47 protein-coding genes (2 of these 47 only partly in view) are annotated in these 57,671 nt (G+C 59.8%); 28 read left to right on the forward strand and 19 right to left on the reverse strand.

What is annotated here, in order from left to right; all coding sequences use genetic code 11:
* From ACIPY9_RS11675 to ACIPY9_RS11700, 6 genes are all read left to right on the forward strand, one after another.
* Window positions 1-4,961, forward strand: the 3' portion of a protein-coding gene (locus ACIPY9_RS11675; protein ID WP_400700669.1) for an Hpt domain-containing protein. It extends 1,036 nt beyond the left edge of the window; 4,961 of the gene's 5,997 nt are visible here — the last part of the coding sequence; its start codon lies off the left edge, out of view; its stop codon occupies window positions 4,959-4,961.
* On the forward strand, window positions 4,954-5,424 hold the full coding sequence (locus ACIPY9_RS11680; RefSeq protein ID WP_400700671.1) for a chemotaxis protein CheW: 471 nt from the start codon (window positions 4,954-4,956) through the stop codon (window positions 5,422-5,424). The genes ACIPY9_RS11675 and ACIPY9_RS11680 overlap by 8 nt, the downstream gene beginning before the upstream one ends.
* 134 nt (window positions 5,425-5,558) lie before the next feature.
* Window positions 5,559-6,341 carry an efflux RND transporter periplasmic adaptor subunit gene (locus ACIPY9_RS11685; protein WP_400700673.1) on the forward strand — a complete coding sequence of 261 codons (783 nt, stop codon included), beginning with the start codon at window positions 5,559-5,561 and terminating at the stop codon, window positions 6,339-6,341.
* Window positions 6,338-7,657, forward strand: a complete 1,320-nt coding sequence (locus tag ACIPY9_RS11690; RefSeq protein ID WP_400700675.1) for an efflux RND transporter periplasmic adaptor subunit — start codon at window positions 6,338-6,340, stop codon at window positions 7,655-7,657. The genes ACIPY9_RS11685 and ACIPY9_RS11690 overlap by 4 nt, the downstream gene beginning before the upstream one ends.
* Window positions 7,658-9,754, forward strand: a complete 2,097-nt coding sequence (locus ACIPY9_RS11695; protein WP_400700677.1) for a biotin/lipoyl-binding protein — start codon at window positions 7,658-7,660, stop codon at window positions 9,752-9,754.
* 17 nt (window positions 9,755-9,771) lie between these two features.
* Window positions 9,772-10,269 carry a GNAT family N-acetyltransferase gene (locus ACIPY9_RS11700; RefSeq protein ID WP_400700679.1) on the forward strand — a complete coding sequence of 166 codons (498 nt, stop codon included), beginning with the start codon at window positions 9,772-9,774 and terminating at the stop codon, window positions 10,267-10,269.
* On the opposite strand, the gene ACIPY9_RS11705 is transcribed toward ACIPY9_RS11700, so the two are convergent.
* Together ACIPY9_RS11705 and ACIPY9_RS11710 are read right to left on the reverse strand one after the other, a co-directional pair.
* Window positions 10,270-10,581, reverse strand: a complete 312-nt coding sequence (locus ACIPY9_RS11705; RefSeq protein ID WP_400700681.1) for a DUF6916 family protein — start codon at window positions 10,579-10,581, stop codon at window positions 10,270-10,272.
* Between the two features lie 54 nt (window positions 10,582-10,635).
* Window positions 10,636-11,229 carry a phage tail protein gene (locus tag ACIPY9_RS11710; RefSeq protein WP_400700683.1) on the reverse strand — a complete coding sequence of 198 codons (594 nt, stop codon included), beginning with the start codon at window positions 11,227-11,229 and terminating at the stop codon, window positions 10,636-10,638.
* Between the two features lie 449 nt (window positions 11,230-11,678).
* On the opposite strand from ACIPY9_RS11710, the gene ACIPY9_RS11715 reads away from it, so the two are divergent.
* The 5 genes from ACIPY9_RS11715 (at window position 11,679) to ACIPY9_RS11735 (ending at window position 21,686) form a co-directional block, all read left to right on the forward strand.
* Window positions 11,679-12,515 (forward strand): sulfotransferase family protein, encoded by an 837-nt coding sequence (locus tag ACIPY9_RS11715; RefSeq protein WP_400700685.1) that lies wholly within the window; start codon window positions 11,679-11,681, stop codon window positions 12,513-12,515.
* A gap of 145 nt (window positions 12,516-12,660) precedes the next feature.
* The gene (locus tag ACIPY9_RS11720; RefSeq protein ID WP_400700687.1) at window positions 12,661-18,345 is read left to right on the forward strand and encodes an Ig-like domain-containing protein; all 5,685 of its coding nucleotides are present in this window, start codon (window positions 12,661-12,663) and stop codon (window positions 18,343-18,345) included.
* A gap of 92 nt (window positions 18,346-18,437) precedes the next feature.
* Window positions 18,438-19,940, forward strand: coding sequence for a TolC family protein (locus ACIPY9_RS11725; RefSeq protein ID WP_400700987.1), 1,503 nt, complete (start codon window positions 18,438-18,440; stop codon window positions 19,938-19,940).
* A 22-nt stretch (window positions 19,941-19,962) separates the two neighbouring features.
* Window positions 19,963-20,769, forward strand: a complete 807-nt coding sequence (locus ACIPY9_RS11730; protein ID WP_400700689.1) for an aspartyl/asparaginyl beta-hydroxylase domain-containing protein — start codon at window positions 19,963-19,965, stop codon at window positions 20,767-20,769.
* Window positions 20,757-21,686 (forward strand): sulfotransferase family protein, encoded by a 930-nt coding sequence (locus tag ACIPY9_RS11735; RefSeq protein WP_400700691.1) that lies wholly within the window; start codon window positions 20,757-20,759, stop codon window positions 21,684-21,686. The genes ACIPY9_RS11730 and ACIPY9_RS11735 overlap by 13 nt, the downstream gene beginning before the upstream one ends.
* 26 nt (window positions 21,687-21,712) lie before the next feature.
* On the opposite strand, the gene ACIPY9_RS11740 is transcribed toward ACIPY9_RS11735, so the two are convergent.
* A complete protein-coding gene (locus tag ACIPY9_RS11740) occupies window positions 21,713-23,641 on the reverse strand; it encodes a M60 family metallopeptidase (protein ID WP_400700693.1) in 1,929 nt (642 codons plus the stop codon).
* A gap of 261 nt (window positions 23,642-23,902) precedes the next feature.
* Here ACIPY9_RS11740 and mdcA point away from each other — a divergent pair, with 261 nt between their 5' ends.
* From mdcA to madM, 9 genes are all read left to right on the forward strand, one after another.
* Window positions 23,903-25,579, forward strand: coding sequence for a malonate decarboxylase subunit alpha (mdcA, locus tag ACIPY9_RS11745; RefSeq protein ID WP_400700695.1), 1,677 nt, complete (start codon window positions 23,903-23,905; stop codon window positions 25,577-25,579).
* A complete protein-coding gene (locus tag ACIPY9_RS11750; RefSeq protein ID WP_400700697.1) occupies window positions 25,579-26,454 on the forward strand; it encodes a triphosphoribosyl-dephospho-CoA synthase in 876 nt (291 codons plus the stop codon). The genes mdcA and ACIPY9_RS11750 overlap by 1 nt, the downstream gene beginning before the upstream one ends.
* Before the next feature lie 2 nt (window positions 26,455-26,456).
* Window positions 26,457-26,756, forward strand: a complete 300-nt coding sequence (locus tag ACIPY9_RS11755; protein WP_400700699.1) for a malonate decarboxylase subunit delta — start codon at window positions 26,457-26,459, stop codon at window positions 26,754-26,756.
* Complete coding sequence (locus ACIPY9_RS11760; RefSeq protein ID WP_400700701.1) at window positions 26,749-27,600, forward strand: biotin-independent malonate decarboxylase subunit beta; 852 nt, start codon at window positions 26,749-26,751, stop codon at window positions 27,598-27,600. The genes ACIPY9_RS11755 and ACIPY9_RS11760 overlap by 8 nt, the downstream gene beginning before the upstream one ends.
* The gene (gene mdcE / locus ACIPY9_RS11765; RefSeq protein WP_400700703.1) at window positions 27,597-28,400 is read left to right on the forward strand and encodes a biotin-independent malonate decarboxylase subunit gamma; all 804 of its coding nucleotides are present in this window, start codon (window positions 27,597-27,599) and stop codon (window positions 28,398-28,400) included. The genes ACIPY9_RS11760 and mdcE overlap by 4 nt, the downstream gene beginning before the upstream one ends.
* Complete coding sequence (locus ACIPY9_RS11770; protein ID WP_400700705.1) at window positions 28,397-29,029, forward strand: malonate decarboxylase holo-ACP synthase; 633 nt, start codon at window positions 28,397-28,399, stop codon at window positions 29,027-29,029. Before mdcE ends, ACIPY9_RS11770 begins: the two co-directional genes overlap by 4 nt.
* Window positions 29,026-29,961: a malonate decarboxylase subunit epsilon gene (mdcH, locus tag ACIPY9_RS11775; RefSeq protein WP_400700707.1), complete on the forward strand. Its 936-nt coding sequence runs from the start codon at window positions 29,026-29,028 to the stop codon at window positions 29,959-29,961. The genes ACIPY9_RS11770 and mdcH overlap by 4 nt, the downstream gene beginning before the upstream one ends.
* A gap of 67 nt (window positions 29,962-30,028) precedes the next feature.
* Window positions 30,029-30,445, forward strand: a complete 417-nt coding sequence (gene madL / locus ACIPY9_RS11780) for a malonate transporter subunit MadL (protein ID WP_400700709.1) — start codon at window positions 30,029-30,031, stop codon at window positions 30,443-30,445.
* 1 nt (window position 30,446) lies between these two features.
* Complete coding sequence (madM, locus tag ACIPY9_RS11785) at window positions 30,447-31,211, forward strand: malonate transporter subunit MadM (RefSeq protein ID WP_400700711.1); 765 nt, start codon at window positions 30,447-30,449, stop codon at window positions 31,209-31,211.
* A 39-nt stretch (window positions 31,212-31,250) separates the two neighbouring features.
* Here madM and ACIPY9_RS11790 read toward each other — a convergent pair whose 3' ends face one another.
* Genes ACIPY9_RS11790 through cbiE form a run of 3 tightly spaced genes read right to left on the reverse strand, consistent with a single transcriptional unit; the run spans window position 31,251 to window position 34,293 of the window.
* Complete coding sequence (locus tag ACIPY9_RS11790; RefSeq protein ID WP_400700713.1) at window positions 31,251-31,997, reverse strand: cobalt-precorrin-6A reductase; 747 nt, start codon at window positions 31,995-31,997, stop codon at window positions 31,251-31,253.
* Complete coding sequence (locus ACIPY9_RS11795; RefSeq protein ID WP_400700715.1) at window positions 31,994-33,091, reverse strand: cobalt-precorrin-5B (C(1))-methyltransferase; 1,098 nt, start codon at window positions 33,089-33,091, stop codon at window positions 31,994-31,996. Before ACIPY9_RS11795 ends, ACIPY9_RS11790 begins: the two co-directional genes overlap by 4 nt.
* The gene (cbiE, locus tag ACIPY9_RS11800) at window positions 33,091-34,293 is read right to left on the reverse strand and encodes a precorrin-6y C5,15-methyltransferase (decarboxylating) subunit CbiE (RefSeq protein WP_400700717.1); all 1,203 of its coding nucleotides are present in this window, start codon (window positions 34,291-34,293) and stop codon (window positions 33,091-33,093) included. The genes ACIPY9_RS11795 and cbiE overlap by 1 nt, the downstream gene beginning before the upstream one ends.
* Window positions 34,294-34,432: 139 nt before the next feature.
* Here cbiE and cobG point away from each other — a divergent pair, with 139 nt between their 5' ends.
* The 8 genes from cobG (at window position 34,433) to ACIPY9_RS11840 (ending at window position 42,082) form a co-directional block, all read left to right on the forward strand.
* The gene (gene cobG / locus ACIPY9_RS11805; protein WP_400700719.1) at window positions 34,433-35,773 is read left to right on the forward strand and encodes a precorrin-3B synthase; all 1,341 of its coding nucleotides are present in this window, start codon (window positions 34,433-34,435) and stop codon (window positions 35,771-35,773) included.
* Entirely contained in the window at window positions 35,770-36,396 is a 627-nt protein-coding gene (locus ACIPY9_RS11810; protein ID WP_221561528.1) for a precorrin-8X methylmutase, read from the forward strand. Before cobG ends, ACIPY9_RS11810 begins: the two co-directional genes overlap by 4 nt.
* Window positions 36,393-37,127 carry a precorrin-2 C(20)-methyltransferase gene (locus ACIPY9_RS11815; RefSeq protein ID WP_400700721.1) on the forward strand — a complete coding sequence of 245 codons (735 nt, stop codon included), beginning with the start codon at window positions 36,393-36,395 and terminating at the stop codon, window positions 37,125-37,127. Before ACIPY9_RS11810 ends, ACIPY9_RS11815 begins: the two co-directional genes overlap by 4 nt.
* Window positions 37,127-38,830, forward strand: coding sequence for a precorrin-3B C(17)-methyltransferase (gene cobJ / locus ACIPY9_RS11820; protein ID WP_400700723.1), 1,704 nt, complete (start codon window positions 37,127-37,129; stop codon window positions 38,828-38,830). The genes ACIPY9_RS11815 and cobJ overlap by 1 nt, the downstream gene beginning before the upstream one ends.
* 359 nt (window positions 38,831-39,189) lie before the next feature.
* Window positions 39,190-40,002, forward strand: a complete 813-nt coding sequence (locus ACIPY9_RS11825) for a hypothetical protein (RefSeq protein WP_400700725.1) — start codon at window positions 39,190-39,192, stop codon at window positions 40,000-40,002.
* Window positions 40,003-40,054: 52 nt separating this feature from the next.
* Window positions 40,055-40,783 carry a hypothetical protein gene (locus tag ACIPY9_RS11830; protein ID WP_400700727.1) on the forward strand — a complete coding sequence of 243 codons (729 nt, stop codon included), beginning with the start codon at window positions 40,055-40,057 and terminating at the stop codon, window positions 40,781-40,783.
* The gene (locus tag ACIPY9_RS11835) at window positions 40,770-41,411 is read left to right on the forward strand and encodes a hypothetical protein (RefSeq protein ID WP_400700729.1); all 642 of its coding nucleotides are present in this window, start codon (window positions 40,770-40,772) and stop codon (window positions 41,409-41,411) included. The genes ACIPY9_RS11830 and ACIPY9_RS11835 overlap by 14 nt, the downstream gene beginning before the upstream one ends.
* A 35-nt stretch (window positions 41,412-41,446) precedes the next feature.
* Window positions 41,447-42,082 (forward strand): hypothetical protein, encoded by a 636-nt coding sequence (locus tag ACIPY9_RS11840; RefSeq protein WP_400700731.1) that lies wholly within the window; start codon window positions 41,447-41,449, stop codon window positions 42,080-42,082.
* 9 nt (window positions 42,083-42,091) lie between these two features.
* Here the strand turns inward: ACIPY9_RS11840 and ACIPY9_RS11845 are convergent, their stop codons facing one another.
* From ACIPY9_RS11845 to ACIPY9_RS11905, 13 genes are all read right to left on the reverse strand, one after another.
* Window positions 42,092-42,688 carry a MarC family protein gene (locus ACIPY9_RS11845; RefSeq protein ID WP_025262147.1) on the reverse strand — a complete coding sequence of 199 codons (597 nt, stop codon included), beginning with the start codon at window positions 42,686-42,688 and terminating at the stop codon, window positions 42,092-42,094.
* Between the two features lie 73 nt (window positions 42,689-42,761).
* Window positions 42,762-45,548, reverse strand: a complete 2,787-nt coding sequence (locus ACIPY9_RS11850; RefSeq protein WP_400700733.1) for a response regulator — start codon at window positions 45,546-45,548, stop codon at window positions 42,762-42,764.
* Between the two features lie 90 nt (window positions 45,549-45,638).
* Window positions 45,639-46,934: a phosphoribosylamine--glycine ligase gene (purD, locus tag ACIPY9_RS11855; RefSeq protein ID WP_400700735.1), complete on the reverse strand. Its 1,296-nt coding sequence runs from the start codon at window positions 46,932-46,934 to the stop codon at window positions 45,639-45,641.
* A gap of 146 nt (window positions 46,935-47,080) precedes the next feature.
* The gene (purH, locus tag ACIPY9_RS11860) at window positions 47,081-48,688 is read right to left on the reverse strand and encodes a bifunctional phosphoribosylaminoimidazolecarboxamide formyltransferase/IMP cyclohydrolase (RefSeq protein ID WP_400700737.1); all 1,608 of its coding nucleotides are present in this window, start codon (window positions 48,686-48,688) and stop codon (window positions 47,081-47,083) included.
* A gap of 84 nt (window positions 48,689-48,772) precedes the next feature.
* Window positions 48,773-49,093, reverse strand: coding sequence for a DNA-binding transcriptional regulator Fis (gene fis, locus ACIPY9_RS11865; RefSeq protein WP_002555375.1), 321 nt, complete (start codon window positions 49,091-49,093; stop codon window positions 48,773-48,775).
* A complete protein-coding gene (dusB, locus tag ACIPY9_RS11870; protein WP_400700746.1) occupies window positions 49,090-50,103 on the reverse strand; it encodes a tRNA dihydrouridine synthase DusB in 1,014 nt (337 codons plus the stop codon). The genes fis and dusB overlap by 4 nt, the downstream gene beginning before the upstream one ends.
* 287 nt (window positions 50,104-50,390) lie before the next feature.
* Window positions 50,391-51,719, reverse strand: coding sequence for a DUF3426 domain-containing protein (locus tag ACIPY9_RS11875; RefSeq protein ID WP_400700748.1), 1,329 nt, complete (start codon window positions 51,717-51,719; stop codon window positions 50,391-50,393).
* 24 nt (window positions 51,720-51,743) lie between these two features.
* Window positions 51,744-52,622: a 50S ribosomal protein L11 methyltransferase gene (gene prmA, locus ACIPY9_RS11880; protein ID WP_400700750.1), complete on the reverse strand. Its 879-nt coding sequence runs from the start codon at window positions 52,620-52,622 to the stop codon at window positions 51,744-51,746.
* Between the two features lie 124 nt (window positions 52,623-52,746).
* Window positions 52,747-54,090, reverse strand: a complete 1,344-nt coding sequence (gene accC, locus ACIPY9_RS11885; RefSeq protein WP_400700753.1) for an acetyl-CoA carboxylase biotin carboxylase subunit — start codon at window positions 54,088-54,090, stop codon at window positions 52,747-52,749.
* Window positions 54,091-54,107: 17 nt separating this feature from the next.
* Window positions 54,108-54,566: an acetyl-CoA carboxylase biotin carboxyl carrier protein gene (gene accB, locus ACIPY9_RS11890; RefSeq protein WP_400700756.1), complete on the reverse strand. Its 459-nt coding sequence runs from the start codon at window positions 54,564-54,566 to the stop codon at window positions 54,108-54,110.
* 81 nt (window positions 54,567-54,647) lie between these two features.
* Window positions 54,648-55,100 (reverse strand): type II 3-dehydroquinate dehydratase, encoded by a 453-nt coding sequence (aroQ, locus tag ACIPY9_RS11895; RefSeq protein WP_400700759.1) that lies wholly within the window; start codon window positions 55,098-55,100, stop codon window positions 54,648-54,650.
* Window positions 55,101-55,228: 128 nt separating this feature from the next.
* On the reverse strand, window positions 55,229-57,010 hold the full coding sequence (locus ACIPY9_RS11900; RefSeq protein ID WP_400700762.1) for a protein-disulfide reductase DsbD: 1,782 nt from the start codon (window positions 57,008-57,010) through the stop codon (window positions 55,229-55,231).
* Window positions 57,011-57,096: 86 nt separating this feature from the next.
* Window positions 57,097-57,671, reverse strand: partial view of a diguanylate cyclase gene (locus ACIPY9_RS11905; RefSeq protein WP_400700765.1) — the 3' portion only. It continues 1,081 nt past the right edge of the window; the window shows 575 of its 1,656 coding nt (coding positions 1,082-1,656); the start codon falls outside the window, past its right edge — the gene reads right to left on this strand; the stop codon is at window positions 57,097-57,099.

A 57,671-nucleotide genomic window follows, 5' to 3' on the forward strand; every position in this document is an offset into this window, starting at 1 on the left:
GCGAACTCAATGCGCTTCTGCCACCGTTAAGGCAGATTGCCGATACCCTGGCGGTACTGGGGTTCGGCCAGCCTCGTCGGGTCATCATCGATCAGTTGGCGGTCGTTCAAGGCATGGCGCAAGGGCAGCGCGAACCCAGTGATGCGGCGTTGATGGATGTGGCCGGGGCGTTGCTGTATGTCGAATCGACCCTGGCCGGAATGATCGGCACTGCCGAGCAGTCCAGCCAGGAAGACAGCCGCCTGCCCACGACCGACCTGATGCAGATTCACCAATTGGTGATTCGCGAAGCCCGTACGGTGTTGCAACAGGCCAAGGACGTCATCCTCGATTACATCGGCGGCGAATGGGATCGCCAGCGGCTTGAGCCCTTGTGTGCCTTGCTGACCCAGGTCCGAGGGGCGTTGGCGATGATCCCCCTGGCCAGGGCGGCGAGCCTGTTGGCCGCCTGCAACGAATACATCGTTGAGCAATTGCTGGCAAACGACACCCGGCCTTCCTGGACCCAGCTCGATTGCCTGGCGGATACGCTCACGGGCATCGAATATTACCTGGAGCGCATGGGCGAGGATCATGAGGCACCGGGCAACCAGATTCTGGATCTGGCCCAGCAAAGCCTGGCGCGACTGGGCTATTCGCCTGCGCCGGACACGCTGGATGTACCGCTGCTCGATGATGTCGTCACTCAGGACGAACTGCTGGAGCTGGATGATCGGCAAGTGCTGGTCAGTCCCACGCAAACCATTGCTCAGGTGCTGGCCAGTCCTGTTTCAGCCGTCAACCCGCCTGCCCGTCATATGCCGACCAGCCTGCTGCCGCCGCCAGTGGGCGAGGAGGCCGTAGACGATGAGTTGTGCGAAGTATTCCTCGAGGAAACCGAAGAAGTCCTGGACGCCCTGCATGAATACCTGCCCCGATGGCTGGCGTCTCTTGGCCAGGGCGGCAGTGGTGACAGCGTTGCGTTGACCGAAGTCCGCCGGGCTTTTCATACCCTGAAGGGCAGTGGGCGCATGGTGCGGGCACTGGTCCTGAGTGAGCTGGCCTGGGCGGTGGAAAACCTCCTCAACCGAGTGCTGGAAGGCAATGTCGTACCGGGGCAGGACGTCCAGCAACTGGTGAGCGAAGTGCTGGCCTTGCTGCCCTCGGTCATCGGTGATTTTGCTGACAACGCGCAGCGTCAGCGCAACGATGTCGATCATCTGGCTGCCCGTGCGCATGCGCTGGCCAGTGGTGCTGAGCTGCCACCAAGCGTGGCTGCGTCAACGCCTCGCCGTGATGCTGAGGAACTCGACCCGCAATTGCTGGAGATTTTCCGTCAGGAAGCACAAGGGCACCTTGGTACGCTCAACCGCTTTCTGGAGACCGCCGAGCAGAGTGCTTCGCCTTCGATCAGCGATTCTTTGCTGCGCGCGTTGCACACCCTCAAGGGCAGTGCGCATATCGCCGGGGTCTTGCCGATTGCCGAACTGGCGAGCCCGCTGGATCAATTGTTTCGTGAGTACAAGGCCAACCTGATCGCGATTGGTGCGCCTGAGCTCAAGTTGCTGCGTAACGCCGAGCCGTTGCTGCTCAAAGGGCTTGAACAACTGGACAGCAAGCCTCTGGCCAGTATTCCGGGAGCCGCCCGACTGATCGAAGCCGCTCATACGCTGCTCAACGATCGGCTCACGGTTGCGCTGCGCGAGTCGGACAATGGCTTACGGATCCAGCACAACCCCAAATTGATTGCCAGCTTCCTGGCCGAAGGCATGGACATTGTTCTGGATGCCGAGAACCTGTTACAGCGCTGGCGCGAGCATCCTGGCGAGCGCCAGGAATTGAGTGCGCTGCTCGATGAACTGACAACGCTGGGCCACGGCGCGCACCTGGCCGAACTGCCTCAGGTCGATGAGCTGTGCGAGGCCTTGCTGGATATCTATGGTGCGGTGGAAGAAAGCAGCCTGCCTGTCAGCGACCGGTTTTTCAGTGAAGCCGAGCGTGCTCACGAAGCGTTGATCGACATGCTCGATCAGGTGGCGGCCGGTCAGAATGTCAAACCGCGTCCTGAATGTGTTCGCGCCCTGCACGAGCTGCTTGATGAGGCCCTGGACCCTTCTGCCATGGGGTTGATCAAGAGCGATGGGGTCTCGACGAGTATCACGGAGTTCAACTCGGCCACGGAGCAGTTGGCTGACGAGGGTGAGGACGTAGCCCTTCCGGATATCAATGACGAGATCGTCGGAATCTTTCTCGAGGAAGCCGTCGATATCCTCGAAAGCGCCGAAAGTGCCTTGCAGCGTTGGCTGAGCGATCCCGAAAACCCCTTGCCGCTGCCGTCATTGCAGCGTGACCTGCACACGCTCAAGGGCGGTGCTCGCATGGCGGATATCGGCCCTGTCGGAGCATTGGGGCATGAGCTGGAAATTCTGTATGAAGGGTTGATCGACCGGCGATACAGCCATTCGCCGGAGCTGGCGGATCTGCTGCGCAAGAGCCATGACCATCTCGCCCTCATGCTGGTTGAGTTACAGAACCGGCAGGAACTGACGAGCCCGGCACCCCTGGTCGAAGCCATTGTCAGCTTCCGTCAGGCCGCCATCGCCGGGGCTGGCAGTGAAGCGGAGATCGTTGCAGAGCCGCCCGAGGTTGTGGCCGAGGACTCGACAGAGCGAGACCCGGAGCTGCTGGAAATCTTTCTCGAGGAAGGTTTTGACCTCAGCGAAAGTTCTGGAGCGGCCCTGACGCGTTGGCAAGCCGACCCGCAGAACCTTCTGGAAGTGGAAAACCTGCTGCGCGACCTGCACACGCTCAAGGGCGGTGCGCGCATGGTCGAGATCGCTCCGATAGGTGACCTGGCCCATGAGCTGGAGTCGCTGTATGAGGGGCTTTCAAGCGGCAGCATGAAACCTGGCCCACTGATGATGAGCCTGTTGCAGAGTGGCCATGACGTCTTGCATGACATGCTCGATGCCGTTCGTGCCGACAAGCCTCTGCCCAATGCCGCGTTGCTGATCGAGAGCATCCAGAAACTGGCCAGCCTTGCGCCCGAAGAGCAGGCCCCGGTGGCTGAAGCGCCAGAATCGGCACCTGCTGCCACCCCGAATGCAGGGCCGGCCAATACCGAACCGGAGGCCGAGCGTGGCGGCCCGGAAATGGTCAAGGTCGCGGCCGAGCAGCTGGAAGCGCTGGTTAACCTGGGAGGAGAAACTTCGATCTTCCGGGGACGTATCGAACAGCAGATTCTCGATACCCAAGTCACGCTGGCGGAGATGGAAACCACCATCGAGCGCATGCGTGACCAGTTACGACGTCTGGATATGGAAACCCAGGGGCGTATCCTCAGCCGGGATCAGGTGCAGGCCGAACGTCTGGGGTATGAAGAGTTCGACCCGCTGGAAATGGACCGGCATTCCCAGCTTCAGCAATTGTCGAGAGCGCTGTTCGAGTCGGCCTCCGACCTGATGGACCTCAAGGAAACCCTGGGTAGCCGTGCTCGCGACGCGAAAACCCTGTTGCAACAGCAGGCCAAGGTCAACACGGACTTGCAGGAAGGCCTGATGCGTACCCGGATGGTGCCTTTCGAGCGCCTGGTGCCGCGCTTGCGCCGGGTCGTGCGGCAGGTTGCATCGCAGCTGCACAAGAACGTCGGCTTCGACGTGGGCAATGCCGACGGTGAGATGGACCGCACGATTCTGGAACGTATGGTCGCGCCACTTGAGCACATGCTGCGCAATGCGGTGGACCATGGCCTTGAATGCACCGAAAAACGGCTTGCTGCCGGCAAACCGGAACAAGGCCATATCCAGCTGAACCTGATGCATGAGGGCGGTGACATCGTCATTGAGCTGAGCGACGACGGTTCCGGTGTCGATATCGCTGCGGTGCGGCGCAAGGCGATCAAGCGCGGCATGATTCAGGAAGATGCCCAGTTATCCGATCACGAAGTCTTGCCCTTTATCCTCCAGGCCGGGTTTTCCACGACCGAAATCATTACCCAGATCTCCGGGCGGGGCGTGGGGATGGATGTGGTGCATGCCGAGGTCAAGCAACTGGGCGGTTCGATCGTCATCGACTCGGTGCCGGGGCAGGGGACGACCTTCCGGATCCGGCTGCCTTATTCCGTGTCGGTGAACCGTGCCCTGATGGTGCAGTGCGGCGAGGAACAATATGCGGTGCCGCTCAACACCATCGACGGCATTGTGCAGGTCATGCCCAACGATCTGGAAACCTGTTATCAGAGCAGCCCGCCTCGCTATCGCTATGGCGGGCGCAGTTATGAATTGCGTTATCTGGGGGAATTGCTCAATGGCGGTCAGCCCCGGTTTGCCGGTCAGCTACAGCCTGTGCCGGTGTTGCTGGTGCATCTGCAGGAGCAATGGCTGGCCGTGCAGGTCGATGCACTGGCCGGTTCGCGGGAAATCGTGGTCAAGAGCCTCGGCCCTCAGTTTGCGAGGGTTCAGGGGATCTCCGGGGCGACGATTCTGGGCGATGGCCGCGTGATTTTCATTCTGGACCTGCTGGCACAGATCCGCGCCCTGCAAGGCCGTTCGCAGACGCAGGAGGCGCAAGGGCTGACAGCACCGACCTTCAGCGATACCGAGCACACCCGGCCCCTGCTGGTCATGGTGGTCGACGATTCGGTCACGGTGCGCAAGGTCACCAGTCGCTTGCTGGAACGCCATGGCATGCGAGTGCTGACGGCCAAGGATGGTATCGACGCCATGAGCCTGCTGCAGGAACACACGCCGGATATCATGCTCCTGGATATCGAAATGCCACGCATGGACGGCTTCGAGGTCGCCAGCCAGATTCGCCACAACGAACAGCTCAAGGACCTGCCCATCATCATGATCACGTCCCGATCAGGCCAGAAACACCGCGACCGGGCCATGGCCATTGGGGTCAACGATTACCTGAGCAAGCCTTATCAGGAGTCGGTACTGCTCGAAAGCATTGCCCACTGGAGTCAGGTCGATGTCTGAAAGTGCCTTTCAAGCCAGCCGTCTCACGGCCCTGACAGGGTTGATCCTGCCTTTGAGCGACCGCTTTCTGCTGCTGCCCAATGTTGCGGTCGCGGAGTTGATCGACTATCAGGATTGCACCGCTGATCCTGATTTGCCCGAATGGTATCTGGGGTCCATCGAGTGGCGTGAACTGAGATTGCCTCTGGTCAGTTTCGAGGCGGCCTGTGGTGGTCGTCCCCGGGTGGGCGGCCGGGCACGCATCGTTGTCCTCAACGCGTTGGGCGGGCGCAACGACGTTCGGTTCATTGCCTTGCTGACTCAGGGCATTCCCCGTTCTTTCAAGGTCGACAGCCAATTGAGCTATGTGGATGTGCCTCTGGCCGAACTGGAGCTGGCTGCCGTGCAGATCGGCGAAAGCGTGGCCCGCATTCCGGATCTGGTGGGGCTCGAACAATATGTGGTGGACGCCGGCCTGGCCTGAGTGGCAGATGCCTGTTCATGCCCGGGGGGCGGAACTCGCATCATGGGTGTTGTACCGGATAAAGATACTGGCGATTGGCTTGACGCTAATTGCGGCTGTCGTAGACTGGCTTCGTCCGACGAGGAGTCTCCGGTATGCGGTGTTTGCACGGTTTGTTTTTCGGTATTTTCGGCGTGGTGTGTGTAGCTCAGGCGCAACCCCCTGCTGAAGTCGATCCTTTGTTGGATAACGCAGCGGCAGGTGCTCAGGCGGCCGCTTCCAGTGAGGCGCGTGGCGTTCTGCGGGCACAGGATCAGGCGGTGCTGGCCAGTGAGCTTTCCGGGCGTATCGTCGACTTGCCTCTGCGTGAAGGGGAAACCTTCAACAAGGGCGATATGCTGGCCCGTTTCGATTGTTCGGCCTACCAGGCCCAGCTCAATGCTTCCCAGGCTGCCAGCCGCGGAGCCAGTGAAGAACTGGCCCACAACAGGCAACTGGCCGCGCTCAATTCCGTCGGTCGTTTCGAGGTGGCCCGGGCAGAGGCCAAGGTGGCCGAAACCCAGGCGCAATCGAGCGTCTTTCAGGTTCAGGTCAAACGTTGCAGCGTGATAGCGCCTTATGACGGTCAGATCGTGGCGCGTAAGGTCCAGCGTTATGAAAGCGTTTCGGCGGGCACCCCACTGCTGGAAATCGTCGACAACCGCACTCTGGAAATCCATCTTCTGGTGCCGTCCCGCTGGATGGGCAAGCTCAAGGCCGGTCAGACCTTCAGTTTCATCCCGGACGAAACCGGCAAACCGTTGACCGCGACCATCAAGCGTTTCGGTGCGCGCATCGATGAAGGCAGCCAGACACTGCTGCTGATCGCGAGCCTTCCCAAGTCTGATGGTCTGCTGGCCGGCATGAGCGGAACCGCACGTTTCCCGGAGCTTAAGTGAACGCCTCTGTACCGGGAGTGGTGGAACGGGTCTTTGCCCAGTTTCTCGACCTTGAGCGCCTGACCCGCGCCGCCCGCACGAGCGATCAACTGGCTTACAGCCTGGTGAATGACGGGCAGCCACTGTTTGGCTTCCGGCATGCGGCGCTGGTCATTGCCGGCAAGGTGCGGGCGGTCACCGGTGTCAGCGTGATCGACCCCAACGCACCCTTCGTTGCATTCGTCGAGCATGCGGTCGCCCAGCTGCTCAAGCTGGAGAAAGCCAGGCCGGCCAGTGTCGTGACGATGGAGACGTTCAGCGCTTCCGTGCGTGACGATTGGCAAAGCCTGTCGGCTCCCCATGTCTTCTGGTTGCCCTTGCTGGATCACAAGGGGGAGGTCTTCGGTGGTCTGTGGCTGGCCCGTGACAACCCGTGGGCGGCACCGGAGCAGGTTCTGCTGTCGCAGCTGGGCGACACCTACAGCCATGCCTGGCTGGCGTTACAGCCACGCAAGCCCTGGCGTTTGCATGTGAGCCGCAAGCGGCTGGCCGTGCTGGCGGCGGTTGTGCTGTTGAGCCTGTTGATTCCGGTTCGCCAATCGGTGCTGGCACCCGCCGAAGTCGTGCCGCTGGCCGGTCGTGTGGTTGCGGCACCTTTGGATGGCGTGGTGGCCGAATTTCTGGTCAAGCCCAATCAGTCGGTCAAGACCGGCGATCTGCTGGTGCGTTTCGAGAACACGACCCTCAAGGCACAGGCCGATGTGGCTGAGCGGGCACTGGGCGTTGCCGAAGCCGAACTCAAGGCCAACTCGCAACGTGCATTCGCGGATGCTGAATCCAGCTCGAAAGTCGATCTGCTGGCTGCCCGTGTCGAGCAGAAGCGTGCCGAGCGCGATTATGCCCGTGAGCTGTTGAAGCGCAGTGAGGTGCGTGCCGAGCGTGACGGTATTGCCGTGTTCGCCGATGCCCAGCGCTGGACGGGAAAACCGGTCCAGACAGGCGAGCGCCTGCTGGAAATCGCAGACCCGTCCCAGGCCGAGCTGCGTATCGAACTGGCAGTGGGAGATGCCATTGCCCTTGAACCGGATGCCGAGATTGCCTTGTTTCTCGACAGTGATCCCTTGCATCGCCATTCTGCGCGCCTGGAGCGTGCGGCCTATGAGGCTCAGCCGACGCCGGGCGGCCAACTGGCCTATCGCCTGGATGCCAGCTTCCTCGATTCGCCTCCCCGTATCGGTTTGCGTGGCACCGCCAAGGTTTTCGGCGAGCGCGCACCGCTGGCGTTGTATCTGTTGCGCAGACCCCTGGCCGGGTTGCGTCAGAGCGTAGGCCTTTAAATGAATCTGCCCAGCCTGCGGGCGGATCTGCAGCTTTCTCCGGCGGCACCGGCACTTGACGGTTCACCGCGCTGGACCCTGGCCGACCCTGTTCGCGGTCGTTACTTCAAGCTGGGGGCTCAGGCCATCCGCCTGTTGCGCCACTGGTCGTTGGGCGATCCCGCGCAGGTGTTGCAGGCGGCGAACCGGGAGCCGGGTCTGCCGCTGGGCGGTACTGAAGTGGAAGAGCTGCTGATCTTTCTACGCAGCCATGACTTGATCGCCTCGACCGACCCGGAGCAGCGTGCCAGCTATGCCTACAAGGCTGCGGCTTCGCGTCATGGGCTGTGGCAGATGCTGTTGCATCAATATCTGTTCTTCCGTATTCCACTGTGGCGACCGGATGCCTTTCTCAATCGTGCCTGGCCCTGGCTCAAGCGCTTTGGTCCCGGAATGCTGCGTTATGGCTTGCCGATCACACTGGGGCTGGGCGTGTTTCTGGTTGCCAGGGACTGGCAGCGCTTCGTGGGCACCTTTCCGCACCTGTTCAGCCTCGGGGGGGCGCTGGCATTCGGCGCGGCGCTGTTTTTCGCCAAGCTATGCCACGAGTTCGGTCATGCTTTCATGGCCAAACGTGCCGGTTGTCGTGTGCAGAGCATGGGGGTGGCGTTCATGGTGCTGCTGCCGCTGTTCTACACCGATGTCAGCGATGCCTGGCGGGTGAATGACAGGCGTGCCCGTCTGCTGATCGGTGCGGGCGGTGTGCTGGCAGAAATGCTGTTGGCCTGCATCGCCCTGCTGGCCTGGTCGTTATTGCCCGACGGTCCGGCACGTACCGCCGCGTTCATGCTGGCCAGTGCCACCTGGATAACCACGGTGCTGGTCAACCTCAACCCGTTCATGCGGTTCGATGGTTACTTTTTGATCAGTGATCTGTGGGAAGTGGACAACCTGCAAGGGCGTGCCTTTGCCTTGTGTCGCTGGCGCTTGCGCGAAGTCCTGTTCGGTTATGGTCAGCCCGCACCGGAGCCATGGTCGCCCATGATGCAGCGCAGGCTTCTGTGGTGGGGCTATCTGTCATGGCTATGGCGTGCCGCACTGTTTTTCGGCATTGCGCTGGCGGTCTATCACCTGTTTTTCAAGTTGCTGGGGATCTTCCTGATGTTGGTGGAACTGGGCTGGTTCATCTTTCTGCCGATTTTCAAGGAAGCACGTCACTGGTGGTCGCACCGCGAGCAGGCGTACACACCGAGCGTGTTGCTCAGTGGCGCAGGTCTTCTGTTGCTGCTGTTGCTGCTGGTTGTGCCCTGGCGCAGCAGTGTCGAGCTGCCCGTGATGCTGGAGGCGGGCAGGGTGACAGCCTTGCATGCACCGGTGGCTGCACGGGTCAGGCAGGTGAATGTACAGGACGGTCAGCAGGTCGAGCAGGGTGCGGTGCTGGTGGAACTGGAGTCGCCGGACGTCGATTCGCGTCAGGTCATCGTCCGGCGGGAAATAGAAATCCTGCAGTTGCAGATGCGTCGTCAGGCCGGGCGTAGCGAGACGGTGGCGGATGTGAGTGTGCTGGAGCAGCGCCTGGCCGAAGCCGTCGCCGAATACCGTGGTCTGGCGGCTCAGCGTGAGCGTTTGCTGGTGCGTGCGCCTCAGGCGGGTCAAGTGCGTGACCTCATGCCGAACCTGAGCCCCGGCCGCTGGGTTTCGACACAGGTCCCCCTGGCCCGGATCGTCGAAGGCGGTACCCGGATTCGCGGCTACCTGGCTGAAGATGCCTTGTGGCGTATCGCTCCAGGCGCTCAGGGACGTTTTATCGCCGATGACCCCATGCGCTCCTCTCTGGCTGTTGAATTGCTGGATGTGGATGCCAACGGTGTGGCCTATCTGGATCAGGAGGCACTGAGCTCCGATCACCACGGGCCGATTGCGGTTCGCCGCGATGAGAACCGTCGGGCAGAGCCGGTTCAGGCTCAATACGGTGTGCGGTTGAAGGTCATGGACAATATCGAGGCACCGACCCAGCCCTTGCGAGGCGTTGCGGTGTTGCAAGGCCGTAGCGAGTCGCTGTTGGGTGCAGCCTGGCGACGCCTTGCAGCCCTGGGGGTGCGTGAAAGCGGTTTTTAGGGAAAAGGACAACACTGATGTTGAACAATGCTGACGGGCTGGTGGTTCGCCCCTCCCGTGATTCGGACAAGCCCTTCATTCAGTCGCTCTACCATTCGGCCAGGCCTGATTTGCAGCTCATCGACGGCGAGCGTGAGTTTGTCGAAGAGGTGATCTCACAGCAGTTCCGGGTGCAGGAAACCGGTATGGGTGGCGAGTTTCCCAACGCCATGCATTACGTGATCGAAAAGCTCGGCACCTCGATCGGTGCACTGGTGACCGATTTTGGCCACAATGAAATCCGTGTGCTCTATCTGGCGTTCATCCCGGCGGCACGTGGCAAGGGGTACGGTCGTACGGTCTTGCAGGGTGTTCAGCAGGCGGCCGAGAAAGTGTGCTGCCCTGTCGCGACGGTGGTCTGGGCCAATAACCCCCATGCGCGCCAGCATTATCTGGCACTGGGGTTTCAGGTCGAAGAGCGGGATGTGGCAGCCGAACGACTGGTCTGGTACCCAGGCCAGTCGAGGGCCGTGTGATCAGTTGAAGCTGATGCAGTAGTAGGCCAGATTCGCATTGCGTCCCATGGGTGGGATGCGGGAGACGAAAACGTCCTCCAGTGTACCCAGTTCAGGCAGTTCAATGGCGCATAGTCCATCGACGAAATCTGTGGGTTGCAATGAGTTGAGGGTGACGCTGAACGGCAGGCGTTCATTGTCGGAGAGTCGCGACAGCGGTTTTTCATCGACGGATGAGATGGCAATCGAGAGATGGCTGCCATCGCCCAGTTGCAATGTGCAGGTGTTGCCCTGCAGTGCCCGGAAGTGTTCGACAGTAACGTTTTGCAGCATGGAGCGACTCCAGCAATGAGCGGTGGAAGAGCCCTTCCCTGGGCTCGGATCAGATCAGTTGCGCGTCGGGAAAAGCCCTTGCAGGGCGATACTGAAGTTCACGACCAGAAAGGGGTTCATGCTGTCCAGCGGCAGACTGCCGCCGACCGAACCCATGGTGCCGGTGATGGCGGTGGTGACACCCTTCAGCGTGATAGGTGCCGCGGTTCCCAGGTCTGGGGAGAAGATGTTGGCGGACGTCGGCCCGGCTGTAGAGCCGCTGAGATAGCAGTTGGTGGTCGTGGGGACGATGGATGAGGTGGCCGCTGGCTGGGCGCCCAGGTTGATGGTGGTGGCGGCGTTCAGTGTGGTCATCGGGTGGACGTGGGCTGGCATGTTGGCAATGGCCACGGTCACTTTTTCAATGCCGGCTGCCGTTCCGATCACGCGGTTGGTTAGGCTGACGCCCTGGCCCTGGCTGATAGGCATGCGGCTTTGCAGGTTAGGCAACATGAAGTTCTGTGGGGCTGTGCCTCCATAAATGTTTCCCAGCAGTGCATACAAGGCGTTGTACTGGTTGACGCTCATGGTCTGCCCGTTGCATTGCGCCCAGCCATAGGGTGCAAACGGGAAGCCAAACGTCATGATCGAGCCCATAAAAACTTCCATAAACCCTCATCCTTCATATGTTATGGGTTGATACGCAAGCCACCAGGGCACCTGCCCCGCTTGGTGGCAAGGTGATAGCGTAGACGCTGTTCAATGAGTTGCTTTTTTTTTTGTTGAGAGAGTGTCGGGTTTGAAATTTTTATGTCGGTAAATACCCGTTCATATAATTATTTAGTTATTTTTTTGGCGTCAAAAAAACACAAGCAAACGCATTAAAGAAGAGAGAGGCTTGATGTTCAGATAAATCTTACGACCGTTTATCTGATAGTCATCATATGGCTTTCTGTGAAAGCCCCGGAATAGAAGCCTTTAATAACAAACGCTCTCGATTTTTGAACTTTTTCACTCAAGTTCAGGGAACTGATGTCGAAGTACTACTATGCGCGTACTTTTTGTTACGTTAGGCTGACACGCGCCCCCTAATGGATGGGCTTTCGGGTAGGTAACGGATGCAGGATTTCCACTTTATTTCTGGCTTGCCACGCTCAGGGTCCACCCTGCTGTCAGCCATTCTTCTACAAAATCCTCGCTTTCATGCTGGCATGAGCAGTCCGGTATCGTCCCTGTTTGCAAGCGTTCTGGGGCAATGCAGTGCGGGCAGCGAATATGCGCCCATGATCGATATGGGCATGCGTCGTCGCCTGTTACGCGGGATCTTCGATTCCTATTACGCCGACAAGGCCGACAAATCTGTCGTTTTTGATACAAGTCGTGGCTGGTGCGCGCGTTTGCCCGCGCTGATGGACCTGTTTCCACAATCCAAGGTCATTGCCTGCGTGCGAAATGTCGCCTGGATCATGGACAGTATCGAACGTGTCTATCGCGGCAATCCGTACGAGAACACCAAGCTGTTCGTCGACGATGTCGAGCGCAATACCGTCTACAGCCGGGTCGAGACCCTGGCCCAGCGTAACCGTCTGGTGGGCTTTGCTTGGGCGGCGCTCAAGGAAGCCTATTACGGCGAACATGCCGATTCCATCCTGCTGATCGATTACGACCTGCTTTCCCAGGCCCCGGACCGGGTCATGCGGCTGGTGTACGAATTCATCGGCGAGCCGTGGTTCGAGCACGATTTCAATAACCTGTCCTATGACGCTCCGCAGTTCGACGATGCCCTGGGCACGTCGGGCCTGCACAAGGTCAGGCCAAAGGTGGGCTTTGAGCCCCGGCGCACGATCCTGCCGCCGGACCTGTTCGAGCAGTATTCAAAGTTGTCTTTCTGGAATGATGGATCGGCCAGCGCCGCCAATGTCATTCGCATGAAATCAGACGCCGCGGTCAGTTGATCGCGGTTTTACCTATCAGCCATAGAACGTTCGATCATTGGTGAGCAACATGTGGTGGAATAAGAAAAAGTCGCGGACTGAACTGCGGGCATCCTCCGGGGCGAAACCTGCTGCCTCTCCCATGATCATGTTCCTTGAGCCTCGAATGCTGTTCGACGGTGCGGTTGCTGCGACCGTGGCCGATGCGGCCCAGGCAGATACTCAGGCGGCAACCGATGCGGCTGCCGCGAAGACGACCGATCAGGTCAGCACCGAGAGTTCAAACGAAACTCATGCCAGCGCGACGTCTGACGTGACCACCACATCCACTGCCGTCACGGGGCAGACCGTGGTGTTTGTCGATTCTCGGGTCAAGGACTCGGCCAGCCTGTTGGCTGATGTTGCTCCTGGCACTCAAGTGGTCGAGCTGGATGCGACCAAGGACGGCCTGCAGCAGATTGCAGATTATCTGGAAGCCCATCAGGGTGTGAGTTCGGTGCAGATCATTGCCCACGGTAACTCGGGCGACCTCTGGCTGGGCAACAGCTACCTGTCGGCTGACAACATTGCCGAACGCAGTGCCTTGCTGGCCGAGATCGGCAATGACATGGCCGTTGGCGGCGATATTCTGATTTACGCCTGTAACACCGCCGCCGGCGAGCAGGGCCTGAGCTTCATCGACTCTCTGGCCGAGTTGACCGGGCGCGATATCGCGGCATCGACCAACCGTACCGGTGTGGGCGGTGACTGGGATCTGGAAATCGCCACTGGCAGCATCGAAAGTGTCAGCGCTCTGTCTCAGCAGGCCATGGATGCCTACCAGTGGGGACTGGCGACCTACACGGTGACGTCCACCAGCAGCGCAGGGCTGGGATCTTTGCGCGAGGCACTGACCAGTGCTCAGAACGGCGATATCGTCACTTTCAGCAATAGCATGACGGTATTGCTGACCAGCCAGTTGCAGGTCACCAAGAACATTACCATCGATGGCGACCTCAACAATGACGGTGTTGCCGATGTCACGCTGGATGGCCAGTACCGCACCAGTGTCATCAGTGTCAGCTCGGGGGTGACGGCCACGTTTGACGGCCTGGTGATCACCCGCGGTCTGATTGCAGGCAGTGGTGGCAATGGTGGCACTGGTGGCCTTTCTGGCTCTGGTGGTTTTTCAGCCTCCGACTCGATGGGGGCCGGTATTTCCAATGCCGGTAACCTGACATTGCTCAACGTCACCGTGACCTCGAACGCTGCTTCCGGTGGTGGTGGCGGCGGTGGTGCAAGCGGTGGTTACTACGGCGGTGGTGGCGGTGGCGGTGGCGGTATCGGTGGCCAGAATGGCGGTAATGCAGGTCGTGTCGGTGTACAGGGTGCGCCCTATAGCGGGACATCGCCTTCTGCCAACACCGGTGGTAATGGGGGAGCTTTCAGTACCGTCTATTTCGGTGGTCGCGGTGGCAGTTCTACGGGGGGAGCAGGTGGTGTCGGTAGTACCTTTGGCTACAGCAATGGTGGCAGCGGCGGCACCGCGAGTAACGGTACGATCTCCATTGGCGGTGGCGGGGGTGGTTCTGGCTGGAACATTCGTGGTGGCGATGGTGGCGCAGCCGTAGGGGGGATCTACAATGCCTCTACGGGCGTTCTGACCATTGTGGGAACGACGTCCATCACCAATAACCTCGGCGCCGGTGGTGGCGGTGGTGGTGGCTCTGCGTCAGGTGGTGGCGATGGCGGTCAGGGTGTGGGCGGTATCTGGAGCAAGGGTACGGTCCTGATCACAGCCGCCAACTATGCACTGATGACAGGCAACGTCGGTGCCAGTGGTGCAGGTGGCCAGGCGCTAAACGGTGGCACCACCGGATCCTCGCCAACGTCGGTCAACCTCATCTATAACGAGGGCGGAACGCTCAATACCAGCTTCAGTTCAGACACTACGGCCCCTACTGTTTCCAGCATCGTGATTGCCAACCCTGCTTTGAGTGCGGGCAGCACCACCACGGTGACCATCACGTTCAGTGAAGTGGTCTTTGGTCTGGATATTTCCGAAATCGTTGTGCCCAATGGCACGCTGACCAACCTCGTGACGACCAACAACATCACCTGGACGGCCACGCTGACGGCGGGGAGTAATACTACCGACTCCAGCAATGCGATTACCCTGTCTGGCACGGCCGTGCGGGACTCCTCGGGTAATATCGGAGCCGGCACAGCAATGTCCAACAACTATACGGTTACGGATACCGTTCCGCCGACAGCGACGATCGTCGTGGCGGATACGGCCCTGGCTATTGGCGAAACATCGCAGGTGACGATCACGTTCAGCGAAGCGGTGACCGGTTTCACCAATGCCGATCTGACAGTCGCCAATGGCAACTTGAGCGCGGTTTCCAGCAGTGATGGCGGTACGACCTGGACGGCGACCCTTACACCGACAACCAACCTGAGCAGTACCACCAACCAGATCACGCTCAACAATACGGGTGTGATGGATCTGTTCGGTAATGCGGGTGTGGGTACGACCAACTCCAATAACTATGCGATCGACACGCTGCGTCCAACGGCGACCATCGTGGTGTCGGACTCTGTCTTGTCCATCGGTGAAACCTCCCCGGTCACCATTACGTTCAGCGAGGCGGTGACCGGTTTCAGCAACGCCAGCCTGACGATTGTCAATGGCACCCTGACGACTCTGACCACGACCAATAACATTGTCTGGACGGGCACTTTCACGCCAACCAACAACATCAGCGATACCACTAATGTGATTACGCTGAATAACACAAGCGTTACCGATTCGGCAGGCAATGCTGGCACCGGTACGACAATCTCCAACAACTATGCGATCGACACGCAACGTCCGACAGCGACGATACTGGTTTCGGACGCTAGCCTTGTGGCGGGTGAAACCGCGTCGGTGACCATCACGTTCAGCGAAGCGGTGAACGGTTTCAGCAATGCCGACCTGACGGTCCCCAATGGTACCTTGAGTACAGTCAGCAGCAGTGATGGCGGTGTTACCTGGACGGCTACCTACACGCCGAGCGCCAATGTTTTCGATACGACCAATATCATTAGTCTGGTCAACTCCGGTGTAACCGATCTGGTAGGCAACCAGGGAAGTGGCACGACCAACTCGGGCAATTTCACCATCAATACCGTGCGCCCGACTGCAACCATCGTGGTGGCGGACAACACCCTGTCCATCGGTGAAACCTCCTTGGTCACCATTACGTTCAGCGAAGCGGTGACCAGTTTCACCAATGCAGACCTGACTGTGGAAAATGGTACCTTGGGCCTGGTCAGCAGCAACGATGGTGGTGTCACCTGGACGGCGACTTTCACACCCACCAACGGAATCTCCGACAGTACCAACCTGATTACGCTGGACAATAGCGGACTCGCAAATGCCTCGGGCAACACCGGCAGTGGTTTCACCTCCTCAAACAATTACGTCGTCGACACCTTGCGTCCGACCGCTACGATTGTGGTGAACAATAACGCTCTGGCCATAGGTGAAACTTCGCAGGTGACGATCACGTTCAGCGAAGCAGTGACAGGTTTCACCAATTCCGATCTGGTCGTGGGCAATGGGTCGTTAAGTGCCGTCAGCAGTAGTGATGGTGGTGTCACCTGGACGGCCATGTTGACACCTGTGCTCGGTGTGACCAGTACCAACAGCACGATCACACTGGATAATACCGGCGTGACGGATGCGTCTGGCAATACAGGCAGCGGTACCAGCATATCCAATAGCTATGCTGTCGACACATTGCGCCCGACGTCCACTATCGTCATGTCGGACATTGCCTTGTCTGTGGGCGAGACCTCTTTGGTGACGATCACCTTCAGCGAAGCGGTGACGGACTTTACCAATGCCGACCTGACGGTCCCCAACGGCACCTTGAGTACGGTCAGCAGTAGCGATGGAGGCATCACCTGGACGGCCACCTATACGCCGAGCATCAATGTGGCGAATAGCTCGAACCTGATCAGCCTGAACAACGCAGGTGTGATGGATCAGGCAGGCAACTTCGGAACAGGTACAACCAATTCGGCCAACTTCACCATTGATACCAGGCAGCCGACCGCAACCATCGTCGTTGCGGACAACGCCCTGTCCATTGGTGAAACGTCGCAAGTGACCATCACGTTCAGCGAGGCGGTGACCGGTTTCACCAACGCCGATCTGACGGTTGCCAATGGCACCTTGAGTGCAGTCAGCAGCAGTGATGGCGGTATTACCTGGACCGCGACCTTCACGCCGACTCAAGGCATCAGCGACAGCAGTAACCTGATTATTCTGGACAACACCGGCTTCACGAATGTTTCAGGCAACTCGGGCAGTGGTACGACCGCTTCGAACAACTACGCTATCGACACCCAACGGCCAACCGCTAGCATTGTGCTCTCGGACAGTATTCTGGGCATTGGCGAAACGTCACAGGTCACCATTACCTTCAGCGAAGCGGTGACCGGCTTCACCAATGCCGACCTGACAGTGAGCAATGGCTCGTTGAGTACCGTCAGCAGCAGTGATGGCGGTGTTACCTGGAATGCAACGTTCACGCCTACCGCAGGAGTGTCCGACACCAGTAACCTCATCACCCTGGACAACTCGGGTGTCATCGATGCTGCCGGTAATGCCGGAAGTGGTGTCAGCACTTCAGGCAATTACGTCATTGACTCCACACGTCCGACATCGAGCATTGCGATTGCCAACCCGAATCTGGGCATCGGTCAGACCACACAGGTGACCTTCACCTTCAGTGAAGCGGTGACCAACTTCGATCTGTCGGACATCAGCGTGGCCAATGGCAACTTGTCCAACCTGATCACCAGCGATGGTGGCCAGACCTGGACAGCGACCCTGACGCCGACGGCCAACATCAATGACCCGAGCAATTTCATTGTTCTGGACAGCAGCAACGTAACGGACCTGGCCGGGAATGCGGGCACCGGTGTGACTAACTCACCCAATTACGCCATCGACGGGACACGTCCGGCCTTGTCGAGCATCGTGCTGGCCAACCCGAACCTGAGCGCCGGGCAGACCACGCCGGTGACGTTCACTTTCAGCGAAGCGGTGACCAATTTCGACCTGTCGGACATCAGTGTGCCCAACGGTACGTTGTCCAATCTGGTGACCAGTGATGGTGGCCAGACCTGGACCGCCACCCTGACGCCCAATGCCAACGTCAGCGATCCAAGCAACTTCATCACGCTCGACAGCAGCACGGTGACGGACCTGGCTGGCAACACAGGCGTAGGTATCGTCAATTCCGCCAATTATGCGGTTTCGACGCTTTCCCAGCAGGGCGGGGACCCGCAGTTCCGGATTGCCGACGCGCCTCCGCCGATCAGCCAGCCGAACCTGCCCTTGCAGCCTCAGTTGTTTGGCCCGCCGACAGGTAATCTGGGCTCGCCGCTGAATTTCGCTCCGCTCTTCGAGCAACGGACCACAGGTGGCGACCTGCCTGCCGTGGGCAATATCTTCATCAATAACGGTGCGTTGGCGCCTAGTTTCATTGCCCAGGTCTTCACCTCAGAAAGCCTGAGCGGTGTCGGTTCCGGCGCAGGTTTCCTGGGCTTCGGAAACGGTGACAGTGGCGTGTTCGGCAGCAGTACATTCTCGACGCTGTTCAGTCGCGATTCGGCTACGGACGCTGCGGCGACAGGTACATCCGCCAGTGGCAGCAGCCGTGGGTTGAGTGATTCTCCGCAAGGGATTCGCGGAGGTTTCGGCGCATTGACGCTGGATCAGCAGCTGCAACTGCTCAAGGACGGCGAGCAAAAACAACTGCATGAACTAGCATGGGCTTTGGGGAAAGCCGGTATCAGTGAAGTTCAGGCCTGAAGCACGGTTTGAATCATGCGCCGGTCAATACCGGCGCTTATAAAAAAGAATGGGTAGTCAGGGGCGGTCGTAGGATGAAAAGAAGTCAGAAGTTGTTCAGCGTCAGCCTGCTGGCGTTGGTAATCAGTGGTTGTGCTGTCACCAGCAAGCCCATCGACCGCAGTGTCAGTGAGCAACGCGCCAAAAGCGATTTACAACAGATGTATAAGGACCAGGAGCCTCTTAATGGTCCCTTGACCTTGCATCAGGCCATGGCCCGCGCAGTCAAATACAACCTTGAAGCACGCCTGAAGATCATGGAAGAGGCCCTGGCCAAGCGTCAGCTGGACCTTGCCAGCTTCGACATGCTGCCGCGCATGGCGCTGTCGGCAGGCTATGCCGGACGCAGCAATATCAGTGCTTCCAGCAGTGAAAGCGTCGAGACAGGCACCCAGTCTCTGGAACCGTCGACTTCTCAGGATCGCAGCCGTCGCGTTGCCGACCTCACCATGGTCTGGAACGTCCTCGACTTCGGCGTCAGCTACATCAGCGCCAAGCAGCAGGGCGATCAGCGTCTGATCGTTCAGGAACGTCGCCGCAAGGTGGTCAATACCATCGTTCAGGACGTTCGTTCGGCTTACTGGCGTGCTGTGGCGGCCGAGCGTCTGCTCAAGCAGATCGACAGCCTGATGGCCCGTGTCGAACAAGCCCAGAGCAATAGCCGGCAGATGAGTGCACAGCGTGTCGGTGACCCGGTACAGGCGCTGAGCTATCAGCGTTCCCTGATCCAGGCGACCCGTCAGCTTGAAGAGCAGCGCAAGGCCTTGTCCCTGGCCAAGACCGAACTGGCAACCCTGATCAACCTGCCACTGGGCAGTGAACTGACCCTGGCGACCCCGGACGACTACTCGATTCCGGAACTCAAGGTCGACATGAGCACCCTGGAGCATGAAGCGCTGACCAGCCGTCCGGAACTGCGCGAGCAGGATTACCAGACCCGCATCAGCTCTGCCGAAACCCGCAAGGCCATGCTGCGCATGCTGCCAGGTCTGGAGTTCTCGGCCGGTGGTCATTACGACAGCAACTCCTTCCTGGTCAACGACAAATGGGCTGACATGGGTGTCAAGGTCACCTGGAACCTGTTCAACGTTGTTTCTGCTCCGGCAGCCATCGACGTGGCCAAGGCGGGTGAAGAAGTCGCTGCGGCGCGTCGTCAGGCCATGTCCATTGCGGTACTGGCACAGCTCTATGTGGCCAACGCCAACTACCGTGAAGCCCTGCGCCAGTTCAAGACCAGCCAGCAGCTGTCGAACATCGACGGTGAAATCGTCGGTCAACTGCGCAATCGCTACAAGGCGGCAGGCATTGGCGAACTGGACCTGATCCAGGGCGAACTCAATACCCTGCAAGCCGACCTGCGTCGTGATCTGGCCTATGCCGACCTGCGTAACGCCTATGGGCAGATCTTCGCCAGTGCCGGTCTCGACCCATTGCCGGAGCAACTGCCTTCGACCGATGTGCAGGTGATTGCTGGAGCCTTGGCTTCCCGTGAGAACCAATGGTCGGCGGGTAATATCGTTCAACCTGTGAAGGCTGCCGAAGCGCCAGCCAAGTAATCGCAGCGACGGCGCACCAGTCGTGCAAAACGATTGCCGGAGCCTTCCGGTCTTTGCCCGCCTGCCTGTAACAGCGGATCTTTCGCTGCTGTTACAGGCTCTGGCGTGTATTGGCGATGCCGCCTGGACCGCGCATTTCAATGCCGGTTACTACGAAGGGCAATGGTCGGGCGTTGCGTTGATATCCGCAGCCGATGCCTTGACCGAACTCTCGCCCGGCACCGGGCACCCTATCCAGCGCGATCCATGGCGCACCGACGAGCGTTGGGCGAGAGCCCTGCGTGACCTTCCCCTGGACATTCGCTGTGCGCGCTTGCTGCGTCTCGGCCCCGGCAGCCGTATTCATGAACACCGCGACTACGATCTGGACGGTCTCGAGGCAGACCGACGTCTGCATATTCCTTTGCTTAGTTCGCCGGACGTGGACTTCATGCTCGACGGGCAACGTATCCCGATGAGTGCGGGCGAATGCTGGTTTCTTGACCTGTCCCGGCCTCACAGTGTCGATAACTGGGGACAAGACGAACGAATTCATCTGGTGCTCGACTGCCGACCGACTGCCTGGCTGGAGCAGCAGATCGAAGCCGGCCTGCCGACAACGCCGCCCGCAGGTCTGGGGCGTGCCGCTGTGGCTTTTGCGAAATTTCGTGCCTTGCTGGAACGCGAACCCCGCCTGTGTCGCCTCTTGCAGGCTGAGCAGGATAGCGAAGCCTTCATCGCTCAAACGCTGGCGCTGGGCGCCGAACATGGCCTGACGTTTGGCCGTGAAGACGTTCGCGCCGCCATGCGTCTGGGCCGCAATCAATGGAACCGGCAATGGACAGCCTGAAAGACTGGCTGCCTATCCGCATCTGGCAGGACGCCGAAGAGTGGCGTGTTGACTGGTGCTGGTTTGGCGACCGCAAACTCGACCAGCCGTTTTTTCGCGATGCCGTGGAGGATGCACTACGGCTGCCGTTCAATCAGGCCTTTCGTCGTGAAACACCGCTGGCGGTGCTGTGCGAATGGCAGATGCCTTCGGTCAAGCCAGCCGCGTTCGTTTACCACGCCTCACGTTGCGGCTCGACCCTGATCGGCCAGATGTTGGCGCAGCTTGACGAAATGATCGTGCTCTCCGAGCCGCCTCCACTGGATGCCTTGCTGCGTGGCGCGCTTGAGCCTGCTGTCCGCTGTGCCGCCTTGCGAGGTCTGCTTGCTGCCTACGGTCAGTCTCGACTCGGCAGTGAGCAATCGCTGGTGGTCAAGCTGGACGCATGGAGCATCGGTGAGTTGCCATTGTTGCACGAGTGCTTCCCCGACGTCCCGTGGATGTTCGTGTATCGCGATCCACTGGAGATCGCCGTCTCCCATATGCGCCGGGCGGGCATACACATGGTGCCGGGGATCATCGGGCCTTGTGCTCTGGACGGGAACAGCCCTGGCGACTCTCGTGAAGACTACATCGCCCAGCGTCTGGGCCGTGTTCTCGATCTTGGCCTTGAATACTGTCGTGCCTTTGGTGGTTTGCCAGTGAACTACCGGGAATTGCCCGAAGCGATGGATGGGCATCTGGCAGAGTTCTTCGGGCTTGATACGGCGCAACGCAACCAGGCGTTGTCAGCCGCGGGTCGACACGCCAAACAACCGACTCAAGCGTTTGTCGCGGACAGCCAGGACAAGCATCGAGAGGCCAGCGACCTGCTCAGGGATCGGGTCGAGTATTGGGCGCGATCGGCTTATGACGCATTGGAAACAGTTCAAGAGTAGGAGCGAATTCATTCGCGAAGCCTTATCTACTGACTCTTCGATACAACCAGCCTGAGAGGCACTGTCAGCGTACCTCCCCAGTTCGGGTCGTAGGCAGCCCGGATGCCCAGCCTCAGTACCCCTTCGTAGGTGTCATCGGGCAAGGGCAGCAAGTTGTCCGAGCGTTCATAGCTCAGTTTCCAATAGATGTTATGGTCCTGACCTGCGCAGGTACCAATCGCGTGTATTGGCCCTTCCCCGGCGCATTCGCCGCGTTTGAGGGTGCCACGCAGCACCACGGGATGAGGCACTCTCTTGTTTCCGACAAGCAGTGTGGTCAGTCTTGTATAGGTTTCTCCCTCAATCGTTTGAAGCCTTGTCGGTCCCTCTTCCTTGCCATAGGCAATCAGCCCAAGGGAATGCTTCAAGGGGGGGACAGGGATGATTCCTTCAATCTTCGGATGGGTGGAAAGCGTCCATTCTGCGGAGTACTGCACGCTGGGCTTGATAGGTTCTGGAAGGTTGAGGTCGGCGATAGCCTGGCGCGCCGTTGCGCTGTAAGGCTGCTCCCATTTATCAAAGAAACTTCGTAAATCCCTGCCGGTTATCCGGCTGGTATTGAGCACGAACCAGTCGATCTTTTTCTCATCAGAGGAGAAGTCGTTGGCATTTTCGCCACGTGCATAAGCAATCCGGAAGTCCCGGGCCAGTTGTGCATGCCAGTCAGGGAATGAGGTGTAAAGTTGTCCGAGCATCAACAGCGTCCTGTCGGCGGGGTTGTCGGGTACTTCAGGCAGGCCGTCCATGGCCAGAAAGCGTCCGACCGCTTCGGGATCGGAGCTGATATAAGCTCCGAATCGTGAATGGCAACGTTCAAAGTTTGCCGTCTTCTTGCCTGTCAGCATTTGGCAGGCTTCCAGTGAAAACAGGTTGTTACTGATTTCGATAAGGTGGGCCCACTTCCAGGACAGTTGATTCTGATGACCATATTCATGCCAGTCTCCCCAGAAACTGGCTATTCGGTCTCCACCAAAATGTATACCGACCAGTCCATTGTAATAGTGGGACATGCAGCAGATGTTGAAACTGGCCTGATACATGGAGAACACCCGTGTATCGAGCGGTTGTTCGGTTTGCCAGGTTAAACCGTTGAACTGGTCATAGCGGGAGGTAATGATCAGGTGTTCCTGCATCATGGCGTCTATATTTTTATCGGCATGCTCCAGAGCGACCGATGCGGGGAAGGCCATGACGGTGCGGCCATTGAACAGGTAGACCTGACCTGAGGGATCAGGTGCTTTCGCAATGGCAGGCCAGTCGTCGGGAGGGGTGATTCCGTAAAGGTATAACGCCGACTTCTTGTGCTCCGGGGATACGTTGATCGTGACAGTCTTACCCCAACTGTTCCAGTTATTCATGTTCTTGCCCGTGTCGACACAGGCCAGCATCAACAGGCCAGAAACAGTAGCTTTATAGATATAGCTGGAGTTACTGTTCAATATCCTGCCATTGGTTTCAGCCGTTCCATAAGGTTTGTCAAAGTTGGGGAATGTATGGGCTGAGCAGCGTGTCAGCAGGCTGGGGTAGCTCTTTACGTCAAGGGTGATGATGTCACCCTCGGCCAGATAAACATGGGTGGGTATATAGATATTTCTGCGTTGCCAGCCGCCAGTGCGGCGCATTTCATTTTCCTGCTCTTCAAGGACGGGGACGTTATAAACATTGTCTCCGCCTCCATAGATTTCGCCGATACGCAATCTCCACACCAGCAGGTCAGGCAGGACGCCAAGTGTAGAAGAGGCCGTGTCCGCTCTTTTCTCGGCCCTGACCGAAGGCATCAGTGTTTCTTTATCATCATAAATGGCTTCTTCAGTGGCATTGGCAGTAATAGCGAGCAGTGAAATGAATAAGACCCACAGTGATTGAATGCAGCGTTGAATGGTTTTATCGGTGGGGCGAATAGGCAGGCCGTTCATTATTCCGTTCCTTGTTATAAGACTTCCTTGTCACGTTGTAGTTTAGTGTGTCGATCCGGGCGGCAAGCCGTATGTGTATACCGTTTAGGGATACAGGCCAGGCTATATAGGCTTGTCGGGCATACGTGTTCGCGAATGAGTGCTCCCGTTGGCCAACGCTCATTCATTACTCCAGCCGTAATGATTTTGCTCGCTGCTTGATTGATGCTCCCCACCCTTCGCTCCTAAGGTGACCCACGACAGCGAAATCGTGGAGTGATCATGACAACAACAATGAACCCCGACGCGCGCTGGTCGCGTCGTCGCAGTGAGAAACAGCGGCGGCTCGAACAGGTGCGAGCGCTCGCCGATGGTGTGGTGCTGCCCACCGACAGGATCGTCGCGGCGCTGGAAGCCTTGCTGGTTTCCGGGGACCGGGTGGTGCTGGAAGGCAACAACCAGAAACAGGCGGACTTTCTTTCCCGGGCGCTGACCCAGGTCGATCCGGCCAAGGTCCACGATCTGCACATGATCATGCCCAGTGTCGGGCGCGCCGAGCATCTGGATCTTTTCGAGCAGGGCATCGCCCGCAAGCTGGACTTCTCCTTTGCCGGTACACAAAGCCTGCGCATCAGCCAGTTGCTGGAAGACGGGCTGCTGGAAATCGGTGCCATCCACACTTATATCGAACTGTATTCGCGACTGGTGGTGGACCTGATCCCCAACGTGGTGCTGGCCGCCGGTTTCATGGCCGACCGTGCCGGGAATATCTACACCGGTCCGAGTACCGAAGACACTCCGGCCCTGATCGAGCCCGCGGCCTTCAGCGATGGCATCGTCATCGTGCAGGTCAACCAGTTGGTGGATGATGTCAGCGAGTTGCCGCGTGTGGACATCCCGGCTTCCTGGGTCGATTTCGTGGTGGTGGCTGACAAGCCGTTCTATATCGAGCCGCTGTTCACCCGCGATCCGCGCCATATCAAGCCGGTGCATGTGCTCATGGCGATGATGGCAATCCGTGGCATCTACGAGAAACACAACGTCCAGTCGCTGAACCACGGCATTGGTTTCAACACCGCCGCCATCGAACTGATTCTGCCCACCTACGGTGAGTCTCTGGGACTCAAGGGCAAGATCTGTCGCAACTGGACCCTCAATCCACACCCGACCCTGATTCCGGCCATCGAAAGTGGCTGGGTCGAAAGCGTGCATTGCTTCGGCACCGAACTGGGCATGGAGAACTACATTGCTGCCCGGCCTGATGTGTTCTTTACCGGTCGCGATGGCTCGCTGCGTTCCAACCGCCAATTGTGCCAACTGGCCGGGCAGTATGCGGTGGACCTGTTCATCGGTGCGACCCTGCAGGTCGATGGCGACGGGCACTCCTCGACGGTAACGAGAGGGCGGCTGGCCGGGTTCGGGGGCGCGCCGAACATGGGCCATGACCCGCGCGGTCGTCGCCATGGAACGCCGGCCTGGCTCGATATGCGTCAGCAGAGCGGTGATGCGCCGGAGGCTTATCTGGAACGTGGCAAGAAACTGGTGGTGCAGATGGTCGAGACGTTCCAGGAAGGGGGCAAACCCACCTTCGTCGAAACCCTCGATGCCGTGGACGTGGCGAAGAAAAGCGGCATGCCGCTGGCACCGATCATGATCTATGGCGATGACGTCACTCACCTGCTCACTGAAGAAGGCATCGCTTATCTGTACAAGGCGCGCAGCCTGGAAGAGCGTCAGGCCATGATCGCTGCCGTGGCCGGTGTGACGGCCATTGGCCTGCGCCATAACCCCAAAGACACTGCCCGCATGCGCCGTGAAGGCCTGATCGCCTTGCCCGAGGACCTGGGCATTCGTCGCACCGACGCCAGCCGTGAATTGCTGGCAGCCAAGAGCATTGCCGAGCTGGTCCAGTGGTCCGGTGGCCTGTACAACCCGCCTGCGAAATTCAGGAGTTGGTGATGCGTGCATTCAAACTGGATTCGCCGCCTCTCTCTCTGGCCGCACAACTGGCCGACCTGGCTGTGGATGCCTTGATCGACGAGGTCGATCTGTCACCCAAGCCAGCCCTGGTCGATCGACGCGGCAGTGGGGCACACACCGATCTGCACCTGGGCCTGATGCACGCCTCGGCCTTGTCGTTGTGGCCGACGTTCAAGGAAATGGCCGATGCCGCTCTGGCGTTCGGTGAGGTGGGCCAGCCTTTGCGTGAAGCCCTGGGCAGCCTCGGGCGTGCAGGTGAGGCGGACATGCTGCGCACCACGGGTGGCGTGAATACCCATCGCGGCGCGATCTGGGCCTTGGGCCTGTTGGTGGCGGCTGCGGCACTGGAGCCTGAGCACTGCACGCCAGCGGCGCTGTGTCTGCGGGCGGCGCGTCTGGCGTTGATCGAAGATCGGCATGCCATCGCCCAGCCCAGCCATGGCCGTGAAGTCGCCCGGCGCTATGGCGCCATGGGGGCTCGTGAACAGGCGCAACTGGGCTTTCCGGCGGTGACCCGCTTTGGCCTGCCACAACTGCAACACAGTCGCGCTTCGGGCAGTGGCGAGCAGAACGCCCGGCTGGATGCCTTGCTGGCGATCATGACCACGCTGGCGGACACCTGCGTATTGCACCGCTCCGGGATGACCGGTCTTGAAGCCATGCAGCGAGGCGCGCAGCGGGTGCTGGATGCCGGTGGAAGCGCCAGCCTGGCAGGGCGCCGCTATCTTCAGGAGCTGGATCGGCATCTGTTGAGCCTCAATGCCTCTCCCGGCGGCGCAGCCGATCTGCTTGCCGCCTGCCTGTTCATCGATGGCCTAGAGCCTGTACTCGGCCATCCTTCGAGGAGTCTTTGATCATGGAAACCCTGTCTTTTGAATTTCCTGCCGGGCAGCCGCCAGCAGGTCGTGCGCTGGTGGGCTGTGTCGGTTCGGGTGATCTGGAGGTGCTGCTGGAACCGGGCGTGCCGGGCAAGTTGTCGATCCAGGTGGTGACCTCGGTCAATGGGGCATCGGCGCGCTGGCAACACCTGTTCGAGCGCATGTTCGAGGGCCAGACACCGCCAGCCCTGAGCATCGACATTCATGACTTCGGTGCGACACCGGGCGTTGTACGCCTGCGCCTGGAGCAAGGTTTCGAGGAGATCGGCCATGACTGATACCGCCCGGCTGTTGAACCAGCACAGTTTTATCGAACTGGGTGCCCGTCAGCGTGCCCGTGCCCTGCTGGACGCGGGCAGTTTTCGCGAGCTGCTCGATCCGTTTGCCCGTGTCATGTCGCCTTGGCTGGCCCGTCAGGGCGTCGTGCCGCAGGCCGACGATGGTGTGGTGGTCGCCAAAGGGACTCTCGATGGCAAGCCTGTGGTGATCGCGGCCATTGAAGGCGCATTTCAGGGCGGCAGCCTGGGTGAAGTGGGCGGCGCGAAAATGGCCGGTGCGCTGGAGCTGGCCGCCGAGGATAACCGCAAAGGCATCCCGACCGCCGCGATCCTGCTGCTGGAAACCGGTGGCGTGCGCTTGCAGGAAGCCAATCTGGGCCTGGCTGCGATTGCCGAGATTCATGCGGCGATTGTCGATCTGCGCCAGTACCAGCCGGTGATCGGCGTGGTGGCGGGGAGTGTGGGCTGCTTCGGTGGCATGTCCATCGCGGCGGGACTGTGCAGTTATCTGATGGTGACCCAGGAAGCGCGTCTTGGATTGAACGGGCCGCAGGTCATCGAACAGGAAGCGGGTATCGAAGAATACGACTCTCGTGACCGGCCCTTTATCTGGAGCCTCACCGGTGGCGAGCAACGTTTTGCCACTGACATGGTGGACGGTTTTGCCGCTGACGATGTGGCGGACATCCGGCAGCAGGTCAGCGACTGGCTGGGGCAAGGTGTGCCCGCCGAGCACCGCAGCAGCCAATACGACCTGTTCTTGCAGCGACTTTCTCGTCTGGATACCACGCCGCAGATCGACCCGCAGACGGTGCGTCACCTCTATCAAGGAGCCAAGTCATGAGTGATTCTCCACGTGGCCTGAACTGGTTCAACGCCTTGGCTGTCGGGGCAAGGGAAGTGGTGGGCTTGCCCGCCTCGGTAAAAGCGGCGGACGGTACGTTGGGTGAACAGCCAGTACGTTTCCTGGCGGTGGTGACGGATGCGCACAACCGTTTTCCTCGGGCCCGTCAGGGTGAAGTCGGCCTGCTGGAAGGCTGGAGCCTGGCCAGGGCGGTGGACGATGCCATCGAGCTGGACCGGCAGAGTGAACACAAGCGCGCCTTGATTGCCATCGTCGATGTCCCGAGCCAGGCCTATGGCCGACGCGAAGAAGCGCTGGGCATTCATCAGGCGCTGGCCGGTGCCGTGGACAGTTACGCCCGCGCTCGTCTGGCCGGGCATCCGGTGATTGCGTTGCTGGTGGGCAAGGCCATGTCCGGTGCGTTTCTGGCCCATGGTTATCAGGCCAATCGCCTGATTGCCCTGCGTGATCCGGGCGTCATGGTGCATGCCATGGGCAAGGCTTCCGCTGCCCGCGTGACCCTGCGCAGTGTCGAAGAACTGGAAAAACTCGCGGCCAGTATCCCGCCCATGGCGTATGACATCGACAACTACGCCAGCCTTGGCCTGCTGTGGGAAACCCTGACAGTCAGCCAGATCGAACAACCTGTTGTAGAAGACCTTGCACGGGTGCAGAGCGTCTTGAACAGTGCCATCAAGGATGTGCTGGCGACCGGCAATGACTTGAGCAGCCGTCTGGGAGCCAGCCATCGTGCAGCGTCCTCGACAGTCCGTCAGTTGTTGCGGGCCCAGTGGTCATGACGATTCCGCTGGCGGTGCTGCCCCATGACCTGTTGTGGGGCTTGCGCCTGTCCGACCTGGCTGCGGATGCGCCCGACTGGGTGGTTGAAGTGATCAGCCAGGGTCAGCCGGTCGTGGTGCGACGGGCATCGATGCCGGCAGGGCAGGTGGCGGTGGGTGTGCGCGGTCCGCATCGCGAGCAGCGTTATGCCACGACGATGGCGGCTTCTGCCATTGAGCGTCGTGTGCGACCCGAGCAACTGACGCACTCTGGCAGTGTGAACATCAAACAATGGCCTGCGCTGGAAGCCCTGCGCCAGGTCCGGCCAGTGATGGAAGTGCTGGGGCTGGACTGGGGCGTGGCTGGCAGTGCGGGGTTTGAACTGGCCAGCGGTTTTGCCGCGTTGCATCCGGGCAGCGATCTGGATCTGATCCTGCGTACGCCAGACTTTGTGAGCCGCCGCTGGGCTGCTGAATTGGTCGAGGCGCTGGAAAACGCCGTCTGCCGGGTCGATGTCCAGTTGCAACTGGCCGATGGTGCAGTGGCGTTGCGCGAATGGGCCGGGACATCCCGTCAGGTTCTGTTCAAGCGTTCGTCCGGTGCGCGTCTGGTCAGTAATCCATGGCATCAGCCCAGGATGTGCGCATGAGCAGCTTCTGGGTTTTTCCCGGTCAGGGTGCGCAACAGGCTGGCATGTTGCACCAGTTGCCGGATTCGTCCGTGGTGCAAGGCTGCCTGCGTGAGGCCGCCGAGGTTCTGGGTGAGGACGTTCTGGCGCTGGACAGCATGTCTGCGCTGCAATCGACCCGTTCCGTTCAGCTTTGCCTGTTGATCGCCGGAGTGGCCTGTGCCCGCATGTTGCAGCAGCACGGCGGTAGACCCGATTACGTGGCGGGGTTGTCGATCGGTGCCTATCCGGCTGCGGTCATGGCTGGAGCCCTGGCTTTCGAGGATGCGCTTGGGCTGGTAGCTCTGCGCGGAGAACTGATGCAGAACGCCTATCCCGAAGGTTACGGCATGACGGCCATTATCGGGCTGGATCAGGCGAGCATCGAGGCCGCGATTACCCGGATTCACAGCCAGGCAACGCCCGTGTTCCTGGCCAATATCAATGCCGAGAACCAATGCGTCATTGCGGGCAGTCTTCCGGCGATGGAGCAGGTCGGGCTGTTGGCCAGAATCGCGGGTGCTGCGACCGTCAAGCGTCTGGCCGTGAGCGTTCCGTCCCATTGCGCCTTGCTTGAAAAGCCGGCACAAGCATTGGCCGATGCCTTTGCCAGCGTCCGGCTTGAGGTGCCGAAGGTGCGTTACCTCAGCGGCAGCACTGCACGCCCGATCCTGAATGTTGAAAAACTGCGGGATGATCTGGCCTTCAACATGTGCCGGGTCATCGACTGGCGCAGCACGGTGCAGACCGCTTATGAGCGGGGTGTGCGCCTGCAGATCGAATTGCCACCCGGCATTGTCCTGACGGGGCTGGCGCGCAAGGTGTTCGAGCAAGGAACGGCAGTGGCCTTTCAAGGCGCTCGCCTGGACAGTCTGGTCGCGTTGTCGCGTGAGGAGGGAACCCGCCACCCATAGAGACTGAGTGCAGTGCTGCGAAGGACAAAAACAACAACTTCGGCAACGCAATTGAGGAATAACAACAATGATTATCTACGGTGTGGCTTTGCTGGCTATTTGCACCCTCGCGGGGGTGATTCTCGGTGATCTGCTCGGCGTTCTGCTGGGCGTCAAATCCAACGTGGGCGGTGTCGGGATCGCCATGATCCTGTTGATCTGTGCCCGTCTCTGGATGCAGAAGCACGGTGGCATGACCAAGGATTGTGAAATGGGCGTCGGCTTCTGGGGGGCGATGTACATTCCGGTCGTGGTGGCCATGGCGGCCCAGCAGAATGTGGTGACCGCCCTGAAAGGCGGGCCTGTCGCCGTGCTGGCGGCCATCGGCTCGGTGGTGCTGTGTGCCGTCACCATCACGTTGATCAGCCGTACCAACAGAGGTGCACCGCTGCCCAAGGAAGAGCCGGTCGTGATCCCGAATGCAACACCGGCAGGAGGTCGCTGACATGTGGGCAATCATCGAGAAAGGACTTGAACACAACGGCCTGATTACAGCGTTCGCCTTCGTGGGCGTCATCATGTGGATTTCGGTGATCCTGTCCAAAAGGCTGACCTTCGGACGGGTGCATGGCTCGGCCATTGCGATTGTCATCGGCCTGATCCTGGCCTGGGTGGGAGGCACCTTGACCGGCGGGCAGAAAGGCCTGGCCGATCTGGCGCTGTTCTCCGGTATCGGCCTGATGGGCGGCGCGATGCTGCGGGACTTCGCCATTGTCGCCACGGCGTTCGAGGTGCAGGCCACCGAGGCACGCAAGGCCGGGATGATCGGTGCGGTGGCCTTGTTTCTGGGCACCATTCTGCCGTTCATTGTGGGGGCCAGCGTGGCTTGGGTATTCGGCTACCGAGATGCTGTCAGCATGACCACCATCGGCGCGGGCGCGGTCACCTACATTGTTGGCCCAGTGACGGGGGCTGCGCTCGGGGCGACCTCGGATGTGATGGCCTTGTCCATCGCCACCGGTTTGATCAAGGCGATTCTGGTGATGGTCGGCACTCCCATGGCCGCGCGCTGGATGGGGCTGGACAACCCGCGTTCTGCGATGGTGTTCGGCGGGCTGGCCGGGACGGTCAGCGGTGTGACGGCAGGGCTTGCCGCCACGGATCGGCGTCTGGTGCCTTATGGGGCGTTGACGGCCACTTTCCACACCGGACTTGGCTGCCTGCTGGGGCCGTCGTTGCTGTATTTCATTGTTCGCGGGATCGTTGGTTAAGCGGGTACTGCTGCGTGAATGAACTCGCCTGGAGCGGGTTCATTCGCGAGGAGAGGGCTGTCCTGTCGCCAGGGCAGCGAGGGCTTGCAGGGTTTCTTCGACACTGCCGAACACCCGGTCCACTTCCGGCAACGCGGGGCGCTTCAACACCAGCACAGGCACTCGCAACTCACGGGCCACCTCCAGCTTGGGTTCGGTGGCCTGGCTGCCGCTGTTCTTGCTGATCAGTACATCGATCTGCCGTTGCTGGAACAGGGCGCGTTCGTCTTTCAGGTGAAAGGGGCCGCGAGCACCGATCACTTCACAGCGTTCGTTGCCGGGGTAAGGGTCCAGGGCGCGGAGGGTCCAGAACTGGTGTCCGGGGATCTCGTGCAGGTGTTGCAAGGGTTCGCGGCCCAGGGTGAAGAGCGGGCGTTTGAAGGGCTGCAAGGCCGTTGTCAGTTCAGCCCAGTCCGCCACTTCGCGCCAGTCATCGTCCGGGCCTGGCTGCCATGTGGGGCGGCGCAGTGCCCAGCACTCGATACCCGACAGCCCCGTCGCGACGGCCGCATTGCGGCTGATCTGCGCGGCATAGGGGTGTGTAGCATCCAGAAGCAGGTCGACACCCTGTTCACGGATGAATAGAGCCAGACCTTCTGCACCACCGTAACCGCCGACCTTGAGCTGGCAGTTCAGGTCCGTTGGCACGCGGCCTACGCCAGCGAGGCTGTAGATATGCTCCGGCCCCAGGGTTCGGGCAATGGCCAGTGCTTCGGTCACGCCACCGAGCAGCAAAATGCGTTTCATGCGCTGACTCCGGCCCGGCCGACAATGCCGCCCTGGCGATCGATGGCGAAGACTTCCACCTGCACCTGCGCGGGCACCACACTGCGTGCGAAGTCCAGCGCATGCTGGCAGACGGCGTCCCCCAAGGGCACGCCTGCCGCCGAGCACATGGCCAGTGCCTGCTGGCTGGTATTGGCGCTGCGGATGGCGTTTTGCAGTTCAGGGGCTGCGCCCACATCGGCGGCCCATTGCGCCAGTTGCGGCAGGTCGATGCTGGAATGACGGCTGTGCAGGTCCATATGACCGGCGGCCAGTTTGCTGATCTTGCCGAAGCCGCCACACAGGCTCAGCTTATCCACAGGCACCTTGCGCAGGTGCTTGAGCACGGCTCCCACGAAATCGCCCATTTCGATCAGGGCGATTTCCGGCAGGTTGTAGACACGGCGCATGGTGTCCTCGCTGGCGTTGCCGGTGCAGGCGGCGATATGCAGGTAACCATTGGTCCTGGCGACGTCGATGCCTTGATGGATGGACGCGATGTACGCCGCGCAGGAGAACGGCCGGACGATGCCGCTGGTGCCCAGAATCGACAGCCCGCCGAGAATGCCCAGGCGCGGGTTCATGGTTTTCAGCGCCAGGGCTTCACCGCCCTCGACCCCTACCGTGACCTCGAAGCCGCCTGCATAGCCCATCTCCTGTGCCAGCCCCGACAAATGCTCGGTCATCATGCGGCGTGGCACCGGGTTGATCGCAGGCTCACCGACATTCAGGACCAGACCGGGTCGCGTGACCGTCCCGACTCCCGAACCGGCGACAAAACGCACGCCCGGCAGCGGGTCTAGCCGTACGCGGGCAAAGACCAGCGCGCCGTGCGTCACATCTGGATCATCCCCGGCATCCTTGATCGTTGCGGCTTCCGCGCCATCTTCGACAAGTCGGCAGAATTCCAGACGCATCTGCACCTGTTTACCCTTGGGCAGCACGATCTGCACCGCATCGTTGATCTGCCCGCCCAGCAAAAGACGCGCTGCGGCCAGGCTGGTGGCCGTGGCGCAACTGCCGGTGGTCAGGCCGCTGCGCAGGGGGGCAGGTTGTTCGGCGGTCTCTTCGCGCATCAGGGTTTGACCACATCCAGCAACGTGATGGGCAGCGCCTGACGCCAGGTGTCGAACTCGCCAAGGGGTTTGGCGTGGGCCACATGGATACGGGTCAGTTCGCCGCCATGCTGTTCGCGCCAGGCCATCAGCGTGGCTTCGCTTTGCAGGGTCACGGCATTGGCGACCAGTCGACCACCGGAGCGCAGCCGCTTCCAGCAGGCCTCCAGCACGCCGGGGCGCGTCACGCCGCCTCCGATGAAGATGGCATCAGGGGTTTCCAGGCCGTCGAGCGCTTCGGGCGCAGTGCCGCGCACCAGTTGCAGACCGGGCACGCCCAGCGCATCGCGGTTGAACTCGATCAGATGCTGGCGGCCTTCATCGGCTTCGATGGCCAGGGTGCGGCAGGTGGGGTGGGCGCGCATCCACTCGATACCGATGGAGCCACACCCTGCGCCGACATCCCAGAGCAGTGCTCCGGGGACGGGGGCCAGACGCGCCAGGGTCATGGCTCTCACATCGCGCTTGGTGAGCTGGCCGTCATGCTCGAACGCGTCGTCCGGCAAGCCTGCCAGGGTACTCAGGCGCAGTGCATGGGCGTCGGCACGGCAGTCGATGGCCACCAGATTCAGCGCGGCGATTTCCGGGCTGCCCCATTCGCTGGCGAGCCCGTCGATGAGTCGTTCGGTTTCACCGCCCAGATGCTCAAGCACGGTCATGAGGCTCGGGCCGAAGCCCCGCTCACGCAAAAGCCCGGCAATTGCGGCCGGGCTACTGCCATCGTTGCTCAGCACCAGCAGACGTACGCCATGGTGAAACTGAGCGTTCAAGGCGGCCAGGGGGCGGGCGACCACCGAAAGGGTGACGACTTCCTGCAAGGGCCAGCCCAGACGTGCGGCAGCGAGGGAGTAGGACGAAGGTGCAGAAATGACGCGCATCTCTTCGACGGCCACCGCGCGTGCGAGGCTGGCACCGACCCCAAACAGCATCGGGTCGCCGCTGGCCAGTACGCAGACTTCGGCTCCGCGCTGCTCAAGGACAGGGTTCAGGGAAAACGGGCTGGGCCAGGCACGACGTTCTGCGCCAATGCAACGCGGCAGCAAGGCGAGCTGACGAGGGCTGCCAAACACCTGATCGGCGTGCAGCAGCGCATGCCGGGCGTTCTTGCCCAGGCCCTTGTAACCGTCTTCTCCGATTCCCACGACTGTCAGCCACGGCGACATGTACATCCCCTGATCCTAAACTTCCGACAGAGCGTCTTTTCATGCCTGCGGACAAAGCAGGCATAATACCGCGCCCGATAGGCACATGTGCCTATTGAAACGGTAACCGGGTTCCAGAAAGTCCAGATCGGGTGATCCATTGAACGAGCCGAAGTACGCTCGCAAGTCCTCCATAACCATTCGCCCCTCGGCCTGTCCGGGGTTGCTGCGTATCGTCCCGGCGCTGGATGGCGGAATCTGCCGCATCAAGCTGGCCGGTGGCGTGATCGACAGCGTCCAGGCGTTGGCGGTGGCGCAGGCGGCGAGCATCTATGCGCAGGGCGTGATCGAGGCGACCAACCGTTCCAACCTGCAGATTCGCGGGATCGGTGCCGATCATGACGGGCTGATCCAGTCGCTGATGGGCGCGGGTCTTGGCCCGGCCAACCCCGACAGTGACGATGTGCGTAACCTGATGCTCAGCCCCACCTCCGGGCTGGACCCGCACATGCTGTTCGACACCCGGCCATTGGCCGCACAGATTCTGGCGTCGCTGGAGACGCATGCACGCTTCCATGAATTGTCGCCCAAGTTCGCCCTGTCACTGGATGGCGGCGAGGCGCTGGTCATGCTGGAACACCCGCATGACCTGTGGCTGTCGGCGTTGGTTGTGGACGGCGACGTGATGCTGGCCTTTGGATTGGCGGGCTGCCCGGCCCGTGACCGGCCTCTGGCGGCAGTGCCTCTGGCGCATGGGCATGAACTGGTCATTGCTTTGCTGGAACTGTTTCTGGACCTGGCCCGGCCTGATCAGGTTCGCATGCGTCATTTGCTGGCTGAAATACCCGTGGCAGAGCTGCTGAAACAGTTGTCGCCGCGCTTGAGCGTTGCGCTACGGGTTGATCAAAAAGTAACCGGCTGGCAACGTCCGGCAAACGGCGACAATCGTCATGTGGGCATTTATCCACAGGTTCAACCGGGTCTGGTGTCCGTAGGGGGCGTCGTGCCATTGGGGCGTCTGGATTCCACGCTGCTGACGACCGTGGCCCGACTGGCTGCCGACAAGGGCGACGGCACCTTGCGCCTGACCCCTTGGCAAAGCCTGCTGTTGCCGAATGTGGCTATCGACGATGCCCAGGATGTCATGGAGGCCATGCAGAGCGCAGGCCTGATCTGTTCAAGCGAGCAACCCCTGGCCCGCATCGTGGCCTGCACCGGTTCGGCCGGTTGCGGCAAGGGGCTTGCCGATACCAAGGCCGATGCATTGCTGCTGGCCGAGCAATTGCCTTCACGCGAGGCGGCGCACCTGACCGGGTGCGGACGCTCCTGTGCGGCGGCGCATGTTGCGCCCGTGACCTTGCTGGCGGTTTCGCCCGGTCACTACGACCTCTATTTTCGCGATGCAGCACACCCCGGTTTCGGCGTGTTGCGTGCGCGTGACCTCACTATTGAAGCAGTCGGTGCGCAGTTGGCCGCCGACTCACGGAGCTGTTCTGCATGATTGATTACATCCGCGATGGTCAGGAGATTTATCGCAACTCCTTCTCGATCATTCGCGCCGAAGCGCGTCTGGATACCATTCCGGCCGATCTGGAAAAGCTCGCCGTGCGCGTGATTCATGCCTGCGGCATGGTCGAGGTCATCGAAGACCTGCGTTTCTCGCCGGGTGCCGGCACAGCCGGACGCAATGCGCTGGCAGCGGGTGCGCCGATTCTCTGCGATGCGCGCATGGTGTCGGAAGGCATCACACGCTCTCGCTTGCCAGCCAATAACCAGATCATCTGCACCCTGCACGATGAAGGCGTGCCTGAGATGGCCCGTGAGCTGGGCAATACCCGCTCCGCTGTGGCGCTGGAACTGTGGCGTCCACACCTGGAAGGCAGTGTGGTGGTGATCGGCAATGCGCCGACGGCGTTGTTCTATCTGCTGGAAATGCTCGATGCAGGTGCCCCGAAACCAGCCTTGATCCTTGGCTTCCCGGTGGGCTTTGTGGGCGCGGCCGAGTCCAAGGCCATGCTGGCTGCCGACAGCCGCGGCGTGCCTTTTGTCATCATGCAAGGCCGTCGTGGCGGCAGTGCCATGGCGGTGGCCGCCGTCAACGCGCTGGCGACGGAGATCGAATGATGCAGGCTCGTGGTCGATTGATTGGCCTGGGTGTCGGCCCCGGCGACCCGGAACTGATTACCCTCAAGGCGTTGCGCCTGTTGCGCGAGTCACCGGTGGTGGCTTACTTCGTGGCCAAGGGCAAGAAAGGCAATGCGTTCGGTATCATCGAGGGCCATTTGCAGGACGCCCAGACGCTGATGCCACTGGTGTATCCGGTGACCACCGAGGCGCTGCCCGCGCCGCTGTCCTACGAGCAGGTCATCAGCGACTTCTATGACGAAGCCAGCCTCGATGTTGCGGCTCATCTGGATGCCGGGCGCGATGTGGCAGTGATCTGTGAAGGCGATCCGTTCTTCTATGGCTCTTACATGTACCTGCACGATCGTCTGGCCGAGCGTTATGAGGCTCAGGTGATTCCGGGGGTGTGCTCGATGCTCGGTGGCGCCTCCGTGCTGGGCGCGCCGCTGGTATATCGCAACCAGAGCCTGTCGGTCTTGTCCGGTGTGCTGCCCCACGACGAACTCAAGCGCAAGCTGGCCGACGCCGATGCGGCGGTCATCATGAAGCTGGGTCGCAATTTTCCCAAGGTGCGGGATGTGCTGGCAGAACTTGGCATGGACGGGCGCGCGTTGTATGTCGAGCGCGCCACCATGGCCAATCAGAAGATCGTGCCGCTGGATCAGGTCGACCCCATGTCGTCGCCTTACTTCTCGCTGATCATTGTCCCGGGTGAAAGGTGGCAAGGCTGATGGCTCATAACATTCCGGCCATCGTTATCCTGGGTAACGGCAGTCTGGCCACGGCACGACGCATTCAACAGCTTTATCCGGGCTCTCTGATTCATGGCCTTGTTGATCGGGTGCAAGGTGCCGACCTCACATACACCGAGTTTGGCACGACCCTGCGCCAGCTCTATCAACAGAACACGCCGATCATTGCCTTGTGCGCGGCGGGTATCGTGATTCGTACGCTGGCGGCGCTGCTGCTGGAAAAGGGGGCGGAGCCCGCCGTGCTGGCCGTGGCCGAGGATGGCAGCGCTGTCGTGCCGCTGCTCGGCGGTCTGGGTGGGGTCAATGTCATGGCGCGGGAAATAGCGACCGGCCTTGGCATCGCACCGGCCATCACCACCAGTGGTGAGCTGCGTTTCGGCACCTGCCTGCTCAACCCGCCCACCGGCTATACCCTGGGTGATCTGGAACTGGGCAAACGTTTCGTTTCCGACCTGCTGTCCGGCGAGCGTGTCCGTGTCGAAGGCGAGGCACCCTGGCTGGCCCAGGCGCAATTGCTCGAAGACCCACAGGCCTATCTGGCGATTCATGTGGGCTGTGTCGATCGGGAGCCGTCTGCCAACGAGTTGCTGATCTATTCACGCAGCGTGCTGGTTGCAATCAGTGAAGCCGGACCCGAACTGGCCCGCAGCATCCGTGTTGCTTTGGGCGAAGCGAAAGTCGCCGTGCAGTCCCTGGCCTGTCTGGTGGCCGACGATACCCTGATGAGCAATGCACATCTGCATCAGGCCGCTGCCGATCTGGGTGTGCCTGTGCGTTTCCTCAAGGGCGAATCGGCCTGCGACATGGCTACACAGGCCGTACCGCAGTTATTGCCACCCATCCGCGTCAATGAAGGTATGGCCATTGCCGTGGCCCGAGAGCCACTGGATGTTCAGCAGATCGGCCGCGCACGTGGTCGGCTCGCGGTTATCGGTCTGGGCCCCGGGGCTGCCGAGTTCATGGTGCCAGCGGTCAAGGCCGAGCTGGCACGTGCCAATGACGTGCTGGGTTATGAAACCTACGTGCGCATGGCCGGACCGTTCCGTGCCGGCCAGGTGCTGCATTGCACTGACAACCGTGAAGAAATGATGCGAGCCCGTCATGCGTTTGAACTGGCGGCCCAAGGGCGTTCGGTGGTTGTGGTGTCGTCGGGCGATCCGGGCGTGTTTGCCATGGCCGCTGCCGTACTCGAAGCGTTGCATGACTCCAGCAACCCCGAATGGCATGCCGTGGAGCTGGAAATCCTGCCGGGTGTGTCCGCGTCCCTGGCAACCGCTGCGCAGGCGGGGGCGCCGCTGGGGCATGACTTCTGTGTCATGTCGCTGTCGGACAACCTCAAGCCCTGGGATGTGATTGAAAAGCGCCTGGACCTCGCGTCTCAGGCCGACCTGGCGCTGGCGTTCTACAACCCCATCTCTCGTTCTCGCCCCTGGCAACTGGGCAGGGCGCTGGAAATCGTGCGTCAGCACCGAACGCCTGAAACACCCGTCACACTGGGGCGCGATATCGGTCGACCGGGGCAGACCCTGCGCGTGATGACGCTGGGCGAGCTGACCCCTGAGCAGGTGGATATGCGCACCATGGTGCTTGTCGGTTCATCCACGACCTGCACGTTTCCTCGCAATGAAGGCGGAAGCTGGGTGTATACGCCCCGCTGGTATGGAGAGAAACCGGCGACATGATGAAGGGTATGCGTCCGATGTAGGTTTTGATTATGTGAGAAAAGTCCCGACTCTAGCGGAATATAGCCGTGATGGGGTGAGGACTTTTTTCCATGGTTTAGATGCGGTTTTAAATATATTTGTTGTCTTCATGTAGTCCATTTCCTTTCTTTGTTTATGACTTTTTCAAAGTCTTTGTATTTTCAAGGGAAATATATAGGCTGCTGCTTTCATGTCTCGCTGATGTGTTTTTTGGAAAACTCATGAAATCAATATTTGATTGAGTTTTGGATCGCATTTGGTGAGTCGTTGTTTCTTTGAGGTTTCGCTAGTCTTTGTCCTGTCCATGAGGATATGAATATTTAAAGGATTAGACAGATATGAAACCAGAAACAGCAATGAATGAAATGGCACGCCTGGACTACATCGAGAAATGTGAACTTTCTGACTGTACGCATTCGCTGGCCGAACATACTGAGGCGATGAAGGCGCGCCTGATGTCCGTCGATAAGCCTGCGGTCCCTGCCGAACCGCAAGGTGCGGTCGTGGCTGGCAGCCTGATTGCCTTTACCGAAGGCGTGTCCCGCCAGAACAAGGACGATGTGATGGACTCCTTTCTGTTTGCCACGCTGGTTGCAAACAAGGCGTTCAACCCTGAGGCGCAGACTCAACTCTGGTACAGCAAGTACAACGAAGTGCTGTCCACGCTTGGCTGGCTTTCTACTCACTGGAATTACGCCCGCTACGAAACGACCCAGCAAACCTTCTCCATGGATCAGGTGGGGCTTGAGATCATTGGCTCGGCCATTGCTGCTGCGGCATTACCGGGACCGACTTCTGCTGCGATGCTCAAGGTTGCCGGTGATGCAATTGTTGCACTCAAGTCCAGGGAAAAACCGTTGAACCTGTTTGAAAGGCAGGTCAAGACGCACAAGGGAGGCAGTTTCCGTATTGGAGCCTGTAGTGAGTCTTCCGATGGCTTTGTGAATGTGGGATTGGGGGCGGTCAACTTCAACTCCCGCATCGATGTCACCAATGTTCTTTTCTGGGAATGGAACACTGTGGACGTCAGCACTTATCAGGGCAAGAACAGTCTGGTTCTCAATTCCAATATCTACAAGCGTCATCGTGGGCTTATTCAGGATCGCTTGGGCAATAACGCCAAGCGGGCTATTGAAGAGTTCGAGATCTGAGTGTTTGTGGAGGTGCTTGTCACCTCCACTTCTTGAATAAAAGGAAGTATTCATGAACGCCGAACTCAGTGAGGCCATTGTCAATGGCCGTTGTCTGATCTTCTTTGAAGATCGCCATGTCATTCAGAAACAGGATGTACTGGATTCACTGTTATATGCGCAACTGGCAGCATCCCGAAAGTATCCCCGCAAGAAGGTCGATTTCGACAAGTGGAGAGAAACCTGGCTCGCTGCCGCGTTGCGTTTTGGCTGGGTGTTAAACGCCAGTGAGCGTATCAGTCAGCGTCCTCCCGATGCATTGGGCTCCACGTTATGGAACTGGATCCGTTCAGTACGTACGGCGCTTGTTCCGGAAGCTTCGCTCGGCAAGGATGAAGAAGTTGCCCGTCGATCCTGTGAACGTTACCCCGAGCAAGACGCTATCAGCCTGCTGGCGGGGCAGACCCTTTGGATCGATCCAGAATCATCAAAGCCTGATGCCTCCAGCACCGGTACGGTAGAGACCGGAGTGACCTTGCAGCTTGGTTTCGTCGGGCCGACCGGTAACGACATGCTGCTGATCCAAATACATTTCACGTCCCGGCAGAGCCTGACGCCAGGGTTTCTGTTCGATGTTCTTGACCCGGCCCTGGTTGTTGGCAACGTCGACTTCGACTTTTACTCGATACGCCTTGTCGAACCTGTCTATTCGCAGTTTCGGGACGCTTTCGATGCAGCACTCAAGGACAAGCGAGCGGCATTCATCGAGCCGCTGAAGGGGGCTGACGATGCCTCCTATTGATCACTGTCTGCTGATGGGCCGTCATCTGGTGACGTTTGGTGAGGGAATCGAGAGCGATCTGAAAAACGACATTCTGGATTGCCTGTTGTATGCGCAATCGAGCGCAGATTCGCTGTTTTCGCGTTCTCGGGACGGGTGGCGCTGGCAGGAGGAGTATCAGCGCTCAATCCTGAGCACGGGCGGGCAGCCATTCGGACGAGGTGCGAGAGGTCGCCTCAAGATCCATGATCTGAGGGATTTAAGTCGTCGGGCTGCCTTTACGGAACTGGCCACCTCTGCGGAGCTGAAACAGCTCCTGACCACGTCATTCGATGCGCTCATGAGCAGCGAACCGGCCCGGAAGTATTTCGACTCCTGGTTTGCCTCATCCGGGCGCTCCGAGAGTTTTCAGGTCGTGCCGTGCGAGGCTCAGGAAAACGGCAGGGTCAATATTCTGGTGTGTGGCCTGCAAATGAGAACAAGCGCCTTGAGGCCAGCCCGATATTTCTGGCAAGTGCTCGGTGGTGAAATGGTGGTGGGCTATAGCGGCGCGACGTTTCGATTCAGGCGTGAGGCTTATGAACCTGCGCGCTCAAGGGTTCAGGAGGCTCTGTTTCAGAAGGCCGAGCGAGAAATCGTTCGGTTGTGAGGAGGGCGGGAGATTTATCGACAAGGAAAAGAACAATGAACTCAAGAAATATCAACGCTGCCTATCTGGGGAATATGGACAGCATGGTGGCATTTTCTCCCGGCATGACGACGCAGGAAAGAACGGACATACAGAATATCCTGCTGTATGCGCAGCTCTTTGCCAGCCAGCAATATGATTTTCTGGAACAGTGGTCCAGCTGGATGCATTACTACCGTAACCGCCTTGAAAAGCTCGGGTTGCGATCCGCAGGCAAGGTTACCCAGGACTCGTTGCTGCTGACGAGCATAGAGGATCTGGAGCAGGCTACATTCGGTGTCATGGGCGAGCCGGACTCCAGTCAGCTGGTCAGTCTGGTTCGACGCTCATTCGATGCACTGGGGGTTTATCAAAAGGCTGAGGCTTTCTTTCAGGGGGACTTCAATCAAAAGCGCCTGACAGGTTTTCAGATTGTCCCTTGCGAAAAGACGTGCTCCAACGAGATACGCCTGTTGCTCTGTAGCTTGCACCTCAATACCGACAGTCATTCATCGGGCGACGGCCGCCTGATCTTTTACTTCAAGGGAGGGAGCTATGTTTTCGCCCCGGCTGCCTATGAGGCTCACCGGGAAAGCGTCGTTCGTTATCTGAGTGGTAAAGCGCTGGCGACCATCCGAAGCGCAAGGATTTAGACTGAGTCGTCAGGGCACCAGATACCCTTTGACCCCGGTGAAAATGATCTGCGCCGCCAGGGCGCAAACGAACAGCCCCATCAGGCGGCTGACGATCTGCAAGCCCTGATCGCCCAGAATGCGCTCGATCCGGTCTGAGAGGTACAGCACGACGCCTACGCTGAAACTGGCCAGGGCAATGCTCAGGATGGCAGTCAGTTTGTCATCCCAATGAGGCTGGCTGACCCCCATGACCAACAGGGCTCCGATGGTGCCGGGGCCGACGGTGATCGGGATGGTCAACGGAACGATGGTGACATCCTGCTGGATGTTATCGGTCTGGACCGCCGACTTGCCTTGTGCCATGCCCAGCGCCGAAATGAACAGGACACTGCCTGCACCAATCCGGAATGCATCCACGGTGATGCCGAACACATCGAAGATCACCCGCCCGAACAGATAGAGCAACACGCTCGAAATCAGGGTTGCCAGCGCGACTTTCCAGGCCAGGCGTCGCTGTTCCTTGCGTGAATGGCCGCGAGTCAGGCTGATGAAGCAGGAAAGCACGAAGAACGGGCTATAGAGTACCAGCATCTTCAGGTAAACGCTGAACAGCACATGGAGCATGGTGATGACTCGCGGCGGCAAGTAGAAAGGCAGAAAAGTCTATCGGCAAGGGGGCAGACCTTGCCCTGGCTCATCAGTTCTGTTGATAGAGGCTGCTGTTCGACGTCAGGTCGCGGGTGTATTCCCGCTGTGCAACCCAGTGTTCGATCAGGTCCCTCAGTTGCGACAGCTCGATAGGCTTGGCCATGTGCCCATCCATGCCTGCCTGACGGGCGCGATCCTTGTGTTCGGTCAGGATATGCGCTGTCAGGGCCACGATAGGCGTCCGTACACGCTGGTTGCCGACTTCCCAGGCCCGTAATTGCTCGGTGGCCGAGAAACCGTCGAGTATCGGCATTTCACAGTCCATCAGAACCAGGTCATAGCGCTGGGCCTTCATGGCTCGCAAGGCTTCCTCACCGTTGCTGGCTGTATCGGGATGCAGGTTGAGCTTGCCAAGCATGCCCCGAATGACCTTGGTCGAAATACTGTTGTCTTCGGCTACCAGAATCCGGAAGTCGCTGGGCACACTGACCGGTGTATTCAGGGCCGGCAGTACAGGCAGAGGCGCTCCGCCCTTGTTCAACTGGGTCAGTTCGTCTGCCAGGGTGGTCTTGAGCGTATAACCGGCCACAGGCTTGGCCAGAATGCGTTTGATACCTGCATTGCGAGCAATGATCTTGCGCGGTGCGTTGCTGATGCCGGTGAGCATGATCAGCAGGATATCGTGGTTAAGACTCGGGTCTTCCTTGATCTTCGCCGCCAGTTGCATGCCGCTCATGCCGGGCATGTTCTGATCGAGCAGCACCACATCGAAGTAGTCGCGCAGATGGGCCTTCGTGCGTAGCAATGCCAGTGCTTCCTTGCCGGATGGCACGGCACTGACGTTCATGCCCCAGGCGCTGCATTGCTGCACCAGTACCTTGCGGCAGGTATCGTTGTCGTCGACGACCAGCACACGGGCATCCTTGAGCGGGCCGTCCAGATCGGTTGTCGGTTTCTCCAGCAGTTTTGCATCCAGAGGCAGGCTCAGCCACAGCGTCGTGCCCTGGTTATTGCCGTTCTGGATGCCGAACTCGCCATTCATCAAGGCCGTCAATCGACGTGCAATGACCAGCCCCAGGTTACCGCCGAGTTTGTTGCTGGCCAGGAAATGCTTGCTGTGCAGCTCGGTGTGCATCAGGGCATCGCGTTCTTCGGAAGACAGGGGGGTTCCGCTGTCCTGTACGGAGATGCGCAGGCGGTGCTTGCCGGACTTCGATTCGAGAGCGACTGCCAGCAGGATTTCTCCTTCTTCGGTTTTCTTCAGGGCATTTTCCAGAAGACTCATCAGGGTCTGGCGCAGGCGTGTGGGATCGCCGCTGATGACCCGTGGAACCTGTGTCTGGATCAGGCTGATCAACTCCACGTTCTGCTGTTCGGCCTTGGCGCGGAAGATATTGAGGCAGTCTTCGATCAGGGCACTGATGTCGAATTGCACGTCATCGAGTTCGATCTGCCCCGATTCGAGCTTGGTAATGTCGAGAATTTCGTTGATCAGTGTCAGCAGCTCGTTACCGGCACTGTGAATGGTCTGTACATAATCGCGCTGCTTGACCGAAAGAGGTGTGTCCAGCAGCAACTCAGTCATGCCCAGCACGCCATTCATGGGGGTGCGGATTTCGTGGCTGATCTTGGCCAGGAATTCGGCCTTGGCATTGACCTCGGCCGTGCTGGCGGCCTGGTCACGGCTGATGCTGAACTTGTCTTCGGTAATGCTGCGGAAGCGTTCGTTGAGAGCAACGCCCATCAACAGCCCGCAGATACAGAACACGCCCAGTAATGCGAGGATCAGCCATTGTGGAGGAATCAGGCTCAGCCATAGCAGGCCGGGCACGATCACCAGATAACCGAGATTGAAGATGATCATCGATATCACAAAGAAGCGTGCCGGCCGGTAGCCTTTCTGCCAGTGCCAGATCGAGACCGTCAGGATACTCAGCGTGGTCAGGGAGACCAGCAGGAACGTCATGACGTTCAAGGGCAGGGTCTCGAAGGCCAGCACCAGCAATGCGCCCGTCCCCATGAGGACGGCATCGATCTGCATCAGGCGATCGAGTGCCTTGACGCCAAGGTGTACGAAGAAGCAGTACGTATAGAACAGCCCGGCCACGGCGGCCAGCAACAGCGCCAGGTGGGCACCGGGTGTTTGTGCGATATGCCAGCTCTTGGCCAGATCAAGCAGATTGAGCAACAGGATTGCACTGAGTGCCAGCAAGGCTTCGCAGGCGGCCAGCCACAGGTTGCTGCGTGATTTCGTATGCCAGTAGCGCGTAATGTTCTGGGTGATCAGCATGATCATCGCGCCGAAAAGCAGGCCGAACAGAAAGGGTTCGCGCTCATCGGCCGCGCTGGCGATTGCAGGTTGCAGGGTGATGCTCGGACGCAGTTTCTGTGTCGAAACGATCCTCAGGTACAGGTCCAGTGGAACATCGCTTTGCGGAATGGGCATCAGGAAATCATTGGAGGGCAGTCGCTGATCCTGCTTGGGCACATCGTTGCCGGTGCGCAAGTGATCGACAAGCTTTTCGCCTTCGATGATGTACAGGTCCCCGCTGGCGAGGTCGGGCGCGAAGATGCGCAGCAGCTGCTCGTGCCGGGTTGGCGGCAGTCGGTAATGAAGCCATAGCGCGCTGTCGCGTTCGGCTGCCGTGACGCGCTCAAGCTCTATGGGACTGAACTGGTTCTGGTAGCGGGCTGAACGTATATCGTCCAGTTTCAGATTTGCCTGTTCGTCGAGCAGCGTCGACCAGCCAGCCCCATGCTCGGCGCTGGCCGAAAGCGTGAAGAGCAGGCACAGAAGCCCGACTGTTGAAGCTATGGCAATCCTGAGCCAGCGCACGGTGAAATCCCTTCGTGAGTGAATGCCTGAAACCACTGCGCAGTGCCAGAGCAACCGACCGGCCCTTGCATCAAGGGCCGGTCCGGGAACTTACTCCTGGCTCTCGCCACGCTCACGGGCAATGGCACGATAGCCAATGTCCTTGCGATAGAAACAACCTTCCCAATCAATTTTCGCGGCCAGGGCGTAGGCGTTTTCCTGTGCATTGCCGACGCTGTCACCCAGCGCGGTTGCACACAGTACGCGACCGCCACTGGTCACGACACGTTCATCTTTCAGGGCCGTGCCGGCGTGGAACACCTTGCCGGGCAGTTGTGCTGCCGCGTCCAGGCCTTCGATCGCCGCGCCCTTGGCGTAATCGCCCGGGTAGCCACCTGCCGCCAGAACGATACCCAGGCTTGGACGAGGGTCCCACTGTGCTTCGACCTTGTCCAGTGCCTGGGCCAGCGCCGCCTCTACCAACAGCACCAGGCTCGATTGCAGGCGCAGCATGACAGGCTGTGTTTCAGGGTCGCCAAAGCGGCAGTTGAACTCGATGACCTTCGGATTGCCAGCCTTGTCTATCATCAGACCAGCATAGAGGAAACCGGTATAAACGTTGCCTTCTTCTGCCATGCCACGAACGGTAGGCCAGATGACCTGGTCCATGACGCGCTGGTGAACTTCAGCTGTCACCACAGGGGCAGGGGAGTAGGCACCCATACCGCCGGTGTTCGGACCGCTGTCGCCGTCGCCGACACGTTTGTGGTCCTGGCTGGTGGCCATGGGCAGAACATTCTTGCCGTCGACCATGACGATGAAGCTGGCTTCTTCGCCATCGAGGAACTCTTCGATCACGACTCGCGAACCGGCTTCGCCAAACGCATTGCCTGCCAGCATGTCGCGAACGGCGTCTTCGGCTTCGGCCAGAGTCATGGCGACGATCACGCCTTTACCGGCGGCCAGGCCATCGGCCTTGATGACGATAGGCGCACCTTTTTCACGCAGGTAAGCCAGAGCAGGCTCGATCTCGGTGAAGTTCTGGTAGTCGGCGGTCGGAATCTTGTGGCGAGCCAGGAAATCCTTGGTGAACGCCTTGGAGCCTTCAAGTTGCGCAGCGCCAGCCGTGGGGCCGAAACAGTCCAGGCCACGGCTGCGGAACAGATCCACGACGCCAGCAACCAGCGGAACTTCCGGACCTACGATGGTCAGCGAGACATTCTTTTCAGCGAAGTCTGCCAGTTGCTCAAGGGCCAGCACGTCGATTGCAACGTTTTCGCACTTGGCTTCGATGGCGGTGCCAGCATTGCCCGGCGCAACGAAAACCTTCTCTACACGCGGGTCCTGAGCGACTTTCCACGCCAGAGCGTGTTCACGTCCACCGCTACCGATGATTAATATGTTCAAAGAAAGACTCCTTTGGAGAAGCTGCAAGCCACAAGCTGCAAGCAAGAGCAGACTGTGCGGCTCTCATTGCGGCTCATGGCCTTGAATTATTAAAGCTGTAACGGCAAGCAAGAACGACACGTATCGCTTTTGCTTGCCGCTGTCACTCAGTGCCTGAAGTGGCGCATACCGGTGAACACCATCGCAATCCCCGCCTCATCCGCTGCGGCAATCACTTCGCTGTCGCGCATCGAGCCGCCTGGCTGGATAACGGCAGTGATGCCGGCCTTGGCGGCATTGTCGATGCCGTCGCGGAACGGGAAGAAGGCGTCGGAGGCCATGACCGCACCCTGGACCTGCAGGCCGGCGTGCTCGGCTTTGATCGCGGCGATACGCGCGGAGTTCACGCGGCTCATCTGGCCTGCGCCGACACCGATGGTCTGGCGGTTCTTGGCGTAGACGATGGCGTTGGACTTGACGTACTTGGCGACTTTCCAGGCGAAGATCAGGTCGTGGACTTCGTGTTCGGTCGGTGCGCGCTGGGTAACGATCTTGAGGTCGGCCGAAGTGATCATGCCGATGTCGCGGCTCTGGACCAGCAGACCGCCGTTGACGCGCTTGTAGTCCCATGCCGCGCCGCGCTCTGCGGCCCATTGGCCGGTGGTCAGCAGGCGAACGTTGGTCTTGGTGGCCACGATGGCCGCCGCTTCAGCGCTGACGCTTGGCGCGATGATGACTTCGACGAACTGACGGTCGACGATGGCCTTGGCGGTGTCGGCGTCCAGCTCACGGTTGAAGGCAATGATGCCGCCGAAAGCGGATTCGCTGTCGGTGGCATAGGCCAGTTCGTAGGCCTGGCGAATGCCGCCTTCGGCGTCCGGGCTGACGGCGACGCCGCACGGGTTGGCGTGCTTGACGATGACGCAGGCCGGCTTGACGAAGCTCTTGACGCATTCCAGCGCGGCATCTGTGTCGGCCACGTTGTTGAACGACAGTTCCTTGCCTTGCAGCTGGGTGGCGGTTGCGATGCCGACTTCGGCAGGTTTGGCTTCAACGTAGAACGCCGCGCTCTGGTGCGGGTTCTCGCCGTAGCGCATTTCCTGAGCCTTGACGAACTGGGTGTTGAAGGTGCGCGGGAACTGGCTGCGGCCTTCGGTGCTGAGGGTTTCTGCGCTCTGATCGACGCTGCCCAGGTAGTTGGCGATCATGCCGTCGTAGGCGGCTGTGTGCTCGAATGCCTTGAGCATCAGGTCGAAGCGCTGTGCATAGGTCAGGCCGCCGGCCTTGAGGTTTTCCAGAACCTGCGCGTAGTCGCTGGCATTGACCACGATGGCGACGTCCTTGTGGTTCTTGGCGGCGGAGCGAACCATGGTCGGGCCGCCGATATCGATGTTTTCGATAGCGGTAGGCAGGTCACAGCCCGGCTTGGAAACCGTGGCCTCGAATGGATAGAGGTTGACCGCAACCAGATCGATCGGCTTGATGCCGTGTTCGCTCATGATTGCGTCGTCGATGCCGCGACGGCCCAGGATGCCACCGTGGATCTTGGGGTGCAGGGTCTTGACCCGGCCATCCATCATTTCTGCGAAACCGGTGTAATCGGCCACTTCCACTGCCGCCACGCCGTTGTCCTGAAGCAGTTTGAAGGTACCGCCAGTGGAAAGGATCTCGACGCCCAGCGCTTCAAGCTCGCGAGCGAATTCGAGGATTCCTGTCTTGTCGGAAACGCTGATCAAAGCGCGGCGGATCGGCAGGCGGGTAGTCTGGTCGGTCATTTCAATTTCCATCGAAAGCAAAGGAAGTCAGCAAAAAAAGGCGACCGCGGTGCAAGGTGGGTCGCCTTTTCTGTTTTGAATGCTTTAAAGCAGATCGTACTGTTTGAGTTTCTTGCGCAGCGTGCCGCGATTGAGTCCCAGCAGCTCGGAAGCCTTCGTCTGGTTGCCCTTGACGTAGTTCATCACGCTTTCGAGAAGCGGTGCCTCGACTTCCGACAGTACCAGGTTGTACACGTCGGTAACGGAGGCGCCTTCGAGGTGGGCGAAATAATTGTGCAGCGCCTTCTCGACGCTACCGCGCAGGGTCTGGCCCTCTTCGCTTGGCGTGTTGAGGTGCTGTTTCAAATTGACATTGTCGCTCACGGGTGTTGTTCCACTCACTAAAGTCTCGGTCATCATCGTCATGCGGCCACCTCTTCTTCATTCTCGTTATCCGGGCCCCTGTAGCCTTGGCTCAAGAACTCCCGGACGTTGGCGCACTGTGCTTCCGTATCTTCCAAACGATTGAAGTGGGCGCGAAACTCCCTGGCGCCCGGCAAGGTTGCGAGATACCAACCGACATGCTTGCGTGCAATACGCACGCCCATCACGTCTCCATAGAAGGCGTGCAGGGCTGCCAGGTGTTCAAGCAGAATGCGTTCCACTTCACTCAACTGCAGCGCCGGCAGTTTTTCGCCGGTCCGCAGGTAGTGATCTATCTCACGAAAAATCCATGGGCGCCCCTGGGCGGCCCGGCCAATCAGTAACCCGTCCGCTCCGGTGGCCTCGAGCACATACCGGGCCTTCTCGGGTGAATCGATATCGCCATTGGCAAATACCGGAATCGACATCGCCTGCTTGATTTCGGCAATGGTGTCGTACTCGGCTTCACCGGTGTACAGGTCTGCGCGGGTTCGCCCATGAACCGCCAGAGCCTGTATGCCAGCCTGTTCGGCGATCCTGGCGACCGTGAGGCCGTTTTTGTTCTCGCGATCCCAGCCGGTGCGAATCTTCAGGGTCACCGGTACATCGACTGCAGCTACAACGGCCTGCAGAATCTCACTCACCAGCTTTTCATCTTTCAGGAGCGCCGAGCCTGCGGCCTTGTTGCAGACCTTCTTGGCCGGGCAGCCCATGTTGATGTCGATGATCTGGGCACCCAGTTCGACATTGGCCCGCGCGGCCTGCGCGAGCATCTGCGGATCGCCACCGGCGATCTGGACCGAGCGTGGCTCGGGATCACCTTCGTGAATCATGCGCAGACGCGATTTGCGACTGTTCCACAGGCTCATGTCACTGGTGACCATCTCCGACACCACCAGGCCTGCACCGAGCTCACGGCACAACTGGCGGAAAGGCTGGTCGGTGACTCCCGCCATCGGGGCGAGGATCAAGCCGTTCTGTAACGTATATGGACCGATGCGTACCGCCGACATAGCTTTACCTATCGTGGGGCCGAATCATCCGCAGGCCGTGTAAAAACCGTTGTACACGGTCTGCAACAGCCCCGTCCCCGGTTGCTTTCGCTACCGTCAGACCGAACCGAGAGTTTGAAAAAGGGTTGGCATGATACCCGCTCTCGATGACTGGATAAAGGCTGAATTGGATAAAATCTGAACAGTTATTTTCTTATCGCCAACGGTTTGCTTCTTTAGCGAACGGCTATGAAAACGTCATCATTTATGTCACCTGCCCCGGCAGATGGGGGGCGAGGGGCAAGCATTCATTCAGGAGAGCGGAAGTTCAGGCTGTAGTTCACGGCCTTGGCGCCTGGATCGAGGATATCCAGCGCAATGTGAATCGGTGTCTGTGGCGGCATTTCTTCCTTGCCGGCCATTTCGCCGCTCAGGTATTCCCCCGGCTTGAACCGACGACTGGCAATGAGCTGACCGCTGGTATCGGCAAACCGCAGTTCCAGAAGCGGGAACGGCTGAGAGAAGGATGCGCGGTTATAAATGATGGCGTCAACAACCAGAGCACCCTGGAAGTCGGGATGGCTGCGCACAACCAGATTGCTGCTCTTGAGCTGGTTGATGTCCACTTTCGACGGCACCTTGCAGCCAAGCTGCGGGCAGAACTGCTGGAACCATGGACGGTACTGGTCCTGTCGGGCCAGGTGGTCGAAGTGATACCAGATGTACTGGCCTGCAAGCCCTGCGAGTGCCGCGAGAATCAGAACCCCCCAGGCCAGGCGACGTCCCCAGCGTGGTTTCGGGCGTTGCCAGTCCAGTTGCAGCGGGTCGTCGGTCAGGTCCAGCAAGGCCTGGTCCCGTACGGCCGGTTCGTTTCGAGTGCGTTTTCCGCGTGAGTCGACCGGCGGCTCGTGGTCGTCGCTGTCCTCGTCGTCTTCGTCATCCCGTGCCGACCAGCGCTCGGTGTTTTCACTTGTGGAGGGCTTGCGGGAATGCGGGGCTGGCAGTTCGTCGTCGAGATCGACGCTGTCCAGAGACAATGACGGCTCGGTCCGTTCGCGGCCGGAATGCTGTTCGGGTTCAGCGTCCAGGTCTGGCTCCGGGGCGCTTTCTTTGGCGGTGACAACCTCTGCCTGGATCTCGGGCAGGTGGCTGACGTCGTCATTGCGCAGACTGCCGACCCATGCGCCCTGTTCGGACTCCGGGTTGTCGCGTCTTGCTGTCAGTGAGGCGTCGCCGTGCCGGGCATTCGTTTTGCCGAAGGTGTCGGGCAACTGGATTTCCCGCTGCTCAAGCCGGGCGAGTTCTTCGTCCAGGTCCAGGTTGTCCAGGTCGAACTCGCTGACTTTCCAGGGATCATCGTCTTCCGGGATGTTTTCCTGTGGCTCGGGAGTCAGTTCGACAACGGGCGCAGGTGGCGCTTGTTCGATGATCTCCGCAGCCGCAGTGATTTCCTGTACCTGTGCCGGAGTGACTTCCGCTTCACCGGTCGAGCGCTGTTCCAGCAGTTGTCTGGCGGCGTTGAAGACCTGCAGGCAGGCGCCGCAGCGCACCACGCCGCGCGCCACGCTCAGTTGGGCGTGGCTGACTCTGAAACTGGTTTGGCAGTGGGGGCACTGGGTGACGAAGCTGTCGGTCATGCTGCGGTCCGGTTCTGGCGACTGTTAACGGCGGCGACCCGTGATGCGTACCCAGCCATCAAGGTTGGCGATAGGGTCCAGGTCGAAAGTAGCAGCATAGGCGGCGGCGACTTCCTCGCCCTGTTCTGCAAGAATGCCGGACAGTGCCAGGCGACCGCCGGTCTTGACCAGTGTGGCCAGTTGAGGCGCCAGAGATACCAGCGGCCCGGCCAGGATATTGGCTACCAGCACGTCAGCCTGCTGCTGAGGCATGTCTTCAGGCAGGTACAGCGGGAAACGCTCGGCGGCAATGTTATTGCGACCGGCATTGTCGCGGGAGGCTTCGAGGGCCTGCACGTCGATATCGGTACCGACAGCCTGCTCGGCTCCCAGCAGCAGGGCTGCGATGGCCAGGATGCCCGAACCGCAACCGAAATCCAGCACGTTACAGCCTTTGAGGTCCTGACCGTCTAGCCATTCCAGGCACAGGGCGGTGGTCGGGTGTGTGCCGGTGCCGAAGGCCAGGCCCGGATCGAGCAGCAGGTTCACGGCCTCCGGTTCGGGAGCAGCGTGCCAGCTCGGGACGATCCACAGGCGCTGTCCGAAGCGCATGGGCTGGAAGTTATCCATCCAGCTGCGTTCCCAGTCCTGGTCTTCAATGACTTCAGCGGTGTGTTCGGGCAGTTCGGCGTCGGTCAGCAGGCGCAGGTGCGCCAGGGCCATATCGGCGTCGGTGTCGGCCTCGAACAGGGCCAGCAGATGGGTGTGGGCCCACAGTGGCGTGGTATTGAGTTCGGGCTCGAAAATCGGCTGATCTTCGGCGTCCATGAAGGTCACGGATACGGCGCCGACTTCAAGAAGCGCGTCTTCGTAGGTTTCGGCTTGTTCCGGGCTGATGGCGAGACGGACTTGCAGCCAAGGCATGGCAGATTACCTTCGAGTCAAAAATGGGGGCGGTCATGCCGCGAGAAGCGGGCAAGTTTACTGCTATGCGATACAAACAACAAAGCCGCATCGCTGCGGCTTTGTTGATCTGAAACACTCTGGCTTATTGATTGGCCAGTTTGTGCTCCAGGTAGTGGATGTTGACTGCGCCTTTGCCGAAGCCTTCGTCGCGGGTCAGGTCGCGGTGCAGCGGGATATTGGTCTTGATCCCGTCGACCACGATTTCATCCAGGGCATTGCGCATGCGCGCCATTGCCTCGTCGCGGGTCGCACCCCAGGTGATCAGCTTGCCGATCAGCGAGTCGTAGTTGGCCGGCACTTTGTAGCCGCTGTACAGGTGCGAGTCGACGCGAACGCCGTTGCCGCCTGGTGCGTGGAAGTGCTTGACCAGGCCCGGGCTCGGGATGAAGGTTTTCGGATCTTCAGCGTTGATCCGGCACTCCAGCGAGTGGCCCTTGATGACGACGTCTTTCTGGCTGAACGACAGCTTGTTGCCAGCGGCGATGCTGAGCATCTCCTTGACGATGTCGATCCCGGTGACCATTTCCGAAACCGGGTGCTCTACCTGGACACGAGTGTTCATCTCGATGAAGTAGAAACGGCCGTTTTCGTACAGGAACTCGAAAGTACCCGCACCACGGTAGCCGATGTCGACACAGGCCTTCACGCAGCTTTCCAGTACGTCCTTGCGGGCGGCTTCGTCGATGAACGGGGCCGGCGCTTCTTCCAGGACTTTCTGGTGACGACGTTGCAGCGAGCAGTCGCGGTCGTACAGGTGGATCGCATTGCCCTGGCCGTCGGAAATCACCTGGACTTCCACGTGGCGTGGGTTGGTCAGGTATTTTTCCAGGTAGACCATCGGGTTGCTGAACCAGGCGGCCGCTTCGGCACGGGTCTGGGCAGCCGCTTCGATCAGGTCTTCCTCGCGGTTGACCACGCGCATGCCGCGACCACCACCGCCGCCGGCGGCCTTGATGATCACCGGGTAGCCGACTTCACGGCCGATGCGCAGGGCGGTCTCTTCGTCCTCAGGCAGCGGGCCGTCGGAACCGGGAACGGTGGGTACACCGGCGCGTTTCATGGCGTCCTTGGCAGAAACCTTGTCGCCCATCAGGCGAATGGTGTCGGCTTTGGGGCCAATGAAGGCGAAGCCCGATTTTTCTACCTGTTCAGCGAAATCTGCGTTTTCCGCAAGAAAACCATAGCCTGGGTGAATGGCGGTGGCGCCAGTCAGCTCGGCAGCCGAGATGATTGCCGGAATGTTCAGGTAGGACAGGTTGGCGGGTGCCGGGCCGATGCAGACGGTTTCGTCTGCCAGACCCAGGTGCATCAGCTCGCGGTCGGCCGTGGAATGTACAGCGACGGTCTTGATGCCCAGTTCCTTACAGGCGCGCAAGATGCGCAAGGCAATTTCGCCGCGGTTGGCGATCAGAACTTTTTCCAACATCGCAGGCTCTCCCCGGTTCAAACGATAGTGAACAGCGGCTGGTCAAACTCAACCGGCTGACCGTTTTCTACCAGGATGGATTCGATGACACCGCTGACTTCGGCCTGGATGTGGTTCATCATTTTCATCGCTTCGACGATGCAGATGGTGTCGCCTTTCTTGACGGTCTGGCCGACTTCGACGAATGCAGGCGAAGTAGGAGCCGGGGTGCGGTAGAAAGTACCGACCATTGGCGACTTGACCACGTGGCCGTTCAGCTTCGGAGCCGATGGCGCTTCTGCAGCTGCAGCAGCAACCGGTGCGGCCGGAGCAGCAGCGACAGGAGCGGCGGCCGGAGCCGGTGCGTAATAAGGTTGTGCCGGAGTCTTGCTGTGGCGGCTGATCCGTACGGATTCTTCGCCTTCACGGATCTCCAGCTCGTCGATACCGGATTCTTCCAGCAGTTCGATCAGTTTCTTGACTTTGCGAATATCCATTAATCATCAACTCCCAAGGGGTCTGTAAGGGCATTTCGGCAGCCGGTTCAAGCCGAGTGGTCCAGCTTCAGGCTGTTCCGTTCAAGGCTTGGAGCTAACGGCCAATTGTTCCAGGGCGGCCTCCAGGGCCAGTCGGTAACCGCTGGCGCCAAGGCCGCAGATCACTCCTACAGCGACATCTGAAAAGTAGGAGTGATGGCGGAAGGGTTCGCGTTTGTGCACGTTCGATAGATGCACTTCGATGAATGGGATGCTCACTCCCAGCAGCGCGTCACGTATTGCCACGCTTGTATGCGTAAAAGCAGCCGGATTGATCAGAATGAAGTCCACACCTTCGCCACGGGCGGCATGGATGCGATCGATCAATTCATACTCGGCATTGCTTTGCAGGTACATCAGATGGTGACCGGCCTCGCGAGCCTGCCGTTCCAGATCCTGGTTGATCTGGGCCAGAGTGACGGAGCCATATACGCCCGGCTCCCGGGTGCCGAGCAGATTCAGATTGGGGCCGTGCAGGACCAGGAAAGTCGCCATCGTTTATTCCTTGTTGTGTTTGCGAGCGTTTACGCCCGGCGACTATGCCGCAAGGGGAATGTACTGTCCAGTTAACTACAGTAGCCGACACAATGAGCGATGATTGCGTAAAGTTTATGACTCAACAGCTAGTTTTGGTCATTTGCTCTATTTATTCGTTCGATGAAGGCCTCGGTGTCGATTTCCCCGATGACCCGGACATTTTCCAGCTCTTCGCCGTTTTTACCGAAAAATAGCAACGCAGGAGGGCCGAACAGCTTGTAGCGGTCAAGCAAGGCGCGTTGCTCGGCATTGCTGTCTGTCATGTCGAAGCGAATCAGTGTGTAGCCTGCCAGTTTTTCGATGACGCCCGGATCGGGCAGGACTTCATGCTCGATCACCTTGCAACTGATGCACCAGTCGGCGTACCAGTCGAGCAGCAAGGGTTTGCCTGCATTTTTTGCTTCGTTCAAGGCCTGTTCCAGCTCGGCGGCGCGGGTGACGGTCTGCCACCGGGACGTTGTCGAAAGCGCCGGGCTGTTGCTCTGGGTAGCCTGCGGATTGCCCAGCGGGCGAGTCGGATCGGTTTGTCCGCTCAATGCGCCATACCAGCATGCCAGAGCGTAGACCAACAACAGCAGGCCGAGTAATTGAGCGAGCTTTTGTCGTGCTGTTTTTTCCGTGAACTCCAGTGCGCCGAGGAATACGGCGACGCCGGCACACAGAATACCGATCAGCAATAGCGTGATCGTACCCGGCAGAACGCGGCTGAGCAGACCGATGGCCAGACCCAGCAGCAACACACCAATGGCGTTCTTGACGGTCACCATCCAGGGGCCGCTTTTGGGCAGCCAGGTTGCGCCTCCGGTGGCGACCAGTACCAGCGGAGCGCCCATGCCCAGCCCCAGAGCGAAGAGTTTCAGGCCGCCGCCCAATGCGTCTCCGCTGGCACTTATATAGAGCAATGCGCCAGCCAGTGGGGCCGAGACGCAGGGCGATACCAGCAGGCTGGAAACCACGCCCAGTACGGCTGCGCCCCAGAGCGATCCACCTTCAGTCTTGCCTGCGATGCGGTCCAGGCGGTTGCTGATGGCCTGGGGCAGGCGCAACTCGAAGACACCGAACATCGCCACGGCAAACAGCACGAAGAACAGGGAGAACGGCACCAGCACCCAGGCCGATTGCAGGCGTGCCTGCAGGTTAAGGCCGGCCCCGAACATCCCCATCAGGGCGCCCAGCAAGGCAAAGCAGACGGCCATCGGCAGTACGTAGGCCAGCGACAGGCTCAGGCCTCGAAGCCCGCCGATCTGACCCCGCAGGACCACGCCCGAGAGAATCGGCAGCATGGGCAGTACGCAAGGGGTGAATGTCAGGCCAAGACCGGCCAGGAAAAACAGCGCCAGGTCTTTCCAGTTCCAGGCTGGAGTGCCGGTTGTCGATGTCGGGCTGGAGGCATTGGCAGCCACGTCGCCGATAGTCAACCGTTCGGTTTCCGGGGGGTAGCACAAGCCTTTGTCGGCGCAGCCCTGATAGGTGACGTTCAGGACAAAAGGGCGTTCCTCGCCGGGTTTACGAGGCAGTTCGATATCAAGAATGCCGTGATAAACCTCGACATCGCCAAAGTATTCATCGTGTTTTTTCTCGCCCGGCGGCAATTGCGCGGTGCCCAAGCCTATGTCGGCGGGTTCGGTACGGAACTGAAAGCGATGGCGGTACAGGTAATAACCGTCGGTGGCGACGAAGCGCAGCTTGATGGATTGCGGAGTCGTTTCGATCAGGCTCAATTGAAACGCCTGGCGTACAGGCAGGAATTCCTTGCTGTTATCCAGCGTTGCTCCGCCCAGTGTCGGTGCGGGGCGACTGTCCAGCAGGCTGGTCCCGAAAGCGGGCAGGGCCAGGATCAACAGCATCAGGCATAGCAAACGGCGCATGGCAGGCTCGATTCTCGAAAGTCAGCGCATGATAGCGGAGTGTTTCGCGGTATGCAGGGATGAGGTTTGTAAGGATGAATGTCGCGTCAGGCCTGAGGCTCTGGCAACACCACATGATAGGGCTCCTCGACGACGGCCGAGTGTACCTGGTTGCGGCCGGCATGCTTGGCACGGTACAGCGCGTTGTCGGCTTGAGAGGCCAGGCTCAGGCTGTCGTCATGCGGTCCCAGGGCGACCACACCGGCACTGAACGTGCAGAACAGGTCTGTGGGTTGGGCCGGATAGTGTATTTCCGCAAAGCGGTAGCGAATCTCTTCGAGCACCTGGTGTGCGCTCTGGATATCGGTGTCCGGCATCACAATGGCGAACTCTTCGCCGCCGTACCGGCCAATGAAGTCGGTTTTACGCAGGCGTTGCTTGAGGAACAGCGCCAGGCTCTTGATGACCCGGTCGCCCATGGGGTGGCCATGGCTGTCGTTGACCTTCTTGAAATGGTCGATATCGAGCATGGCAAAGCACAGGGGCTTGTTTTCCCGTCGTGAGCGAAAGCTGCAATCTTCCAGCAGTTGCAGGATGTGCGTGTGGTTGTACAGGCCGGTCAGGCTGTCGCGAACCATGCGAGCTTTCAGGCTTCGCGCCCTGGCCGCCCGGTTGCGCACCG

It is taken from the genome of Pseudomonas sp. NPDC089734, assembly GCF_044748865.1.
Classification (GTDB): domain Bacteria; phylum Pseudomonadota; class Gammaproteobacteria; order Pseudomonadales; family Pseudomonadaceae; genus Aquipseudomonas.

Excerpts from the sequence above, each read along its gene's own strand:
- ACIPY9_RS11750 (WP_400700697.1), top strand. The coding sequence starts at position 25,579 with ATGCGTGCATTCAAACTGGATTCGCCGCCTCTCTCTCTGGCCGCACAA.
- ACIPY9_RS11825 (WP_400700725.1), top strand. The coding sequence starts at position 39,190 with ATGAAACCAGAAACAGCAATGAATGAAATGGCACGCCTGGACTACATC.
- ACIPY9_RS11845 (WP_025262147.1), bottom strand. The coding sequence starts at position 42,688 with ATGCTCCATGTGCTGTTCAGCGTTTACCTGAAGATGCTGGTACTCTAT.
- ACIPY9_RS11715 (WP_400700685.1), top strand. The coding sequence starts at position 11,679 with ATGCAGGATTTCCACTTTATTTCTGGCTTGCCACGCTCAGGGTCCACC.
- ACIPY9_RS11755 (WP_400700699.1), top strand. The coding sequence starts at position 26,457 with ATGGAAACCCTGTCTTTTGAATTTCCTGCCGGGCAGCCGCCAGCAGGT.
- ACIPY9_RS11680 (WP_400700671.1), top strand. The coding sequence starts at position 4,954 with ATGTCTGAAAGTGCCTTTCAAGCCAGCCGTCTCACGGCCCTGACAGGG.
- ACIPY9_RS11790 (WP_400700713.1), bottom strand. The coding sequence starts at position 31,997 with ATGAAACGCATTTTGCTGCTCGGTGGCGTGACCGAAGCACTGGCCATT.
- madL (WP_400700709.1), top strand. The coding sequence starts at position 30,029 with ATGATTATCTACGGTGTGGCTTTGCTGGCTATTTGCACCCTCGCGGGG.
- madM (WP_400700711.1), top strand. The coding sequence starts at position 30,447 with ATGTGGGCAATCATCGAGAAAGGACTTGAACACAACGGCCTGATTACA.
- accB (WP_400700756.1), bottom strand. The coding sequence starts at position 54,566 with ATGGATATTCGCAAAGTCAAGAAACTGATCGAACTGCTGGAAGAATCC.
- ACIPY9_RS11710 (WP_400700683.1), bottom strand. The coding sequence starts at position 11,229 with ATGGAAGTTTTTATGGGCTCGATCATGACGTTTGGCTTCCCGTTTGCA.
- ACIPY9_RS11770 (WP_400700705.1), top strand. The coding sequence starts at position 28,397 with ATGACGATTCCGCTGGCGGTGCTGCCCCATGACCTGTTGTGGGGCTTG.
- ACIPY9_RS11685 (WP_400700673.1), top strand. The coding sequence starts at position 5,559 with ATGCGGTGTTTGCACGGTTTGTTTTTCGGTATTTTCGGCGTGGTGTGT.
- aroQ (WP_400700759.1), bottom strand. The coding sequence starts at position 55,100 with ATGGCGACTTTCCTGGTCCTGCACGGCCCCAATCTGAATCTGCTCGGC.
- fis (WP_002555375.1), bottom strand. The coding sequence starts at position 49,093 with ATGACGATGATGACCGAGACTTTAGTGAGTGGAACAACACCCGTGAGC.
- ACIPY9_RS11815 (WP_400700721.1), top strand. The coding sequence starts at position 36,393 with ATGATGCAGGCTCGTGGTCGATTGATTGGCCTGGGTGTCGGCCCCGGC.
- ACIPY9_RS11735 (WP_400700691.1), top strand. The coding sequence starts at position 20,757 with ATGGACAGCCTGAAAGACTGGCTGCCTATCCGCATCTGGCAGGACGCC.
- ACIPY9_RS11835 (WP_400700729.1), top strand. The coding sequence starts at position 40,770 with ATGCCTCCTATTGATCACTGTCTGCTGATGGGCCGTCATCTGGTGACG.
- mdcA (WP_400700695.1), top strand. The coding sequence starts at position 23,903 with ATGACAACAACAATGAACCCCGACGCGCGCTGGTCGCGTCGTCGCAGT.
- ACIPY9_RS11760 (WP_400700701.1), top strand. The coding sequence starts at position 26,749 with ATGACTGATACCGCCCGGCTGTTGAACCAGCACAGTTTTATCGAACTG.
- purH (WP_400700737.1), bottom strand. The coding sequence starts at position 48,688 with ATGACCGACCAGACTACCCGCCTGCCGATCCGCCGCGCTTTGATCAGC.
- ACIPY9_RS11875 (WP_400700748.1), bottom strand. The coding sequence starts at position 51,719 with ATGACCGACAGCTTCGTCACCCAGTGCCCCCACTGCCAAACCAGTTTC.
- cbiE (WP_400700717.1), bottom strand. The coding sequence starts at position 34,293 with ATGTCGCCGTGGCTGACAGTCGTGGGAATCGGAGAAGACGGTTACAAG.
- ACIPY9_RS11830 (WP_400700727.1), top strand. The coding sequence starts at position 40,055 with ATGAACGCCGAACTCAGTGAGGCCATTGTCAATGGCCGTTGTCTGATC.
- mdcH (WP_400700707.1), top strand. The coding sequence starts at position 29,026 with ATGAGCAGCTTCTGGGTTTTTCCCGGTCAGGGTGCGCAACAGGCTGGC.
- dusB (WP_400700746.1), bottom strand. The coding sequence starts at position 50,103 with ATGTCGGCGGTACGCATCGGTCCATATACGTTACAGAACGGCTTGATC.
- ACIPY9_RS11840 (WP_400700731.1), top strand. The coding sequence starts at position 41,447 with ATGAACTCAAGAAATATCAACGCTGCCTATCTGGGGAATATGGACAGC.
- ACIPY9_RS11900 (WP_400700762.1), bottom strand. The coding sequence starts at position 57,010 with ATGCGCCGTTTGCTATGCCTGATGCTGTTGATCCTGGCCCTGCCCGCT.
- ACIPY9_RS11720 (WP_400700687.1), top strand. The coding sequence starts at position 12,661 with ATGCTGTTCGACGGTGCGGTTGCTGCGACCGTGGCCGATGCGGCCCAG.
- ACIPY9_RS11700 (WP_400700679.1), top strand. The coding sequence starts at position 9,772 with ATGTTGAACAATGCTGACGGGCTGGTGGTTCGCCCCTCCCGTGATTCG.
- ACIPY9_RS11695 (WP_400700677.1), top strand. The coding sequence starts at position 7,658 with ATGAATCTGCCCAGCCTGCGGGCGGATCTGCAGCTTTCTCCGGCGGCA.
- ACIPY9_RS11740 (WP_400700693.1), bottom strand. The coding sequence starts at position 23,641 with ATGAACGGCCTGCCTATTCGCCCCACCGATAAAACCATTCAACGCTGC.
- ACIPY9_RS11705 (WP_400700681.1), bottom strand. The coding sequence starts at position 10,581 with ATGCTGCAAAACGTTACTGTCGAACACTTCCGGGCACTGCAGGGCAAC.
- ACIPY9_RS11810 (WP_221561528.1), top strand. The coding sequence starts at position 35,770 with ATGATTGATTACATCCGCGATGGTCAGGAGATTTATCGCAACTCCTTC.
- accC (WP_400700753.1), bottom strand. The coding sequence starts at position 54,090 with ATGTTGGAAAAAGTTCTGATCGCCAACCGCGGCGAAATTGCCTTGCGC.
- prmA (WP_400700750.1), bottom strand. The coding sequence starts at position 52,622 with ATGCCTTGGCTGCAAGTCCGTCTCGCCATCAGCCCGGAACAAGCCGAA.
- cobJ (WP_400700723.1), top strand. The coding sequence starts at position 37,127 with ATGGCTCATAACATTCCGGCCATCGTTATCCTGGGTAACGGCAGTCTG.
- ACIPY9_RS11795 (WP_400700715.1), bottom strand. The coding sequence starts at position 33,091 with ATGCGCGAAGAGACCGCCGAACAACCTGCCCCCCTGCGCAGCGGCCTG.
- mdcE (WP_400700703.1), top strand. The coding sequence starts at position 27,597 with ATGAGTGATTCTCCACGTGGCCTGAACTGGTTCAACGCCTTGGCTGTC.